This window comes from Paraburkholderia sp. J41, assembly GCF_905220235.1.
Classification (GTDB): domain Bacteria; phylum Pseudomonadota; class Gammaproteobacteria; order Burkholderiales; family Burkholderiaceae; genus Paraburkholderia.
In genome coordinates this window covers 1-57191 of record NZ_CAJMZE010000008.1, presented here as the reverse complement: position 1 = coordinate 57191, position 57191 = coordinate 1, and the positions used below count along the sequence as shown (strand labels likewise).

The 57191-nt window shown below is 66.0% G+C and carries 48 protein-coding genes and 1 pseudogene (1 of these 49 running past the window's edge); 16 read left to right on the top strand and 33 right to left on the bottom strand.

Translation table 11 applies throughout. The features are described from left to right. The 7 genes from U5805_RS10480 to U5805_RS10450 form a co-directional block, all read right to left on the bottom strand. A protein-coding gene (locus U5805_RS10480; RefSeq protein ID WP_322103408.1) for a hypothetical protein crosses the window boundary here: on the bottom strand, nucleotides 1-1311 show its 5' portion. Its footprint begins 102 nt before the window's first position; the window shows 1311 of its 1413 coding nt (coding positions 1-1311); the start codon lies at nucleotides 1309-1311; its stop codon lies beyond the left edge, outside the window. Nucleotides 1312-1376: 65 nt separating this feature from the next. Further along, a complete protein-coding gene (locus U5805_RS10475) occupies nucleotides 1377-2639 on the bottom strand; it encodes a glycosyltransferase family 4 protein (RefSeq protein WP_322103407.1) in 1263 nt (420 codons plus the stop codon). Further along, nucleotides 2627-3730: a glycosyltransferase family 1 protein gene (locus U5805_RS10470; RefSeq protein ID WP_322103406.1), complete on the bottom strand. Its 1104-nt coding sequence runs from the start codon at nucleotides 3728-3730 to the stop codon at nucleotides 2627-2629. Before U5805_RS10470 ends, U5805_RS10475 begins: the two co-directional genes overlap by 13 nt. A gap of 294 nt (nucleotides 3731-4024) precedes the next feature. After that, entirely contained in the window at nucleotides 4025-6271 is a 2247-nt protein-coding gene (locus U5805_RS10465; protein WP_322103405.1) for a polysaccharide biosynthesis tyrosine autokinase, read from the bottom strand. A gap of 67 nt (nucleotides 6272-6338) precedes the next feature. After that, nucleotides 6339-7610 (bottom strand): polysaccharide biosynthesis/export family protein, encoded by a 1272-nt coding sequence (locus U5805_RS10460; protein WP_322103404.1) that lies wholly within the window; start codon nucleotides 7608-7610, stop codon nucleotides 6339-6341. A 102-nt stretch (nucleotides 7611-7712) separates the two neighbouring features. Continuing rightward, on the bottom strand, nucleotides 7713-8783 hold the full coding sequence (locus U5805_RS10455) for a sugar transferase (protein WP_415914573.1): 1071 nt from the start codon (nucleotides 8781-8783) through the stop codon (nucleotides 7713-7715). A 289-nt stretch (nucleotides 8784-9072) separates the two neighbouring features. Next, the gene (locus tag U5805_RS10450; protein ID WP_322103402.1) at nucleotides 9073-9576 is read right to left on the bottom strand and encodes a hypothetical protein; all 504 of its coding nucleotides are present in this window, start codon (nucleotides 9574-9576) and stop codon (nucleotides 9073-9075) included. Between the two features lie 99 nt (nucleotides 9577-9675). Here U5805_RS10450 and U5805_RS10445 point away from each other — a divergent pair, with 99 nt between their 5' ends. The 3 genes from U5805_RS10445 to U5805_RS10435 all read left to right on the top strand — a co-directional run bounded on the left by U5805_RS10445 (nucleotide 9676) and on the right by U5805_RS10435 (nucleotide 12504). After that, nucleotides 9676-10881 (top strand): calcium-binding protein, encoded by a 1206-nt coding sequence (locus U5805_RS10445; protein ID WP_322103401.1) that lies wholly within the window; start codon nucleotides 9676-9678, stop codon nucleotides 10879-10881. Nucleotides 10882-11006: 125 nt separating this feature from the next. Continuing rightward, a complete protein-coding gene (locus U5805_RS10440) occupies nucleotides 11007-12113 on the top strand; it encodes a glycosyltransferase (RefSeq protein ID WP_322103400.1) in 1107 nt (368 codons plus the stop codon). A 256-nt stretch (nucleotides 12114-12369) separates the two neighbouring features. Next, nucleotides 12370-12504, top strand: coding sequence for an entericidin A/B family lipoprotein (locus tag U5805_RS10435; protein ID WP_322103399.1), 135 nt, complete (start codon nucleotides 12370-12372; stop codon nucleotides 12502-12504). A gap of 106 nt (nucleotides 12505-12610) precedes the next feature. On the opposite strand, the gene U5805_RS10430 is transcribed toward U5805_RS10435, so the two are convergent. Then, on the bottom strand, nucleotides 12611-13243 hold the full coding sequence (locus U5805_RS10430) for a pyridoxamine 5'-phosphate oxidase family protein (protein ID WP_322103398.1): 633 nt from the start codon (nucleotides 13241-13243) through the stop codon (nucleotides 12611-12613). A 240-nt stretch (nucleotides 13244-13483) separates the two neighbouring features. On the opposite strand from U5805_RS10430, the gene U5805_RS10425 reads away from it, so the two are divergent. Beyond that, on the top strand, nucleotides 13484-13942 hold the full coding sequence (locus U5805_RS10425; protein ID WP_322103397.1) for a host attachment protein: 459 nt from the start codon (nucleotides 13484-13486) through the stop codon (nucleotides 13940-13942). A 374-nt stretch (nucleotides 13943-14316) separates the two neighbouring features. On the opposite strand, the gene U5805_RS10420 is transcribed toward U5805_RS10425, so the two are convergent. The 3 genes from U5805_RS10420 to U5805_RS10410 all read right to left on the bottom strand — a co-directional run bounded on the left by U5805_RS10420 (nucleotide 14317) and on the right by U5805_RS10410 (nucleotide 16566). Next, on the bottom strand, nucleotides 14317-14493 hold the full coding sequence (locus tag U5805_RS10420; protein WP_322103396.1) for a DUF1427 family protein: 177 nt from the start codon (nucleotides 14491-14493) through the stop codon (nucleotides 14317-14319). A 17-nt stretch (nucleotides 14494-14510) separates the two neighbouring features. Further along, complete coding sequence (locus tag U5805_RS10415; protein ID WP_322103395.1) at nucleotides 14511-15479, bottom strand: zinc-binding alcohol dehydrogenase family protein; 969 nt, start codon at nucleotides 15477-15479, stop codon at nucleotides 14511-14513. 151 nt (nucleotides 15480-15630) lie between these two features. Beyond that, nucleotides 15631-16566 carry an MBL fold metallo-hydrolase gene (locus U5805_RS10410; protein ID WP_322103394.1) on the bottom strand — a complete coding sequence of 312 codons (936 nt, stop codon included), beginning with the start codon at nucleotides 16564-16566 and terminating at the stop codon, nucleotides 15631-15633. 97 nt (nucleotides 16567-16663) lie between these two features. Between U5805_RS10410 and U5805_RS10405 the strand changes: the two genes are divergently transcribed. Together U5805_RS10405 and U5805_RS10400 are read left to right on the top strand one after the other, a co-directional pair. Continuing rightward, nucleotides 16664-16996, top strand: a complete 333-nt coding sequence (locus U5805_RS10405; RefSeq protein WP_322103393.1) for a metalloregulator ArsR/SmtB family transcription factor — start codon at nucleotides 16664-16666, stop codon at nucleotides 16994-16996. Nucleotides 16997-17029: 33 nt separating this feature from the next. Further along, complete coding sequence (locus U5805_RS10400; RefSeq protein ID WP_322103392.1) at nucleotides 17030-18265, top strand: FAD/NAD(P)-binding oxidoreductase; 1236 nt, start codon at nucleotides 17030-17032, stop codon at nucleotides 18263-18265. A 106-nt stretch (nucleotides 18266-18371) separates the two neighbouring features. Here U5805_RS10400 and U5805_RS10395 read toward each other — a convergent pair whose 3' ends face one another. After that, complete coding sequence (locus U5805_RS10395; protein ID WP_322103391.1) at nucleotides 18372-18755, bottom strand: DUF5594 family protein; 384 nt, start codon at nucleotides 18753-18755, stop codon at nucleotides 18372-18374. A 166-nt stretch (nucleotides 18756-18921) separates the two neighbouring features. Continuing rightward, nucleotides 18922-19809 (bottom strand): EamA family transporter RarD, encoded by an 888-nt coding sequence (rarD, locus tag U5805_RS10390; RefSeq protein WP_322103390.1) that lies wholly within the window; start codon nucleotides 19807-19809, stop codon nucleotides 18922-18924. Between the two features lie 196 nt (nucleotides 19810-20005). On the opposite strand from rarD, the gene U5805_RS10385 reads away from it, so the two are divergent. Next, entirely contained in the window at nucleotides 20006-20794 is a 789-nt protein-coding gene (locus U5805_RS10385) for a sulfite exporter TauE/SafE family protein (protein WP_322103389.1), read from the top strand. A gap of 415 nt (nucleotides 20795-21209) precedes the next feature. Here U5805_RS10385 and U5805_RS10380 read toward each other — a convergent pair whose 3' ends face one another. The 3 genes from U5805_RS10380 to U5805_RS10370 all read right to left on the bottom strand — a co-directional run bounded on the left by U5805_RS10380 (nucleotide 21210) and on the right by U5805_RS10370 (nucleotide 22668). Next, on the bottom strand, nucleotides 21210-21470 hold the full coding sequence (locus U5805_RS10380; protein WP_322103388.1) for a hypothetical protein: 261 nt from the start codon (nucleotides 21468-21470) through the stop codon (nucleotides 21210-21212). A 302-nt stretch (nucleotides 21471-21772) separates the two neighbouring features. Continuing rightward, nucleotides 21773-22126: a BON domain-containing protein gene (locus U5805_RS10375; RefSeq protein ID WP_322103387.1), complete on the bottom strand. Its 354-nt coding sequence runs from the start codon at nucleotides 22124-22126 to the stop codon at nucleotides 21773-21775. Beyond that, a complete protein-coding gene (locus tag U5805_RS10370) occupies nucleotides 22123-22668 on the bottom strand; it encodes a hypothetical protein (protein ID WP_322103386.1) in 546 nt (181 codons plus the stop codon). Before U5805_RS10370 ends, U5805_RS10375 begins: the two co-directional genes overlap by 4 nt. 352 nt (nucleotides 22669-23020) lie before the next feature. Between U5805_RS10370 and U5805_RS10365 the strand changes: the two genes are divergently transcribed. The 3 genes from U5805_RS10365 (at nucleotide 23021) to U5805_RS10355 (ending at nucleotide 26573) form a co-directional block, all read left to right on the top strand. Continuing rightward, on the top strand, nucleotides 23021-24616 hold the full coding sequence (locus U5805_RS10365; RefSeq protein WP_322103385.1) for a TAXI family TRAP transporter solute-binding subunit: 1596 nt from the start codon (nucleotides 23021-23023) through the stop codon (nucleotides 24614-24616). Between the two features lie 82 nt (nucleotides 24617-24698). Beyond that, nucleotides 24699-25352: a 2-hydroxychromene-2-carboxylate isomerase gene (locus U5805_RS10360; RefSeq protein ID WP_322103384.1), complete on the top strand. Its 654-nt coding sequence runs from the start codon at nucleotides 24699-24701 to the stop codon at nucleotides 25350-25352. A 240-nt stretch (nucleotides 25353-25592) separates the two neighbouring features. Next, on the top strand, nucleotides 25593-26573 hold the full coding sequence (locus U5805_RS10355; protein ID WP_322103383.1) for a LysR substrate-binding domain-containing protein: 981 nt from the start codon (nucleotides 25593-25595) through the stop codon (nucleotides 26571-26573). Between the two features lie 120 nt (nucleotides 26574-26693). On the opposite strand, the gene xdhC is transcribed toward U5805_RS10355, so the two are convergent. The 3 genes from xdhC to xdhA form a co-directional block, all read right to left on the bottom strand. After that, on the bottom strand, nucleotides 26694-27182 hold the full coding sequence (gene xdhC / locus U5805_RS10350) for a xanthine dehydrogenase accessory protein XdhC (RefSeq protein WP_322103564.1): 489 nt from the start codon (nucleotides 27180-27182) through the stop codon (nucleotides 26694-26696). Between the two features lie 166 nt (nucleotides 27183-27348). Then, nucleotides 27349-29724 carry a xanthine dehydrogenase molybdopterin binding subunit gene (gene xdhB / locus U5805_RS10345; protein ID WP_322103382.1) on the bottom strand — a complete coding sequence of 792 codons (2376 nt, stop codon included), beginning with the start codon at nucleotides 29722-29724 and terminating at the stop codon, nucleotides 27349-27351. Between the two features lie 42 nt (nucleotides 29725-29766). After that, nucleotides 29767-31296, bottom strand: coding sequence for a xanthine dehydrogenase small subunit (gene xdhA, locus U5805_RS10340; RefSeq protein WP_322103381.1), 1530 nt, complete (start codon nucleotides 31294-31296; stop codon nucleotides 29767-29769). 437 nt (nucleotides 31297-31733) lie between these two features. On the opposite strand from xdhA, the gene U5805_RS10335 reads away from it, so the two are divergent. After that, on the top strand, nucleotides 31734-32981 hold the full coding sequence (locus U5805_RS10335) for an MFS transporter (RefSeq protein ID WP_322103380.1): 1248 nt from the start codon (nucleotides 31734-31736) through the stop codon (nucleotides 32979-32981). A gap of 198 nt (nucleotides 32982-33179) precedes the next feature. Here the strand turns inward: U5805_RS10335 and U5805_RS10330 are convergent, their stop codons facing one another. From U5805_RS10330 to aspT (U5805_RS10320), 3 genes are all read right to left on the bottom strand, one after another. After that, nucleotides 33180-34859 (bottom strand): bifunctional aspartate transaminase/aspartate 4-decarboxylase, encoded by a 1680-nt coding sequence (locus tag U5805_RS10330; RefSeq protein WP_322103379.1) that lies wholly within the window; start codon nucleotides 34857-34859, stop codon nucleotides 33180-33182. 33 nt (nucleotides 34860-34892) lie between these two features. After that, nucleotides 34893-36581: an aspartate-alanine antiporter gene (gene aspT, locus U5805_RS10325; RefSeq protein ID WP_322103378.1), complete on the bottom strand. Its 1689-nt coding sequence runs from the start codon at nucleotides 36579-36581 to the stop codon at nucleotides 34893-34895. 91 nt (nucleotides 36582-36672) lie between these two features. Continuing rightward, entirely contained in the window at nucleotides 36673-38355 is a 1683-nt protein-coding gene (gene aspT / locus U5805_RS10320; protein ID WP_322103377.1) for an aspartate-alanine antiporter, read from the bottom strand. A 548-nt stretch (nucleotides 38356-38903) separates the two neighbouring features. Between aspT (U5805_RS10320) and U5805_RS10315 the strand changes: the two genes are divergently transcribed. After that, a complete protein-coding gene (locus tag U5805_RS10315; RefSeq protein WP_322103376.1) occupies nucleotides 38904-39884 on the top strand; it encodes a LysR family transcriptional regulator in 981 nt (326 codons plus the stop codon). Nucleotides 39885-40083: 199 nt separating this feature from the next. On the opposite strand, the gene U5805_RS10310 is transcribed toward U5805_RS10315, so the two are convergent. Next, the gene (locus U5805_RS10310; RefSeq protein WP_322103375.1) at nucleotides 40084-40605 is read right to left on the bottom strand and encodes a plasmid fertility inhibition factor family protein; all 522 of its coding nucleotides are present in this window, start codon (nucleotides 40603-40605) and stop codon (nucleotides 40084-40086) included. Between the two features lie 536 nt (nucleotides 40606-41141). Between U5805_RS10310 and U5805_RS10305 the strand changes: the two genes are divergently transcribed. Together U5805_RS10305 and U5805_RS10300 are read left to right on the top strand one after the other, a co-directional pair. Continuing rightward, nucleotides 41142-42323 carry an MFS transporter gene (locus tag U5805_RS10305; protein WP_322103374.1) on the top strand — a complete coding sequence of 394 codons (1182 nt, stop codon included), beginning with the start codon at nucleotides 41142-41144 and terminating at the stop codon, nucleotides 42321-42323. 82 nt (nucleotides 42324-42405) lie between these two features. After that, nucleotides 42406-43563 (top strand): MFS transporter, encoded by a 1158-nt coding sequence (locus tag U5805_RS10300; protein ID WP_322103373.1) that lies wholly within the window; start codon nucleotides 42406-42408, stop codon nucleotides 43561-43563. 84 nt (nucleotides 43564-43647) lie between these two features. On the opposite strand, the gene fahA is transcribed toward U5805_RS10300, so the two are convergent. Together fahA and hmgA are read right to left on the bottom strand one after the other, a co-directional pair. Beyond that, a complete protein-coding gene (fahA, locus tag U5805_RS10295; protein WP_322103372.1) occupies nucleotides 43648-44970 on the bottom strand; it encodes a fumarylacetoacetase in 1323 nt (440 codons plus the stop codon). Then, a complete protein-coding gene (hmgA, locus tag U5805_RS10290; protein WP_322103371.1) occupies nucleotides 44967-46325 on the bottom strand; it encodes a homogentisate 1,2-dioxygenase in 1359 nt (452 codons plus the stop codon). Before hmgA ends, fahA begins: the two co-directional genes overlap by 4 nt. 288 nt (nucleotides 46326-46613) lie before the next feature. Between hmgA and U5805_RS10285 the strand changes: the two genes are divergently transcribed. Beyond that, entirely contained in the window at nucleotides 46614-47453 is an 840-nt protein-coding gene (locus tag U5805_RS10285; protein WP_322103563.1) for an EAL domain-containing protein, read from the top strand. A gap of 44 nt (nucleotides 47454-47497) precedes the next feature. Here U5805_RS10285 and murB read toward each other — a convergent pair whose 3' ends face one another. After that, nucleotides 47498-48556, bottom strand: coding sequence for a UDP-N-acetylmuramate dehydrogenase (gene murB, locus U5805_RS10280; RefSeq protein ID WP_322103370.1), 1059 nt, complete (start codon nucleotides 48554-48556; stop codon nucleotides 47498-47500). Between the two features lie 196 nt (nucleotides 48557-48752). Here murB and U5805_RS10275 point away from each other — a divergent pair, with 196 nt between their 5' ends. After that, nucleotides 48753-49238: a YajQ family cyclic di-GMP-binding protein gene (locus U5805_RS10275; RefSeq protein WP_028209548.1), complete on the top strand. Its 486-nt coding sequence runs from the start codon at nucleotides 48753-48755 to the stop codon at nucleotides 49236-49238. Nucleotides 49239-49503: 265 nt separating this feature from the next. On the opposite strand, the gene plsY is transcribed toward U5805_RS10275, so the two are convergent. The 7 genes and pseudogenes from plsY to U5805_RS10240 form a co-directional block, all read right to left on the bottom strand. Beyond that, on the bottom strand, nucleotides 49504-50127 hold the full coding sequence (gene plsY, locus U5805_RS10270; protein ID WP_322103369.1) for a glycerol-3-phosphate 1-O-acyltransferase PlsY: 624 nt from the start codon (nucleotides 50125-50127) through the stop codon (nucleotides 49504-49506). A 162-nt stretch (nucleotides 50128-50289) separates the two neighbouring features. Then, the gene (gene ybaK / locus U5805_RS10265) at nucleotides 50290-50781 is read right to left on the bottom strand and encodes a Cys-tRNA(Pro) deacylase (RefSeq protein ID WP_322103368.1); all 492 of its coding nucleotides are present in this window, start codon (nucleotides 50779-50781) and stop codon (nucleotides 50290-50292) included. Nucleotides 50782-50812: 31 nt separating this feature from the next. Then, nucleotides 50813-51769 (bottom strand): site-specific tyrosine recombinase XerD, encoded by a 957-nt coding sequence (gene xerD, locus U5805_RS10260; protein ID WP_322103367.1) that lies wholly within the window; start codon nucleotides 51767-51769, stop codon nucleotides 50813-50815. 14 nt (nucleotides 51770-51783) lie between these two features. After that, nucleotides 51784-52269 carry a methylated-DNA--[protein]-cysteine S-methyltransferase gene (locus U5805_RS10255; protein WP_322103366.1) on the bottom strand — a complete coding sequence of 162 codons (486 nt, stop codon included), beginning with the start codon at nucleotides 52267-52269 and terminating at the stop codon, nucleotides 51784-51786. Between the two features lie 330 nt (nucleotides 52270-52599). Further along, on the bottom strand, nucleotides 52600-54036 hold the full coding sequence (gene queG / locus U5805_RS10250) for a tRNA epoxyqueuosine(34) reductase QueG (RefSeq protein WP_415914568.1): 1437 nt from the start codon (nucleotides 54034-54036) through the stop codon (nucleotides 52600-52602). A 729-nt stretch (nucleotides 54037-54765) separates the two neighbouring features. Further along, complete coding sequence (locus U5805_RS10245; protein ID WP_322103365.1) at nucleotides 54766-56169, bottom strand: hypothetical protein; 1404 nt, start codon at nucleotides 56167-56169, stop codon at nucleotides 54766-54768. Next, nucleotides 56159-57191, bottom strand: a pseudogene (locus U5805_RS10240) (type VI secretion system tip protein VgrG); the annotation flags it as partial. The gene U5805_RS10245 and the pseudogene U5805_RS10240, both read right to left, overlap by 11 nt.

The following is a 57191-nucleotide window of genomic DNA, read 5'->3' as shown; positions in this document are numbered from 1 at the left end:
CGAGCCCAGCTCGAACACGCCCGCCGAGATCGACGCCACGATGAGCGTGGCGATCATCGCGTGCCGCGCGGCATGGCACACGGCGCGCTCCGTGAGCGGGTAATGCGCGGCCACGGGCGTGAACAGCGACTTGCCGATGAAAAGCGCATAGCAGACCACGCCCACGACGCCGAGATTCGCGATCAGCACCACGAGAAAGCTCGAGGTGCGAATGCTGCCGAGGCCCACGCCGATGCCGTAGGTGTCCATGAAATTGGTCACGCCCTGCATGTTCCAGCTCATGCGTTCGACGCCCGAGGAACTGTCGGCTTTGCCGAACACGGTGGCGTTGACGAAATCGGTGAGCACGTTCGCCACCACGGGCAGGAACAGCACGACGTAGAGCGAGCCGAGCAGGCCCGCGCACGCGGCAATGATCCACAGGCGGCGCTTGCGCGCGCCGGCGTCGGACGAGACGCGCCCCGGCCGGCTGAAGAGTTGCACGAACATATACGCGCTAAGGCCCACGTAGGCCGTGCCCGAGGTGGACAGCAGCAGCAGCGTGCCGGCCGCCGCCGCGAGCGCGCCGGAAAGCCTGGGCCGGTAGCCGACCAGCCAGAGGTTGAGGCAGAACACGAACAGCGGCAGCGTGAAGGTGGAAAACGCCGACGTTTCCGGGAAGGTGCCCGTGATGCGCACGAGGCCGCCCATTTCCTCGCCGCTCAGGTCGGCGTATTGCGCGGTCTTGATGACCGACATCACGTCGAGCCCCACGGCGTGCGTGCCGATGTCGATCACGCCGGCCGCCACGTCGAGCAGCGTGAGCAGGAGCATGCCGCTCGCGAGCGCGCGATAGGCGCCGCGATACTTGAGCAGCGCATACATGCACGCGTACACCACCACGTCGCCGACGCAATAGAACGCCTGCGAGAGATTGCCTGAAACGGGGCCGAGCGGCTGAAGCAGCGCCGTGCCGCCCAGGTCGTGATCGACGGGAAACACGAGCGTCGAGCCGCGCAGCAGCCGCGGCAGCACGATCGCGCCGAACACGCCCCACACGCAGGTGCAGAGCAGCCAGAAGCCCGGCTTGTCGAGCGCGAACGCGTCGCCGATGCGCTTGCCGCCCGCGAGATTGAACGCGCGTATCGCGAAGAACGCGAGAAAAAGCTGCGCGGGCATGACGCCGATGCCGCCAAGACCCAATGCGAGCGTCGCGCCGAACAGGCAGCACGCCGCCATCGCGTACACCGCGCCGCGATACGACGTATAGAGCGTGGCGAGTCCGATGACGAACACGAGCACGCCGAATAGTGACAGTTGCACTTGCTTCACCCCCAGCCGCTCCCCGCACGGTCCTGCGAAGGCGGCTCGCTAAAACGTTTGTGGTCCGCCTGAAATCACGCGGAACGCCAGCGGCGGACCTCCGGCTCGGCTTCGGCGTTCACGGCGGCATGGACGGAAGCGGCGTCGGCAATATCGACGGGCTCGCGGCTCATCGCCACGGCGCGCTCGACCACGCCCATGAACTCGCGCTTGAAGCGCTCGGCCGTGAAGCGCAGCGCGTTGCGGCGGCACACTTCGGGCCGCAACGGCGGCGCCGCTTCGAAGCGCTCCACCGCATCGACAATGGCCTCCACGCTCTGCTCGTGGAAAAAGAGCCCGGTCGCGCGCTCGGGATCGGCGGACTCGACGACGATCTCGCGCACGCCGCCGCGCCCGAGCGCGACCACGGGCGTGCCGCACGCCTGCGCCTCGACCACCGAAATGCCGAAGTCCTCTTCGGCCGCGAACACGAACGCGCGCGCGCGCTGCATCCAGTCCACCAGCACCGCGTCGGACTGAAAGCCGAGCAGCGTCACGTTGGGCGTGGCAAGGGCCTTGCAGCGCGCGAAATCGGGGCCGTCGCCGATCACCACGAGCCGGCGCGACGGCATCTTCGCGAAGGCTTCCACGATCAGCGGAATGCGCTTGTACGGCACCATGCGCGACGCGATCAGATACACGTCCTCGCGTTCCTGGCCAAGCTGGAACCGCTCGACGTCGACGGGCGGGTACACCACGGTCGCGTCGCTGCCATACGCCTTGTGGATGCGCCGCCCCACGAACGCCGAGTTGGCGATGAACGCGTCCACGCCGTGCGCCGTGCGCTGGTCCCAGATGCGCATGTAGTGCAGCAGCGCGCGCACGATCCAGCTTTTCGGGCCGCGCCGCATGCCCGCTTCGGCCAGATATTGATGCTGCAAGTCCCACGCGTAGCGGATCGGCGAATGCACGTAGCTCACGTGGACTTGATGCGGCCCGGTCAGCACGCCCTTGGCCACCGCATGATTCGACGAAATCACGAGGTCGTAGCCCGAGAGATCGAACTGTTCGATCGCGAGCGGCATGAGCGGCAGATACGCGCGAAACGAGGTGCGCGCGCGCGGCAGATGCTGGATGAACGAGGTTCGCGCGCGTTTGCCGCCCAGCACGCCGCGCTGCTCGTCGGGGAAAAAATCGACCACGCTGTAGAGATCGGCGTCGGGGAACAGTTGCAGGATCTGCTCGACGACTTTCTCCGATCCCGCATACGTGGCGAGCCATTCGTGCACCACCGCCACGCGTCCGAAGCGGCGCGTGTCGAACGAAGGGGGAACGGGTGCGAGCGTTACATTAGCCACGGCGAGATCTCCTCGATCAGCCTGGCAGCGGTCGCGCGCCAGGTGAGTTCCTCGGTGCGTGCGCGGCCACGCTCGCGCTGGCGCGCGCGCAAGGCGGCGTCGGCGGTGATGTTCTGAAGCAGTTGCGCAAGCTCGGCGGGATCGTCGGGCGAGGTGTAGAGCGCGGCGTCGCCGCACGCTTCCTGCACGGCCGGCAGGCGCGAGGCGATCACGGGGCAGCCCAGGGCCAGCGCCTCCACGGGCGGCAAGCCGAAGCCCTCGTAGCGCGACGGATACACGAAACACGCGGCGCGCCGGTACAGCGCGGCCAGCTCGCCGTCGCTCACATAGCCGAGGTGCTTCACGAACGCGGGCAGCGCGTCCTGGCCCGAGCCGTACACGCGCGCGTCGCCGCCGCCCACCACCACGATGTCGAACTGCGCGTTGCCGATCAAACGCGCGGCGTCGGCCACCAGCCGAAAATTCTTGTGCCGGTTGAGGCTGCCGACCGCGAGCACGAACGGGCGGCCGTTGAGCCTGGGCGCGATGGCGTCGTCGTCGGCCGCCACGCGCAGCATATGCTCGCCGCTCTCCGGGACCACGCCGATCTTGCGCTGCGGAATGCGGTACGCGTCGCTCAATTCGCGGCGCGAAAATTCCGAAACCGTAATCACGCGCTGCGAAACGCGGCCGAGCTGCGGCGCCATCAGCCGATACCAGGCGACGAACGAGCGGCTGTAGCTGTCGGGCACGCGCGTGGGCGCGGCGTCGTGCAGCACCGTCACCTGGCGGCGATACATGAGCGGGCCGGAGTTGCACAGGTTCAGCAGCAAGCGGCCGCGCGCGGCCTGCGGCAACGCGAGCTGTTCCCAGCGCACGCCGCCGCCCTTGCCGCTCGCGCGCAGGCCGATATGGCGGAACGGATTCGCGATCGCGGCCATCGCTTCGGGCACGACGATCTCGGTGCGCAGACCGGCAGCGAGCGGATCGCGCAACTCGATGAGTTGATCGAGCGCGCGGATCGTCTCGAACGCGAAGCGGTCGACGCCCGTCGCGCGGCGGCCGAGGAAGCGGCCATTGATCAGCAGGTTGGGAGCTTGCACGTGTGTCATCGAAAGGGTTCAGGGCATCGCTTGCGACGGGCCTTATCGGTTCGCATTCGGGCGGCCGCGCAACGGCGATTCGTATGACGCCGAGTGTGGGCGATCTTCGCGGGAGCGAATGTTCGCCTTCGCTCATGCCATATCAAGTTGCGCGCGGGTTTTCGATCGCGTGCGCGCGGGCGAACGCGCGCGAAAAACGAAACCCGGAAAAGGCAAAAGCCGTTACGCGCAGGACCGCGTAACGGCTTCCGGTTCGAGCTGTTTCCATCCGGCAAACCTGACCGGATGCGCGGCTCGCGGCGCTCAGTGCTCGGCCATCCTCGCGTCCTTGGCGAACCCGTAGCTCGAATAGCCGTAGGCCGCATAGTCGCTGCCGTAGCGGCCGGGGCGCGAGGTCATGTCGTTGAAGATCACGCCGCGAATCGGCACGCCGACCTGCTCGAAGCGGCGCACCGATTCGCGCAGCTCGGCCACGCTCGTGGAGCCCTGGCGCGCGATCATGAACACCGTGCCGGCCAGCTTGCCGACGATGCCCGCGTCCGCGACCGGCAGCACCGGCGGCGCGTCGATCAGCACGAGGTCGTAGTTGGCGTTGGCCCACTCGACGAAATCGGAGAACGTATGCGCGCGCAGCAGCTCGCTCGCGTTCATCACGTAGCCGCCCGTCGCCACGAAATCCACGCCCGGCATCACGTCCTGATGCACCACTTCCTCGTATCCGTGCTCGCAGGCCACGATGTCGGTCACGCCCGGCGCGCTGGGCACGCTCACGTGGCGGTTGAGCGTGCCGCGCCGCAGGTCGGCGTCGATCAGCAGCACGCGCTTGCCCGCCGCGCCGAACACCGCCGCGAGATTGACCGAGACGAACGACTTGCCCACCATCGGCGTCGGGCCGGCGAGCAGCACCACGCGATTTTCGGCGTCCTGAAGCGAATGCTCGAGCGCGCTGCGGAAGCTGCGCAGGCTTTCCACCGCCGCGTCGAACACGGCGGTATGCGCGAGCACCGTCTTCGTGCCCGGCGCCTGCTGCGGCAGGCGGCGCGTCATGTTCTGCTGGATGCGGCTGCGCGGCACCGCGGCGAACACGGCGAGGCCGGTGCCGGTTTCGATTTCGTCGACGAGCGTCACGCCGCGATTCATGCGCTGGCGCAGCAGCACGATGCCGACGCCGGCGAAAAGGCCCGTGAAGAACGCGGCCACCACCAGCACGGCGCGCTTGGGCCGCACCGGGCTTTCGGGCGGCACGGCGGCGTCGATCATGCGCACGTTCGACACGCGGCCCGCCTTGAGCAGCCGCAGTTGTTCGCGGTTGTTGAGCAGGTTCGTGTAGATGTTGGTGTCGACCGTCACTTCGCGTTGCAGCCGCACGAGCCCTTGCTCGATGGGCGGCAGCGCGCGCGTTTGCGCGGAAAGCTGCGCGAGCGCCTTCTGCGCTTCGTCGAGTTCGCCGTCCACGGCCACGAGCGCGGGGTTGTCGGGCGTGAAGCGCGCCATCAACTGCGCGCGCTGCTGGCGCAATTCGGCAATGCGCTGCTGCGCCGTCGACGAACTCTGCAACAGCGCCGCCGCCTCGGCGCCCAGATCGACCGCGCCGTGCGCCGAGCGAAACGCGTTGTACTCGTTTTCGGCCTTGTCCAGTTGCGCCTTGAGCACCGGCAGCTGCTGGTCGAGAAACGCGATCGACTTTTCCGCTTCTTCCTGCGTGCGCTGCGCGTTCTGGCGCACGTATTCGTTGCCGATGGCGTTGAGAATGGTGGCCGTCAGCACCGGATCGGCGCCGTCGAGCGCCACGCCGATCACATCGGATTCCTTACCTTTTTCGGAGATCATCAACGAGGCTTGCAGCCCCTGGATCGCGCTCAGTTCCGAGTCGCGCCCGATATCGAAGCGCACGCCCGGCTGGGCATCGACATGATTCACGAGCAGGTCGATCGAGCCGCCCGTGACCGGCTCGTGCAGCATCTCGCCCACGCGGCCGTCGAACTTCAGGCCGTTGCCTTCCACCGTGTACGCGCCCTCGCCGTGCCAGGTGAGCACGAACGGCTTGCCGTGCAGGCGGTCGGGCACGTCGAACTGCGTGACGTCGATGGCTTCGTCGCCCCACGCGTAGCCGCCCTTGCCCGACCAGCCCGCGAGGCCGAGATGGTGCGCGGCCCAGCGGCCGACCACCGGAAAATAGCGCGGCGCCGTGCGAATGTAGAGCTTGGTCGCGTTCACCGCCGACGACACCACGAGGCGCGAGCGCAGCACTTCCATTTCCGCAGTCGCCTCGGTCTTGATGGCGAACTGCGAGGAGAGATCGGCGAGCGCGGTCTTGGCGGGATTCGGGCTTTCCTCGACCTGGATCAGCATGTCCGATTCGTAGACCGGATGCGCGAGCCCCGCATACATCACGCCGATCAGGGTCGCCACGGCCGTGGCGATCATGATGGTCTTGCGGCCCGCGTAGAGCGTGTCGAGCAGGTTGCCCATGTGTCCGCCCTCGGACACGGGCGCAAGCGGTATCACCGTCTCCGCCGGCCCCTCGAGCAAATATTCGCGGTGCTTCATCTTGTCCTCTCGCTAAGTGTGGTCGCGCCGCGCCGTGCGGCTGATGTTTTTGTGGCTCGTCAAGCGCTCAATATCCGACCGCGCGGCTCGCGGCCGCCGCCTGGGTCGTGGGCAGGATCAGGCTGATGACACGGCTCCATTTGACGAGGGAGGACGTATCGACGAATACGACGTCGTTGGGCTTGAGCTCGAACGAATCGGCGGTGGCCATCGCGGAAGCGCTGCTCGCGTCCAGATGGAACACGGTCGGCTTGGCGGTGTCGCGCCCGCGCACGACATAGACCTGCGAAGCGTCGCCCGACGCCTGGCTGATGCCGCCCGCGTTGCCGAGCGCCTGGTTCAGCGTCATGCGGCCGTTGTTGAACATCACGCCGCCGGGGCGCTCCACCTCGCCCACCACGAATACCTTGCTGTCCGCCTGCGCGAACACGCGCACGAGATCGCCGTCGTGCAGGATGATGCGGTCGGGGTTGAAGCCCTTGCGGATCATCTCCGGCATGTCGATCACCACCGTGCTGTCGCCGCGCGTCACCGCGACCTGCGAGCGGTCGGCGGTGCTCGTGAAGCCGCCCGCGCGGTTGATCGCCTCGGGCAGCGTCATCGGCCGGTCGTTGAGCACTTCCACGCCGGGCGTCTTCACTTCGCCGTCCATGTACACGCGCTTGCTGCGGTACGTGACGATGCGCACCGTCACCTGCGGCTGGCGCACGTACTTCGCGAGCTTGTCCGCGAGCACGTCGCGCACGCCCATCTCCGAAAGCCCTTCGACCTTCAGCGGGCCGATATAGGCGTACTGGATGAAGCCGTTGGTGTCGACGGTGTAGCCCGACGAAACCGACGTCGCGCCCGACTGCTGATCGGTCTGGCCGGTGGCGTCCATCGACGGCATGTTCAGTTCCGGGTGATCCCAGACCACGATGCTGAGAATGTCGCCGGGGCCGATCTGGTACGGCGCGGGCGTGCCGAACAGCTTGCGGATCTCGGGCGAAATGCCGGTCGGCCGCGCCTCCCGCTCCTTCGCCACTAGCTCGCCCGTGATCTCCACGAGCTGCCCGTTGGGGGCGCCGTAGCCCTTCGCCGCGAGACTGTCGGGCACCGCGCCCGAGCCGTCCGCCGCGCTCGACACCGCAGCCGCGTTCGCGTTGGCCACATGGGCGTTGTTGTTGCTGCTGCCGCCCGGCGGCGCGAAGCTCATGCCGGGCGCGAGCGCGCAGCCGCTCAAGCCCGCCAGCGCCGCGCACGCGAGCGCCGCGGCCGCGCGCCGCGCACGGCGAATCATGGCGTGCCCGCGCACGCCTTCTTGCGCCGCCCGGTCCGGCGCGTGGTGTCTTGCGTCCATCGTATTCGTATCCATAGCCATAACCCCCATCCCGTGTTACAGGCGTTCCGCGCCATAGCGTGTGGCGCGGATACAGAATCTGCCAGGGCGCATGCGTGCCGCTCAGTACGCGCCGTTACCCCGAATCACCACGAAGAAAGTCTTGAAGAGAATTCCCATGTCGCGGCGGAAGGTCCAGTTCATCACGTACGACACGTCGAGCGTCACGCGCGTCGCGTAGTCGATGTCGTTGCGCCCGCTCACCTGCCAGAGCCCGGTGATGCCCGGCGTCGCCATCAGGTAGTACTTGCTGGCTTCGCCGTAGCGCTCCAGTTCCTGGTCGATGATCGGGCGCGGGCCGACGAAGCTCATCTCGCCGCGCAGCACGTTCCAGAGCTGCGGCAGTTCGTCGAGACTCGACTTGCGCAGGAAGCGGCCGATCGGCGTCACGCGCACGTCGTTCTTGAGCTTGAATTCGCGGTCCCATTCGGCGCGCGCCTCGGGGTCGCGGGCCAGCAGCTCGGCCAGCACTTCCGCCGAATTCACCACCATCGAGCGGAACTTGAGGCACTTGAAGGTCTTGCCGTTGCGCCCGACGCGCGTGTGTCCGTAGAGCACCGGGCCGCCGTCGCGCCGCACCTGCAACGCGACGAAAATCAGCAGCGGCGAGAGAATGACGATCGCGCACAGCGCCGCGACCACGTCGAAGCCGCGCTTGAGCGCATGGCCGATCACGGCGGGACGCACGGCGTTCGCGCTGCGCGGCTCACTCACGTCGAGCGGCTCGCGATGCCACCAGGCGCGCGTGAGGCGCAGCACGCTGAACTCGGAGAAAAAGAGCGTGTGCGAGGCCATCAGCGAAATGCCCGTGGTGAGCGTCCAGTAGATGAACCACGGCAGTTGCAGCAGATGATCGTGATGGATCGCGTAAAGCAGCACGAGGCCGCAAAGCTGCACGGTGATCCACGCCACCACCGTGCGGCACGCCACGCGAAAGAGCGAGCGGCTCTTGCGCGATCCATAGGTCCCGCAAGCGGGAAACACCGACAAGGCCAGCGCTGCGCAGAAAGCCACCAGCGTAGGATCAGGATGATGAGGCTGGCCCAGTTGCGAATTCAGATTCAGATGCACGGCGCAAATGGCGCCCAGCACGATCAGCGCGATATCGGTTGCACGCTGTGTTAGATCGGACATATCCCTACCCCAGTGCGTGTCGCTTTCGGCGGTCTTCATGGTTGTCGCGGTTGTCTGCCGAGTGCGAATGCCGCGCTGAAAATCACCGCTGCCATCCGACTCGAAACTCCACGTCCACAGATTACGAAGCAGGCAACAAAGGGTCCGTGCGCAATCCCACAAACTTCTCGCGATCCCTTGTACAAAGCGTTCGTCGGCATTCCCAGGCTTTGCGAAAGAGGTCAAAAATGCGCGGAAAAGCGCGCCGATGCGAAAGCGCGCCAGTACGTCTTACTCGTGATACGTCTTATCAACTGAGGTATCGCGCGATGCTCGGGTCCATGCGCGGGCGCGAATGTGGGCAAGCGCACGCAGCATCGCCATGCGAAGTGTGATGACGCGCATCCTGGCGATCTGTTCGTCGTCGCACACACGTCGCGGGCGCTCGCGCGTGAGAATGGCCGGACTGAATGGCGGTGAAAGGGAGTTTCCGCGACGCCGGCATGGGCGAGGCGCCCGGAATCGGCTGGCCGCACAACGCGAGGAAGATGCCGTGGAATACGATGGGAATGGCGTGGAGCGCGAAGCTCGGCACGACGTGAAGCGTGACGTGAAGCGTGCTGCGCAGCGTGGCGTGAAGCTCGATGTGAAGTGCGATGCGAAGCTCGATGTGAAGCGCGACGATGCGAAGCGCCACGTAAAGCGTGAAGTAAAAGGCGAAGTGAAAAGCGATGCGAACCGCCGAGCGAACCACGAAACGAACCACGAAATGAAGCACGCTGTTAAACCACACGCCGTGGCCGCCCTTTCGCAACGCGCTCGCCGTTCATGCCGTGCGCTCGCGGCAAGCCTTTGCGCATTCGCGCTCGCTTCGTCGATTCTTCCGGCACGTGCCGAGGACGCCGCGCGCGCGATGCCCGCCGACGCCTTCGTCGACACGCTCGCCGTCAACACGCACATCAATTACCTCGACGGCGCCTACGCGAATCTTCATAACGTTGCCGACGATCTCGCGTGGCTCGGCATTCGTCACGTGCGCGAGTTCACGCCGGGCAACGCCGCGCCGCTTTCGAGCTACGTATTTCTCGCGCAACGCGGCATCAAGTTCAATCTCGTGATGCATCAGGACGTGGAGGCTTCCGTGAAGGAAGCGGCACGTCTGAACGCGGCCGCGCCGGGCAGCGTCGTGGCGCTCGAAGGCTACAACGAGATCGACCACTGGCCCGTCACCTACGGCGGCCTCACCGGCATGGCGGGCGGCCTCGCCTCGCAGCGCGCGGCCTTCACGCAGGTGCGCGCGACGCCGGCGCTCGCGGGCGTGGCCGTCTACGACCTGACGGGCTACGACCCGAAGTCGCTCGCCACGCGCGCCGATTCCGCCGATTACGTGAACCTGCACGTCTATCCGCAAAACGGCGAGCAGCCGACCTGGAACGCCGAAGGCAACCGGTGGATGGCGCCCGCCATCGCCACGTTCAGGAAGTTCGGCCTGCCCGCCGTGATTACGGAGTTCGGCTATTTCTCGTTGCCGCAAGCGGGCTGGTACATGCTCGGCGTGGACGAGGCAACCCAGGCGAAGGGCGTGCTCAACGGTTATATGGATGCGGCGGCCGCGGGCGTGAAGCGCACCTACGTGTACGAACTGCTCGACGAGAAACCCGACCCGCAAGGCAAGAACAACGAGCTGCACTACGGCATGTTCCGCATCGACAACAGCCCGAAGCGCGTGGCCCAGTCGATCCGCAACCTCACCGCCATGCTCGGCGCGAACGCGGCGCGCCCCGTCAATCGCGAGACGAAGGACACGCTCGCGTATTCGATTTCGGGCATGCCGCCCTCGGCGAACCGTCTGCTGCTGCAAAAGAAGGACGGCCGCTTCGTGCTGGTGCTGTGGAACGAAACGCCCATCTGGAATCGCGAGAAAGGCACGCCGCTCGAAAGTCCGCCCGCGCAGGTGCAAGTGGATTTCGGCGCAACGGCGAGCCGCGTCGACATCTACGATCCGATGCTTTCCGCCGCGCCGCTCTCGAACCATCGCGACGTGCGCAGCCTGAGCGTGGCCGTGCCCGACCATCCGGTGCTGATCGAAGTGACGCTCGCCGCCGCGCCGCGCGCCTGAAGCGGCGAAGCGACCCGAGGCAAGGGAAAGCACCGGAAGCAACGGGAAGCGACGCGAAGCGCCGGGCGAGCGTGCGCGCCTTTGTATAATCGCGCATTCCCTCTTCTGGTCGCGGTCGTCCCTTCATGCTCAGTTTCGCACTCGGCTTTCTCGTCTCCTTGCTGGTCACGCTGCTGATCGTGCGCTATGCGCATCTGCATGAAAGGTTTTCCGTCGACTCCGATCTCGAAGGCGTGCAGAAATTCCACGCGCGGCCCGTGCCGCGCATCGGCGGAACCGGCATTCTCGCGGGGCTGCTGGTGGGCGCCGTGCAGTTGCATGGCGCGTATCCGGCCGTCTCCAACGGCATTCTGGGCGTGATCGCGTGCGGCATTCCGGCGTTCGCCTCGGGGCTCGTCGAGGATCTGACCAAGAAGGTCTCGCCGCTCGTGCGCCTGATCTGCACGATGGCGGCCGCCGCGCTCGCGTATTTCCTGCTCGGCATCGCGGTTACGCGCATCAGCGTGCCCGCGCTCGACTTTCTGCTCTCGTACGCGGCCGTTTCGTGCGTGATTACCGTGCTCGCGGTCGCGGCGCTCGCCAACGCGGTCAACATCATCGACGGCTTCAACGGCCTCGCTTCGATGGTCGCGTTCATGATGTTCGCCTCGCTCGCCTACGTGGCGTTCCAGGTACACGACCCGGTCGTGCTTTCGGCGTCGTTCATCATGATGGGCGCGGTGCTGGGCTTCTTCCTGTGGAATTTCCCGGCCGGCCTGATCTTTCTCGGCGACGGCGGCGCGTACTTCATCGGCTTCATGCTCGCCGAACTGTCGATCCTGCTCGTGATGCGCAACCGCGACGTTTCCGCGTGGTATCCGGTTCTGCTGTTCATGTACCCGATCTTCGAGACCTGTTTTTCGATCTACCGGAAAAAGTTCGTGCGCGGCATGTCGCCCGGCATTCCCGACGGCGTGCATCTGCACATGCTCGTCTACAAACGGCTGATGCGCTGGGCCGTGGGCGCGCGCACCGCCCGCGAACTCACGCGCCGCAATTCGCTCACGTCGCCGTATTTGTGGCTGCTGTGCCTGATCGCCGTGATCCCGGCCACGCTGTTCTGGCGCCACACGCTGCACCTGTTCTGCTTCGTCGTGGTGTTCGCGCTCACTTACGTGTGGCTCTACGTGAGCATCGTGCGCTTTCGCTCGCCCAAATGGCTCGTGGTGCGGCGCTCGCACCGGCGCGGCTGATTTTCGCCGCGGCCGCCGTTCCGGCTTTCAAATTCGCCTACTATTGAAAGGTTGACGGCGCGCGCGCACGCCGCCGTCACGCCCCGCAGCATGGCAACCGCAGCACCGCAAGGCGCATGGCCGCCGGCCCGTGCGCCTTTCGTTCTTTCGTTCTTTCGTTCTTTCGTTCTTTCGTTCTTTCGTTCTTTCGTTCTTTCGTTCTTTCGTTCTTTCGTTCTTTCGTTCTTTCGTCCTTTCGTTTTCAGGGAGAGCCGATATGAGCCGTTATCTTGCGTTGACGTTCGCATTCCTCGCCGTGACGCTCGCCGCGTGCAATACCGTCGCGGGCGCGGGCCAGGACATTTCGAAGGGCGGCAACGCCATTTCGGACACCGCCGAAAAAGCCAAGTAACTGGCGCACCGGTTGACGTTCCAAAGGGCGGCCGCGGCCGTCCTTTTTCGTCGGGCGCCGCTTTGGCAGGCGGCTTCCGGAGCGGTCGTGTCCCGCATCGGCCGGGTTACGCGGCGTGCGCCCCCGCGCCCTTGAGCCGCGCCACTTCCGCTTCCAGTTCGCGAATGCGCGCGTCGCGCTGGTCGAGCGCCGCTTTCACGTCCGCCGCCTCGAAGCGCTGCGGAATGTGCTGCGGGCAGTTCAAGTCCCACGCCTCCACGGTGAACACGATCGCCCGCGCGGCGCGCGCCTTGTAGCCGGGCGCCATCAGCTTGTCGAGCAGCGCGGGATCGTCGTCGACGACGCGCGCCCGTCCCCAGATCTTCACGCGCCGCCGCCGCGCGTAATCGACGAGCAACAATTGGGCGCGCGGATTCTCGCTCAGGTTGCCGAGCGTGATGTATTGCTGGTTGCCGATGAAATCCGCGAACGCGATGGTGCGCGCGTCGAGCACGCGCAAAAAGCCCGGCGGGCCGCCGCGATGCTGCACATAGGGCTGGCCGTCGGCGCTTGCGGTCGCGAGGAATGCGCTGATCTGCGCTTCGACGAACGCTTCGATCTCGGGGTCGAGCGCCACGCCCCAGCCGTGCTCGCGCTCCACGCGTGCGTACAGTTTGCGCGAGCCGAAGCGCGTCTGCATCGCCTTCACGGCCGGCGAAAACGCGACGTCGCTGGGGTAACGATAAGCTGGGGTGGTCATGGCGAACTCCGTTGAAGGCCGGAGTTATCAGATTAGTCTTTCCACCTGAAAAGAAAATAGCGCTTCCACGAGATTCATCCTCCCGAAAAACGGAAGATGCCGCCGCTTCCAGGCGCAGCACGTGCGCGTTCCTGCCAATGCGCCCGCGCGCGGCACCTGTGCGCGCGGGCCACTGCGATCGCGCTACGCTAGCCGCTCACGCCGCGTGGCGCGAGTTCATTCAATCGCCCGGGAGGAACCATGTCGAAAACGATCTGGATTGTCGTCGCCAATCGCGTGACCGCGCGCATCTTCGCCGCCGAAAGCCCGCTCGGCGCCATCGACGAGGTCGAGACGCTGCTGCATCCGCAGGGCCGCGTGCCCGACGAGGATCTCGTCACCGACAAGCCGGGCCGCGTCGGCGACCGCCCAGGCGGCGGCGCGCGCAGCGCCACCGACCCCGACACCAGCCCGCACGAGCACGAAACCACCGTGTTCGCGGGCGAGATCGCGCAAATGCTCGAAAAGGCGCGCAACGAGCAGCGCTTCGGCACGCTCGTGATCGCCGCGCCGCCCGCGTTTCTGGGCGCGCTGCGCAAGGCGCTCGACGCGCAGACGCGCGCGCTCGTCACGCTCGAACTCGACAAGGATCTCGCGCAGTTCGACGCCCGCGCGCTGCGCTCGCATCTGCCCGAGCGGCTGGTGCGCGCCGAGGCTTGAGCGGCGGAGGCGTCTGTTGATTGAGGGCGCTTGTCGGCGCTTGGCCGCCGCTTGGCCGTCGATTGGCCGTCGTTCGTCGTCGTTCGTCGTCGTTCGCCGTCGCTTGCCGTCGCTTGCCGTCGCTCGCCGTCGCTTGCCGTCGCTTGCCGCTCGTCGCGGCTGCGGCGGCCGTCGATTGCCCGTCGTTCGTCGTCGCTTGTCGTCGCTTGGCCGTCGCTCGTCGTCGCTCGCCGTCGCTCATCGTCGCTTTCCATCGGCTGTGTCTTGCGTCGATCAACGTTAGCTAACGCAAGGCGTGACCGCTCGCCGTCGCGCCTCATCGCCCGCCCTCGCCTCCGATCACTCGCGATCCCCGCCGTTGCGCCGCCGCCGCGTCAACCCGCCAGATGCGCGACGCACGCGCGGATAAATCCGATCGCGTTCTCGCCCGCCAGCATGCCGAGCAGACCGACGAGCGCGATCGTCGGCGGAGCGGGCGAGCGCACCTGCACGAAGTGATAAATGAGCCCGACCAGCGTGCCCACCGCGAACGACACCAGATACGCTTTCATGCCCGTCTCCTCGCCGCTCATTCCATGTCGATGACGACGCGTCCGCGCGTGCCCGCCGCGACCGCCTCGTAGGCTTCGCGCGCGCGCGCGAGCGGGTAATGCGCGGCCACCACGGGCGCCTCGAAACGTCCCGCGTCGAACGCCTCGGCAATCGCGCGCATGAGCGGCGCGGATTCGGCCACGCCCAGCTTCGCGCTGTCCGCGCCCAGAAGCTGCGTTTCGTTGTGATAGAAGTCGATCAGGTCGAAGTCGACGCGCCGCTTGCCCGTCGCGCTGATCTCCACCACGCGGCCGCGCCGCTTCGCGAGCGCCAGCGCCAGCTCGAACGCCACGCCGCCCACGGCGTCGTACACCACGTCCGCGCCCGCACCGTCCGTGAGTTCGCGCACGCGTTCGGCGGTGCGCTCGTCCATCGGCACGAAGGCGTCGATCAGGCGCGCGGCCGGCGAGCCTTCCACGGGCGCGTCGCGTCCCACGCCGATCACGCGCGCGCCGCGCGCCCTGGCGATCTGCGTGACCGCACCGCCCACGCCGCCCGACACGCCGATCACGGCAATCGTTTCGCCTTCGCCCAGGCGCGCGTAATCGACGGTGCCGAGCCACGCCACCACGAAGTTCACGCCGATGGAAGCCGCCTGCGCATGGGTGAGCGCGGCGGGCTTGCGCGCGAGCGCGGCCACCGGCACTTCGACGTATTCGGCGTGCGTGCCGTCGCGCGTGAAGCCGATATCGCCGCCCGTGCCCCAGACTTCGGCGCCGAGCCACTCGTCCGGCCCCACGGCCACGACGCCGCTGAAGTCGCGGCCCGGCACGCGCGGCGGCACCGTGTGATCGAAATGACCGGAGACGTTCTTCACGTCGCTCGGGTTCACCGAGGCGCTCACGACCTTCACGAGCGCGTTGCCGGCAGCGGGGGCCGGCGTGGGAAGATCGAGATATTCGAGGACTTCGGGCTTGCCGAAGGACTGGAACCGGATGGCTTTCATGGCAGGACTCCGTTGATCTGATGGAACAGTGAACGGAAGTCTAGATTGCCGATGTTCCGGCGAGTGGACAGACGCTTTCGAATTTCGGACAAAACGCGCGCCAACGCGCAAGCCCGCCGGGGCGCGGCGGGCTTTTATCGGCGAACCGACCTCAGAGCGCGTCGAGCGGAATCTTGAGATAACGCACGCCGTTGCTTTCCGGCTCGGGCAGGCGTCCCGCGCGAATATTGAGTTGAATCGACGGCAGGATCAGATTCGGCATCGCGAGCGTGCGGTCGCGCGCCGTGCGCATTGCCACGAAAGCGTCCTCGCTCACGCGCTCGTTCAAATGGATATTGCCGCGCCGCTCCTCCTCGACCGTGGTTTCGAAGCGCGGCGGGCGCGTGTCGGGCGGCGTTTCGGGCGGATAGTCGTGGCAGATGAAAAGCCGCGTGTCGCCGGGCAGATCGAGCAGCCGCCGCGCCGAGCGATAGAGCGTGTGCGCGTCGCCGCCGGGGAAGTCGCAGCGCGCCGAGCCGACGTCGGGCATGAACAGCGTGTCGCCGACGAATACGCAATTGCCGATGTGATACGCGAGATCGGCGGGCGTGTGACCCGGCACGTGCAGCGCGCGCGCCGTCAGGTCGCCCACCTGGAACGTCTCGCCGTCGGTGAAGAGATGATCGAACTGGCTGCCGTCGGCCGCGAGCGTATCGCCGAGATTGAACACGCCGCGAAACACGCCCTGCACCGTGCGGATATGCTCGCCGATGGCGATCTTGCCGCCCAGTTGCGCCTTCAGATACGGCGCGGCCGAAAGATGGTCGGCGTGCGCATGTGTCTCTAGCAGCCATTGCACCGACAAGGCATGCTCGCGCACGAAAGCGATCACGCGGTCGGCGCTGGCCGTGGACGTGCGGCCCGCCTTCGGGTCGTAGTCGAGCACGGGGTCGACGATCGCGCAGGCGGTGCCGCGCCCCGCATGCACGACGTAAGTGACCGTGGACGTGACCGGATCGAAGAACGGCTCGACGCGCGGATTGCAGCCGAGCGGTTCGGAGCGCACGGGTTCGGAACTGACGGATGCTGGACTGAGCGGTTCGGACATGGCGGCGATGTTGATGAATTCGATGCGATATTGAAGCACAATTTACGAATGAATATAATGTTTATCAACATAGTGACAAGCGCTTGACGCGCGACATATGAACTCACCGCTCACTCCCGAATCGCTCGCGGCGCTACGCGAATCCGCCGAAAAATGCTGTGCGCTGCTCAAGGCGCTCGCGCACGAAGACCGCTTGCTGCTGCTCTGCCAACTGGTCGAGGGCGAGCGCAACGTGGGCGAGCTGGAAGCCCAGGTCGGCGTGCATCAGCCGAGTCTTTCGCAGCATCTGGGCGTGCTGCGCGAGGAAGGTCTCGTCGAAACCCGCCGCGAGGGCAAGTACATCTATTACCGCCTCGCGAGCATCGAAGTCATTCAGGTCATGCAAACGCTGTCGAGCCTTTATTGCGGCCGCCTGCGCGCCAAGGCCTGACGCTCACCCCTTTTTTCTGGAGTTTTCGAGTCGATGCAAACACAGCACAACGTAGAGGCGTGGGACGTGGTCGTGATCGGCGGCGGCACGGCGGGCATTTCGGTCGCGTCGAGCCTCTTGCGCCGCGCGCCCGGTTTGAAGCTCGCCATTGTCGAGCCGGCCGATCATCACGACTATCAGCCCGCGTGGACGCTAGTGGGCGGCGGCGCCTACGACGTGCGAAAAACGCGCCGCCCGATGGCGAGCGTGATTCCGGCGGGCGCGAAATGGATACGCGCGGCGGCGGCGCGCATCGAGACCGATGACAACGCCGTGGTGCTGGAAAACGGCGAGCGCGTGGCGTACCGGCAACTCGTGGTCGCGCCGGGCTTGCGGCTCGCGTGGGAAAAGATCGCCGGTTTGCAGGAAACGCTCGGCCAGAACGGCGTGACGTCGAATTATCGCTACGAACTCGCGCCGTACACGTGGCAACTCGTGCAGCAGACGAAGCGCGGCACCGCCCTCTTCACGCAACCGGCCATGCCCATCAAGTGCGCGGGCGCGCCGCAAAAGGCCATGTATCTCGCGTGCGATCACTGGCGGCGAGCGGGCGTGCTGAACGACATCGACGTGGAATTCAACCTGCAAGGCGCGGCGCTGTTCGGCGTGGCCACGTTCGTGCCGCCGCTCATGGCCTATGTCGAGCGCTACAACGCGAGGCTCGCGTTCGCCTCGAACCTCGTTGCCGTGGACGGCCCCGCGCGGCTCGCCACCTTCGAGGTCAAGGACGCCGAAGGCAACGTCGCGCGCGTGCAAAAGCGCTTCGACATGCTGCACGCGGTGCCGCCGCAAGCGCCGCCCGGCTTTATCGCCGAAAGCGGTCTCGCGGATGCGGCCGGCTGGTGCGAAGTCGATCACGCCACGCTTCAGCACCCGCGCCACGCCAACGTGTTCTCGCTCGGCGACGCGTGCTCGGCGCCCAACGCCAAGACCGGCGCGGCGGCGCGCAAGCAGGCCGTGATCGTCGCCGAAAATCTGCTGGCCGCGCGCCGCGGCGCGCCGCTCGCGTTGCGCTACGACGGCTATGGCTCGTGCCCGCTGACGGTGGAAAAAGGCAAGGTCGTGCTCGCGGAATTCGGCTACGGCGGCAAGCTGCTGCCCACGTTCCCGCTCGATCCCACGCAACCGCGCCGCCTCATGTGGTTCCTCAAGGCGAAGGTGCTGCCAAGCTTTTACTGGTGGGGCATGCTCAAGGGCCGCGAATGGCTCACGCGCGCCGGGCGCAATTGAGCACTTAACCAGGCACGTAACCGCGCACCTAGCCGCGCACTTAGCCGCGCACTTAACCGAACACTTCGCTGGGCATTTAACTGGGCGCGGCGGCCGGCGTTGCCGCTCAGCCTTCGAAGTCGAGCCCGCCGAGCAGCACTTCGGGCTCGGCTTGCGTGAGCGAGGCGAAGTCGATGGGCCGCGCCGACTCCCACGCCTTGATCTTGCGTTCGAGCGAATCGAGATAGTGCGCGAAACGCGCCTCGCCGTCCGGCTCCAGCAAGCGCTCGATTTCGTCGACGTCCCAAGTGAGCGCGACGTTCAGCGCGTACGACCCATGATGGCGCGAGCCGTGATAAGGCTCGGCGCGGATCAGCACGCGCGTCGGGTGACCGCGCCCTTCGCACGGCACGACCTCCACGCGCACGGCGTCGTCGAACTGGCGCGCAAGCGCGGCCGCGATGCGCGGCGCGAAACTTTCCTCGAAGCGATGAATGGCATCAATGCTCATGCGCGGAACGCTCCATATCGACGAAACGGGCAAAAAGCGGACGAAACGGACGAAAAGCGGCGAACGAAAAGCGGCGGACGAAACGTCGTTGCATCCTACCGCGCCGTGAGCGCATCAGCCAAACGTCGTAGGAAATTTGACGGCCGTGAAAGATGACGCGCGCGAGTCACGCCACGCGCCGCTCGCGCGCGGCCACCGCGCTGCGCACGCCTTCGAGCGAATACAGCGCGAGCGCGATCCAGATCGCGCCGTAGCCGAGCGCGCGCACCTGGCCGAACGGCTCGCCGTAGATCAGCACGCCCGTGAGCAGTTGCAGCGTGGGCGTCGCGTACTGGATCAGCCCGAGCATCGAAAGCGGAATGCGCCGCGCCGCCGCGCCGAACAACAGCAGCGGAATGGCCGTGACCGGCCCCGAAAGCGCGAGCAGCAGTTGCAGCCCGAACGGCGCGTGGGCGAAATGGCTGTGGCCCGCGAGCGCGTCGACGCTCAGATACAGCACGGCCACGGGAAAGAGCAGCAGCGTTTCGAGCGTGAGCCCTTCGAGCGCGCCGATCTGCGCGGTCTTGCGCATGAGGCCGTAACCGCCGAAGGTGGCCGCGAGCGCGAGACTGATCCACGGCGGCGCGCCGTTCTGCCAGGTGAGCCACGCCACGGCCGCCGCCGCGATGGCCACGGCCGTCCATTGGAGCGGGCGCAGCCGCTCGCCGAGAAACGCAAAGCCGAACAGCACGTTGATGAGCGGCGTGATGAAGTAGCCGAGGCTTGCCTCGACGATATGCCCCGCGTTCACGGCCCAGATATAGATCCCCCAGTTGCCCGACAAGAGCGCCGCGCTGCCCACGAAGCGCAGCACGAGCCGCCTCTCGCGCAGCGTCGCGCCGAGCCAGCGCCAATGGCGGCGCGCGACCAGCACGGCGGCGACGAACAGCAGCGACCACGCCATGCGGTGCGCGAGCATTTCGGGCGCGGGAATCTGGTGCAGCGTTTTGAAGTAGATGGGAAAGAGGCCCCAGAGAACGAAGGCCGCGAATGCGTAGAGAATGCCGGGATTCATGTCGGGTTGGGGTTATGCGGCGGCCTCACCCTGCGCCGGGCCGCCGGTTTTGCGACAATAGCGGATTTTCGCCGCCGGCGAGAGCCGTTGTCCAGCCCGGCGCGCCGCCTCGTTCGCACGTCCCGGCGCGCATGCGGCGGCCGAAAAATCTCCCGACGGCTCGTGATCGAGCCTTGATTCAGCCATAAAGCGCGCGATGTCCCTACCCCATATCGAATGGCTTTACTCCGTCTCCGGCCTCTTCGTCGGCTTCCTGGTCGGCTTGACCGGCGTGGGCGGCGGCTCGCTGATGACGCCGATCCTCGTGCTGCTTTTCAACGTGCATCCGGCCACGGCCGTGGGCACCGACCTGCTCTACGCGGCCGCGACCAAGTCGGCGGGCACGCTCGTGCATGGTCTCAAGGGTTCGGTGGACTGGCGCGTGACGCTGCGGCTCGCGGCGGGCAGCGTGCCGGCGGCCACGGTCACGCTGATCTTGCTGCACCGCTACGGCATGGACACGCCGCGCGCGGGGCACCTGATCCAGGCGGTGCTCGGCGTCGCGCTGCTCATCACGGCCATTGCGCTGATGTTCCGCCCGCAGCTCGCGGCGTTCGCGTCGCGGCATCGGCGGGAAGCGGGCGAGGCGCGCACGCTGTTCTTCACCATCCTGACCGGCGTCGTGCTGGGCGTGCTGGTGTCGCTCACGTCCGTGGGCGCGGGCGCCATCGGCGTGACGGTGCTGCTGCTGCTCTATCCCGCGCTGCCGACCGTGCGCATCGTGGGCTCGGACGTCGCGCATGCGGTGCCGCTCACGCTGCTCGCTGGCGCGGGGCACTGGCTGCTCGGCTCGATCGACTGGCAGATGCTGCTTTCGCTCCTGTGCGGCTCGCTGCCCGGCATCGCGATCGGCAGCCTGCTTTCGTCGCGCGCGCCCGAGCGGCTCTTGCGCATGCTGCTGGCCGCGACGCTCACGCTCGTGGGCGTGCGGCTCGTGCTCGCGTAGGGTTCGAAGCGGCGAGCCGCGAAGCGACGCGTTTCGCATCGGCCAGCCACGAAAATAGCGTGTTTCCGCCCGGCGGCCCGCGATAGGACGCGGTTCGAACCGTCAAGACGCGTTTCGAACCGCCGGCCGCGAAAGCAGCGTATTGCCAGCCGGCGCCCCGCGATAAGACGCGTTTCGACAAGACGCGTTTAAAACCGCCGGCCGCGAAAGTAGCGTATTTCCAGCCGGCGCCCCGCGATAGGACGCGTTTCGATAAAGACGCGTTTAAAACCGCCGGCCCGCGAAGCGCCGCGTTTCCAACCGGCGGCCGGGAATCGCACGAACCAGAGCACGAACCGGCGCGCGACCCTGTGCGAACCGGCGCGAACCGGCGCAACCATTCCCCGAACGGTCCGGCTCGACCGGGTTCCCGGCTTCAAACGTACGGCGCCTGGCGAAAGAATTTGCCGTTGAGATCGACTTCGAACTGGCGCAGCCACTGGCCGCGCGCGTCGATGCGATAGGCCTGCGCCCACGCGCCGCGCCGCACGATCAGGAATTCGCCGTGTTCGGGATCGTTGGGATCGGCTTCGCCGCGCACGTCGAAGTGGATCGGCGCGAAACCGTGACGCGCGCACGCAAGCTCGAACGCGGCGCGATCGACGAGAGGCAAGTCGGTATAGGTATGGATAGTCATGGCGATTCCCTGCAATCGGGCCACATGAAGCGCGCTTTCTGACGGACGCGCACGCACTATCACGGTATACCCCCAACCGCGTAAAAACTGTGTGTCACGCCACATCTCTTGCACGCGCGCAGGACTTCGGATTTCGTATGAAGGCCGCGCAACGCCCGCGCGGCAAGGGCGAGGCAGGCGCTGCGCCAAAACCGCGCGCAGTGCGCGCCGGGCATGTCGAGAATGCGGCAAACCGCGCGCCAAAAAACAAAGCCCCGGACTGGCCGGGGCTCGTGTGCTGCGCGCATCGGACCGCGCGGCGATTACTGCTGCATGACCGTCAGCTTGTTGTTCACCGACTTCACGCCCGCCACGCCTTGCGCGACCGAACCGGCCTTGTCGATCTGGCCCTGATCCGGCACCGAGCCGCTCAGCGTGACGACGCCGGCGCGCGAGCGCACGGTGATGTTCGACACGTCGATGCCCTGGCCCTTCGACAGCGCCTTGCGCACCGTGTAGCCGAGCTTGCGATCGGCCTTTTTGGCCGTGGGCGCCGGCTTGGCCGATGCCGTGGCGGCCGGTGCGCTTGCCGAGTCGTCCTGCGCGTAAGCCGCGCTGCCTGTCACCGTCAGGGCGAGTGCCACGCCCAGCGTCTTGAGAATAGCGACCGATTTCATGTTCTCTCCTTGTTTCTTCGCGTTGTTGCCTTGATAGGACCGTCTTTTCCACCGGCAAGCGGCGCTCGCGCCGCGTGCCGGCATGATCCGACGGTTTCGTTACGACTACCGATGGCGGTCGCGCCCAACGCGCGATGCGCGCGCGGACAGCGCTGCCAGGGTCTGGAAACGCCAGATTGCGAGAGGCAAGGATGAAGGACACGGGTGGTGCTGCGTCCCGGCAGGTCTGAGCCTGCTTGCGATTGTTCGCGATGACTCGTTGATGCTTGTCGATACTTGTCGATGCTCGGTGACGCTCGTTGCCGCCGGCGCGTCATGGCTTCTTCGTTGTTGCTCTCGTTGCGCACTGCCGGCTGCTTGGGCCGCCGGACTCGCCGATCGCGGCTCACCGGCACCTTCGCGGTGCAGCGCGCCGGCATTAGCGACATCGGCGACATCGGCGACATCGGCAACATCGGCAACATCGGCAACATCGGCAACGTCGCCGACATCGGCGAGACCTCAACACCGATGCGGCTCACCGGCATTGCGGCGAACGACAATTTAGCCTGGCTTAAGAACAAGCGCAAAGAGTTTAGCGCAGCCGCGTCAGGCGTGCGCTTAACAGGCGGCAAGCAGGCAGCAACCAGGCGGCAAGCGCGCAACACCGCCGCGCGCGCCTCGCAACCCGGACGAACCCCGCGCCGCCGCAGCGCCGAATCTCATGTACCATCGGCGCTCTATGCTTCGCTTCGTGCTCAGTTCCGTGTTTCGCTCCGCGCCTGGCTCCCTGCCCCGCTCCCTGCGCCGCTCGACGTCCGTCCGGCGCGGCCATTCGTCGACGCAAACCGACCGCGTCGGCACGCCATGCGGCATGCCACACCCCTGGAACCTTCCGAGGCCCGCTTTATCCCGATGAAGTCCCCGACTGGCCGCAAATCTCCTCCCCGTCTCGTCGCGCGTTTCGTGGCGATTTCGTGGCGCGACCTGGCCGTCTCGTTCGGTCCCATCCTGCTCGTGAGCCTCGCGGCCATCTGGCTCGCGGTGCGCCTGATCCAGCCCGCGCCGCCCAACACGCTCACGATGAGCGCGGGCCCCAAGGGCAGCACGTTCTGGAACGCCGCGCAGAAGTACAAGACGATCCTCGCGCGCAACAACATCACGCTCACGGTGCTCGAATCGGAAGGCTCGGCGCAAAACCTCCAGCGCCTCTCCGACGCGTCCGCGCACGTCGACGTCGCCTTCGTGCAGGACGGCCTTTCCAGCACGGTGCCCGCGGGGCTCGTGTCGCTCGGCAGCGTGGCCTACGTGCCGCTCGCGGTGTTCTATCACAGCCCCGTCGCGCTCACGCGGCTCTCGCAGTTCGAGGGTCAGCGGCTCGCCATCGGCGCGGAAGGCAGCGGCACGCGCGCGCTGGCGCTCGCGCTCCTGAAGGCGAACGGCATCGAGCCGGGCGGGCCGACCAAACTGCTGCCGCTTTCCGGCGACGACGCCGCGCGCGCGCTCGTGGCGGGCAAGATCGACGCGGCCTTTCTCGCCGGCGACTCGGCGCAGCCGCCCGTCATGGGCCGCCTGATGCGCATGCCCGGCGTGCGCTTTTTCGACTTCATCCAGGCCGACGCCTACGCGCGCCGCTTTCCGTATCTCACCGCCATCACCATGCCGATGGGCGCGTTCGACCTCGGCCGCAATCTGCCCGCCACGGCGCTGCATTTCATCGCGCCCACGGTCGAACTGGTCGCGCGCGACTCGCTGCACCCGGCGCTCTCCGACCTGCTGATCGAAGCCGCGAAGGCAGTCCACGGCCGCTCCACGCTGCTCCAGCACGCGGGAGAATTCCCGGCGCCGCGCGCGCAGGACTTCCCGATCAGCGACGACGCCGCGCGTTATTACAAGTCCGGCAAGGGCTTCCTCTACCGCGCGCTGCCGTTCTGGCTCGCCAGTCTCGCCGACCGGCTCGTGGTGCTGCTGGTGCCGATCATCGTCGTGCTGATTCCGGGCCTTCGTCTCGTGCCTTCGCTCTACGCCTGGCGGGTAAAATCGCGCATCTACCGCTGGTATGGCTCGCTGATCGCCATCGAGCGCGCCGCGATGGCCGACACGTCGCCCGACGAACGCCGCGCGCTGGTGCGCAAGCTCGACACGATCGAGGAGTCCGTGAACGGCCTGAAAATGCCGCTCGCCTATGCCGATCAGTTTTATGTCTTGCGCGAACATATCGGTTTCGTGCGCGCGCGGCTCGCGGCGGCGCGCGAGGCGGACGCCGCCGAAAGCGAATCCGCGCAGGAAGCCGCGCCGCAGGAAGGCAGCGCAGGCCCCGCGAAGCACGGCGCGGAAGCGACAGAAGCGACACAAGCGACGACACAAGCGACAAAAGCGACAAAAGCGGCAGAACCAGCAAAAGCAGCACAAGCAGCACAAGCGGCCGGGCGCGGCGACACACCGGCCGAACCCGGCGGACAAACGCGCCAGGACCGCACGGTGCAGCCAGGCAAAAGCGAAGAATCTTGAACCGATGACGGGCCGCTCGAAGAACGGCCCGCATGATGCGCAAACCCATGCGCAAACTGATGCGCCCATAGCGGAGGAAACCATGATCGACGGCATCGACGCCAACCAGCCTGCCTGGTTCTACGACTTCGTGTCGCCGTTCTCGTATCTGTTGCTCGAACAGCACGAGAAATGGCCCGGTTTCGACTTCGTGCCCGTGCCCGTGCTGCTCACGGAACTGTATCGCCACTGGGGCCAGCCGCTCGGCGCCGCCGTGCCCGCCAAACGCATCTTCACCTACCGGCACGCGCTCTTTCGCGCGGAACAGCTCGGCATTCCGTTCAAGATGCCGCCCGCGCATCCGTTCGATTCGATCAAGCCGATGCTGCTCGCCATCGCGGCCGGCGGCGACTTCGCGTGCGTGCGCGAGATTTTCCGCTTCATCTGGCGCGAAGGGCGCGACCCGTCGAGCGAGGAAGGCTTCGAGCAATTGTGCGAGCGCGTGGGCATCGCGCACGGCGAATCGATCATCGAGGAAGAAGCCGTGCGCGCGCAACTGCGCCGCAACACCAACGACGCGATCGCGATGGGCGTGTTCGGCGTGCCCACGTTCTGGATGAACAAGCAGCTTTTCTGGGGCGAGGACGCGTTGCCGATGGTGCTCTATTGCGCGCGCAGCCCGAACTGGCTCGACTCGCGCGAAGTGAAGCGCATCAGCGCGCTGCCTTCGGGCCTGCCGAAACCCGCCGTGAAGTGAGGCGGCGGCGGCCGTTCATACGCGCGCCGCGGCGCCGCTGATGTTCGCCATAGCGCGGGGCCTATGGCGGCGGCGCGCGCGGCAGCTTATGGTGATGGCTGAGCGCGCACGCCCACGCGCCCGGCCGTCACCCGAAGCGCGTGATACGTACCGAAGCGCATACCGCAGCGCAAACCGAAGCGCATCGGCGTGACCTGAGCGCACCCAAGCGTAACGAAGCGCACCGAGCGCCCCGCCCCCATGGACGACGATTCCGCCCTCACACTCGATATCTGGCTCGTGCGCGTGCTGCGCACGCTGCTGATCGAGCGCAGCGTCACGCAAGCGGCGCTGCGCCTGAACCAGACGCAGCCTGCCGTCAGCACGGCGCTGCGGCGGCTGCGCGAAATTCTCGGCGACCCGATCCTCGTGCGCGGCAAGGCGGGCATGGTGCCGACCGAGTACGGCGAGTCGCTGCTGCAATACGCGCAACGCGTGCTGCGCGACGTCGACTTCGTGGCCACGCCGCACGGCGACTTCGATCCCGAGCGCTCGAAACGCACCTTTCGCGTGGCCGCGCCCGACTATCTCAACGACTTCTTCATGCCCACGCTGATCGCCCGCTTTCGCGAGGCGGCGCCCGCGGCGCGGCTCGAAATTCTTTCGCTCGCGCCCACGCTCGATCATCATGGCGCGCTGGAGGCGGGCGAACTCGACATCGTGATCGGCAACTGGCCCAAGCCCGACGCACGCTTCGAGCGCAGCGACCTGTTCTCCGACAAGATCGTCTGCATGATGCGCGCCGATCACCCGCTCGCACGCCGCGAACTCACGCGCGAGGCGTATCTGGCCGCGCCCCATCTCGCGCCCACGCCCTACACGGGCGCGCGCGCGAGCGCGATCGATCTGGGCTTTGCGAAGGCGGGCGCGCAACGGCGCATCGTCGCGACGCTCCCTTATTTCGGGCTCGTGCCGCAAGTGCTGCTGCAATCGGATCTGATCTTCACGACCACGCGCCGCTTCGCGCAGCACTACGCGCGCATCCTGCCGATTGCCGTGGTCGATACGCCGATCTCGTTCGCGCGCATTCGCTGTTATCAGATGTGGCACCCGCAGCCGGACCGGCCCGGCGACGTCGCCTGGCTGCGCGCGTTGATCGACGAGGTTTCGGGGATGCTGACGAGCGAACGCGGCCCGCGGCGCGCGCGCAAGACGAAGCACGCGCAGGACGGCGCGGCTTGATGCGCTGCCCGGTTCGCGCCGCGCGATAAAAAAGGCGCCGCGCGGGCGCCTTTGTCGTTGCTTCGTTGCTTCGTTGCTTCGTTGCTTCGTTGCTTTGCTCGTTAGCGTGAAGCGAGCGCGTTACGCCGACACCAACGCCTCCGACACCGCCCGCACCGCCACGCGCATCTGCATCAACTGCGCGGCCACCGCCACCGCAATCGACGAAGGCGCCTTGTCGACGATGCCCGTCACGCCGATCGGACACGTCATCTCGTCCATGCGCGCGGCGTCGAAACCGCGTTCGATCAAGCGCCGCTCGAACTTCACGCGCTTCGTTTTCGAGCCGATCAAGCCGAACCACGCGAAATCGCGCCGCCGCATGATGCGCTCGGTCAGCTCGAAGTCGAGCGCATGATTGTGCGTCATGACGATGAAGTACGCGCCCGGCGGCGCGCCGTCGACGACGGCGGCCGGCGTGTCGGTCGCTTCGACCTGCACGTTGGCGGGCACTTCGTCGGGAAAGAGTTCGTCGCGCTCGTCCACCCATTGCACGACGCACGGCAGCGCGCCCAGCAGCGTCACGAGCGCATGCCCCACGTGCCCTGCGCCGAACAGCACGACGTGCATCGGTCCGTATTGCGGCACCGGCGTGCCGCGCCGGCCGATCACGACACGGCCGCGCTCGTCCTGTCTTACGCAACGATCCGGTGCGAAACCATTCGGTACGCAATGATTCGATACGAAATCATTCGGATTGCTTATCATGATTCGGCTTTCCCTCGTTCGCGTTCGCTCAGCCGCGCGCCATCGCACGCACGGCACGCACGCCCTTGAGAATTTCCTCGGCGGTCGCGGGCGCGTTCATCGGCGGATTGAAGCGGTAGTCGGCCACGCTCGCCACCGCGTCGCGAATCGCGAAGAACACCGAAAACGGCAGCAGCAGCGGCGGCTCGCCCACGGCCTTCGAACGGTGAATGCTGTCTTCCGCATTGCGGTTCTTGAACAGCTTCACGTTGAATTCGGCGGGCGTGTCGTTGACGGTCGGAATCTTGTAGGTGGACGGCGCGTGCGTCATGAGCTTGCCGTCCGGCTTCCACCACAACTCTTCGGTGGTGAGCCAGCCCATGCCTTGAATGAAGCCGCCTTCCACCTGCCCCACGTCGAGCGCCGGATTGAGCGACGCGCCCACGTCGTGCAGCGCGTCGGCGCGCAGCACGCGCATTTCGCCCGTGAGCGTGTCGATCGCCACTTCGGAAACGGCCGCGCCGTACGAGTAGTAATAGAACGGCCGGCCGCGCAACGTCGCCTGATCCCAGTAGAGCTTGGGCGTGGCGTAGAACCCGTCGGACCACAACTGCACGCGCGCGAGATACGCTCTGGAAACCAGCGTTTCGAACGGCACCACCGTCTCGCCGACGATCACCTCGTCGTTCGCGAAGCGCACCCCGGCGGCGCTCACTTCGCCCTTGCCGAAGAGGGTGGCGGCGAGCGCGGCGAGGCGTTCGCGCAACTGGCGCGCGGCGTCCTGCGCGGCCTTGCCGTTCAGATCGCTGCCCGTGGAAGCGGCCGTCGCCGAGGTGTTGGCGACCTTGCTCGTGTCGGTGGCGGTCACGCGCACGCGGCCGAACTCGATGCCCAGCTCGTGCGCCACCACCTGCGCGACCTTGGTGTTGAGGCCCTGGCCCATTTCCGTGCCGCCGTGGTTCACGAGCACGGAGCCGTCGGTGTAGATGTGTACGAGCGCGCCGGCCTGATTGAAGTGCGTGACGTTGAACGCGATGCCGAACTTCACCGGCGTGAGCGCGATGCCTTTCTTGAGCACCTCGTTGTTCGCGTTGAATTCGCGAATCGCGGCGCGGCGCGCGCGATAGCCGCTCGTTTCCACGAGTTCGTCGATCAACTCGTGAATCACGTTGTCTTCGATCACCTGACCGTAGGGCGTTTCGTTGTTGTGCGTCTTGCCGTAGAGATTGCGGCGGCGCACGTCGAGCGAATCGAGACCGAGCGAGCGCGCCACGTCGTCCATGATGTATTCGATCGCGAACGCGCCCTGCGGGCCGCCGAAACCGCGAAACGCCGTGTTCGACTGCGTGTTCGTCTTGCCGCAAAAACCGCCGATGGAAACGTCGGGCAGCCAGTAGGCGTTGTCGAAGTGGCAGACGGCGCGCGTCATGACCGGCCCCGACAAATCGGCGGAAAAGCCGCAGCGCGAGGTCATGTCGACGCTGACGCCTTCGATCGTGCCTTCGTCGTCGTAACCCACTTCGTACGTGTAGTGGAAGTCGTGGCGCTTGCCCGTGATCATCATGTCGTCGTCGCGATCGGGGCGCAGCTTCACGGGGCACAGGAGCTTCCACGCGGCGAGCGCCGCGCAGCACGCGAAAATGCCCGACTGCGATTCCTTGCCGCCGAAGCCGCCGCCCATGCGCCGGCATTCCACGAGCACGTTGTGCGAATGTACGCCCAGCACGTGCGCCACGAGATGCTGCATTTCGCTCGGGTGCTGCGTCGAGCACCAGACGTGCATGCCGTCGTCGTCCTTCGGCACCGCATAGGCGATCTGCCCTTCGAGATAGAACTGTTCCTGGCCGCCGAGCAGCATCTCGCCTTCATGCCGGTGCGGCGCGCGCGCCGCGCGCGTGGACGCCTCGCCGCGCGCGAGCTTCATCGGCGGCAATACGGACTGATTCGCGGCGCGCGCCTGCTGCGCCGTGAGCACCGCGGGCAATTCCTCGTACTGCACTTCGGCGCGCCGCGCCGCGAGCCGCGCCGTGTCGTGCGACGTGGCCACGACGATGAACATCGGCTGGCCGACGAACTGCACGAGGCCGTCCGCCAGCACGGGATCGTCGTGGATGATCGGGCCGCAGTCGTTCACGCCGGGAATGTCCCCGGCGGTGAGCACGGCCACGACGCCCGGCGTCGCGCGCACTTTCGCGAGATCCATCGCCACGATACGCGCATGCGCCTTTTGCGAAAGACCGAGCGCGGCGTGCAGCGTGCCCGCGACCACGGGAATGTCGTCGGTGTAGGTGGCGCGTCCGCTCACGTGCAGATGCGCCGATTCGTGCGGGCGCGAGACGTGTACCTGCGCGAACGGCTCGTGCGTGGTGACGGCTTCTTCGCGCGCCTTCGCCTCGTCGAGGAACGGTTCGGCTTGCTGGTTCATGGTTCGTTCTCCGTATCTTTTTCGCGGGTTCCCGTCGTGCGCTCAGGCGCTTTCCGCCGCCACGGCGCGCACGTTCAGCGCCTGCGGGGCGAGCGGGTTGTGCGGACGCGTTTCGAGCCAGAAGCGATACAGCGTGTTCTTCGCCGTTTCGAGCCGGTATTCGCTCGTCGAGCGCATGTCGGAGAGCGGCGCGTAGTCGTTGCCGAGCGCGATCATCGCGGCTTGCGCCGTGGCTTCGTGCCAGTGCGCGTTCGCGAGCACGGCTTCGGCATGCGCCGCGCGCTGGGGCGTGGCCGCCATGCCGCCGAACGCGATGCGCGGCTCGCGGATCACGTCGCCGTCGGCGATATAGGCAAAGGCCGCGCACACCGCGGAAATGTCCGAGTCGAAGCGCTTCGAGACCTTGTAGGTGCGAAAGCGCAGATTGGCGCGCGCGCCGGTGCGCGTGGGCACCTTGAGCGCGAGCACGAATTCGTGTTCGGCCATGTCTTTCTTCTGGTACGCGAGATAGAGGTCTTCGAGCGGCAGTTCGCGCGTGACGTCGCCGCCGCGCAGCACCACGCGCGCGCCGAGCGCGATCAGCCCCGGCATGGAGTCGCCGATGGGCGAGCCGTTCGCGACGTTGCCGCCGATCGTGCCCGCGTTGCGGATCGGCAGCGAGGCAAAGCGCTTCCACATTTCGTCGAGTTCGGGATAGTGCTTCGCGAGTTCCGCGTAGGCGCGCTCCACGCTCACGGCCGCGCCGATTTCGACGAACGCGTCGCTCACGTCGATCCTGCGCATCGCGTCGATCTGGCCCACGTAGACGACGTCGCCGAGTTCGCGCATCTGCTTCGTGACCCACAGGCCGATGTCGGTGCTGCCCGCGAGAATGCGCGCGGCCGGGCGCGCGGCCTTGAGCGCCGCGAGCGCGTCCACAGTGCGCGGGGCGTCGTACCGCTGGCCCTGGTGTTCGTAGTGGAACGTGTCGGCGCGCTCGAGCGCGGCGAGCGTTTGCGCGAGCGCTTTCACGTCCACGGGCTGCTTCGGCGGGCCGGCCTGGAACATCTGCTCGGCGGCGTCGAGGATCGGCCGGTAGCCTGTGCAGCGGCACAGATTGCCCGTGAGCGAATCGGCGATCTGCTGGCGCGAGGGCGTGGAGCACGCACCCTTGCCCGCGCACGCCCCGCCCGCCTGCTCGTGGCCGTGCTTCTCGTAGAGTGCCCACATCGACATGACGAAGCCGGGCGTGCAGAAGCCGCACTGCGAGCCGTGGCAATCGACCATCGCCTGTTGCACGGGGTGCAGCGAGCCGTCGGGCTGGCGCAAGTCCTCGACGGTAAAGAGCGCCTTGCCGTCGAGCGTGGGCAGGAACTGGATGCAGGCGTTCACGGCCTTGAAGCTCACGCCGCCCTGCGCGTCGCGCTCGCCGACGACGACCGTGCATGCGCCGCAGTCGCCTTCGGCGCAGCCTTCCTTGGTGCCGGTGCAGCGCGCGTCTTCGCGCAAATACTGGAGGACGGTGCGGGTCACGCCCGCGCCGCTGACTTCGCGGATCGCGTTGCGGTGATAGAAGCGAATTGGCTGGCTCATTCTCTGGCTCTGGGTTCAAGCAGTGGACGATTCGAAAACTATCACCGCCAATATTGACAACCCATAGGCACAGGAGCATGGGCGACATATCGTCAGCGCGATAAAACGGGCGCTCCGGCGGCTTCGGCGCTTATTCCTGCGTGGCCGGGCGGACGATTTTCGGGCGCCGATACGGAAATAGCGTCATCCGGCTAGCTGCGCGGGCGGCTGAGCTTGGGCGGTCACGCGCGCTCGCGCCCCAAATTCGCCGCAATCGTGCGCCCAACGCATTTCAACATCGCGCAACTTCGCGGCAAACGCGCTCCGCGCGGACGAGAAAGCCATATCGTGAAAAATAGCCGCTTCCGCCGCCCGGAGCGGCGGTTCCCAATCAGCGGGAAAACCGGTTCCATGGGACAATTACGCCTTTCCCGCCGTTTTCCATCCTCGTTTTCCCCATGTCCGCTGATTCTGCGCCCGCGCGCACCGGGTTTTCGACGACGTTGCAGATCATTCCCGTCGTCTTTTTCACATTTCTTTGCTATCTCACCATCGGCATTCCGCTCGCGGTCCTGCCGGGCTACGTCCACAACGACCTCGGTTTCAGCACGGTGATCGCCGGCGCCGCGATCAGCGTGCAGTACATCGCCACGCTGTGTTCGCGCGCGCTCGCGGGCCGCTCCGCCGACACGCTCGGCCCGAAGAAAACGGTGAGCATCGGCCTGACCCTGTGCGGCGCGAGCGGCGCGATGCTGCTGCTCGCCACGCTCGTCGACCACTGGGCCGGTCTTTCGCTCGCGCTGCTCGTGTGCAGCCGCTTGCTGCTCGGCTGCGGCGAGAGCCTGTGCGGCACGGGCGCGATCCTCTGGGGCATCGGCCGCGTGGGCACGGCCCACAACGCGCGCGTGATCTCCTGGAACGGCATCGCCACCTATGGCGCGCTCGCGATCGGCGCGCCGCTCGGCGTGGAGCTGGTGCATTTCGTCGGCTACTGGACGCTCGGCATTTCGGTGATCGCGCTCGCGGCGCTCGGCTACTGGCTCGCGCGCCCCATCGCGCCGGTGCCGGTCGTGCATGGCGAGCGCATGTCGTATCGCAGCGTGTTCACGCGCGTGCTGCCGCACGGCATCGGCCTCGCGCTCGGTTCGGCGGGCTTCGGCTCCATCGCCACCTTCATCACGCTGTTCTACGCCGCGCGCCACTGGCCCAACGCGGCGTTCACGCTCACCGTGTTCGGCCTCATGTTCATCGGCGCGCGCTTGCTGTTCGCGAACACCATCAAGCGCTTCGGCGGCTTTCGCGTGGCCATCGTCTCGTTCTCGTGCGAATGCGCGGGCCTGCTGCTGCTGTGGCTCGCGCCCGCGCCGCAGGTGGCGCTCGCGGGCGCGGCGCTCACGGGCTTCGGCTTCGCGCTCGTGTTTCCCGCGCTCGGCGTGGAAGCCGTCGGCCTCGTGCCGCCCGCCAGCCGCGGCGCGGCGCTTTCGGCGTATTCGGTGTTTCTCGACCTTTCGCTCGGCATCACCGGCCCGCTCGCGGGCTATGTGGCGAACCTGTTCGGCTACGGCTCGGTGTTCCTCTTCGCAGCGCTCGCGGCAGCGGCCGCGGTGGCGCTTTCGGTGTCGTTGCATCGGCGCAGCGTGCGCGGCACACAGCAAGCGGGCGCGGCTGCCGGCGCGGCGCAAGCCGCCGTGCGGCAACCCGAATAGCAGATCGCATAACCAACCGCATACCCAACCGCACAACCGGCCGCATAACCGGCCGAACAGCGGACCGCGTGGCGAAGCGAGTAGCGAGCCGAATCGCCGATCGAACGAACAAAGCCGCGCTCCAGCCATCGGAGCGCGGCTTGCCGAATCCAACCCGGAACGGCGGCCCCGCTTTTCGACGCCGCCGCCGTCTTGCGTTTACTTCGTCACCTTCTGCTTGTCGAGCCCCTTGCCCGTGGCGTCGTTGTAGCGTTGCACGTATTCCTCGGTGAGCTTGCGCACCGCGCGGCCGATCTTGCGGTAATCCGACTCGTTGAGATTCGCGAGCGACACGCGCCCCGAAGGATGCGGCGTGCCGAAGCCCTTGCCCGGCAGCAGCACGACGCGCGCTTCGGCGGCGAGGCGGAACAGCAGCTCGTTCGGCTTCAACTGCTTCATCAGCCATTCGACGAAATCGCGGCCATAAAGCTTCTCGCCCGTGTATTCCATGTCGAGGATCGTGTAGTAGTCGACCTGGTTGGGATCGTCCTCGTCGTAGCTCACGCCCATTTCCTCGAACAGCGCGCGCTTGCGGCTGCGGATCAAGCGCTTGAGCGCGTTCTTGTACGCGTCGGGCGTATCCATCAGCGAGAACAGCGAGAACAGCACCATCTGCACCTGCTGCGGCGTGGAAAGCCCGGCCGTGTGATTGAGCGCCACGGTGCGGCTGTCGGCCACGAGGCGGTCGATGAACTTGAGCTTATCGGGCTCGGTCGTGATCGACTCGTAGCGCTTGTGCAGTTCCTGCTTCTCCTCCTTCGGCAATTGCGCGAGCAGATGATCGAGCACGTTGTCGCGATGCGTGGCGATCGCGCCCAGCCGCCAGCCCGTCGCGCCGAAATATTTCGAGTAGGAGTACACGAGAATCGTGTTCTTCGGCGCGAGCGCGAACAGCGAGACGAAGTTGTCGGCGAAGGTGCCGTACACGTCGTCGGTGAGCAGAATGAGGTCGGGGCGCTCCTTGATGATGTCGGCGATATATTCGAGGCTTTCGTCGTCGATCTTCACCGAAGGCGGGTTGCTCGGGTTCACGAGGAAGAACGCCTTCACCTTCGGGTCGCGCAGCTTGTCGAGTTCCTGCTTCGAGTATTGCCAGTTGTTCTTCACGTCGGCGTCCAGATGCACGACGTTCAACTGGTAATCGTTGAGTTCGGGAATCTCGATGTACGGCGTGAAGATCGGCATGCCGAGCGCGATGGTGTCGCCCGGCTTGATGAGGAAGTTCTCGCGCATCGTGTTGAAGATGTACGTCATCGCGGCCGTGCCGCCTTCCACCGCGAACACGTCGAATTCGCCCACGAACGGATGCTTGCCGATCATCTCGCGCCGCAAGTATTGCCCGATGATGATCTCGGTGTTCTTGAGAATGCGGTCGGGCACGGGATAGTTGCAGGCGAGAATGCCTTCGCACATCTCGTAGAGAAAATCGCCCGCCGACAAACCCAGTTGGTCGCGCACGTAAGACACCGCGCCCGCCAGAAACGCGATGCCCGCCTGCCCCTTGTTCTCGCGCACGAACAGGTCGAAGCGCTCGACAATGCCGTCGCGCTGCGGGAAGCCGCCCACGCCTTCGGGCATATAGGCGAACGAGCGCTCGGACTCGCGCATCGCGAAGAGGCCGAGTTGCCAGAAGCCGTGGCGCGGCAGCGTGGCGAGAAAGTTGGGGTTGCCGCGGCCCGCGTTGAGCATGGCGAAATTCGCGGGGCGCGCCGCCGCGCCGCCGCCGGCCGCCTTGATGAGTTCGTCCTTGAGTTCGAACGGGCTGAGCGCCGCGAGGCCCGCCTCGTCCTTGTCCTTGCCACCGTTGCCGTTGCCGTTGCTTTTCGCTTTCGATGTCATGGTGTTCTCCGCAAGAATAGATAGGATCACGAATCAAGCCAAACCGACGACGAGCGGGCCGAGCAGCGTGAGCAGCACGTTGGCGATCGCGTAGGTGATGGCGAACGGCACGGTGGGCACCGCGCTCTCCGCCTTGTCGAGGATGCCGCCGAAGGCCGGGTTGGCGCTGCGCGAGCCCGACAGCGCGCCCGCGAGAATTGCCGCGTTGTTGTACTTGAGCACGTAGCGGCCGAACAGCATCGTGAGGATGAGCGGCACGATGGTCACGACCACGCCCAGCAGGAAGATGGTGATGCCGCTTTGCTTGATCGTCACCACGGCCTGCAAGCCCGAGTTGAGACCGACCACGGCGACGAACGCGGCAAGCCCGAAGTCCTTGAGCAGTTGCGAGGCGGCGGGCGGCATCACGCCGTACATCGGATGCTTGCCGCGCATCCAGCCGAACAGCAGCCCCGCGAGCAGACAGCCGCCGCCCGAGCCGAGCGTGAGCGGAATGCCCGCCACGTTCACCACGATCAGGCCGACGAGCAGGCCCAGCACGAGCCCCACGCCCATGTAGATGAAGTCGGTCTTGTTGCTCCACGCGAGTTCGTAACCGGCTTGCTGCACGGCGCGCTTGGTGTCGGTCGCGGTGCCGTAGACGGTGATGACGTCGCCGTGTTCGAGCTGCGTTTGCGGCAGCACCGGCACCGGCTGGCCCGCGCGCTCGATCTTCTCGATGTACACGCCGTGGCGCATGTCGTGGTCGACGTTCTTGCGCACCTCGGCGATGGTCGTGTGATTCATGCCCTTCTTCGTGAACACGAGCTGGCGCGTTTGCATCACGAGGCTCATGCCGCCCGAATCCGCCACTTCGGGGCCGATCAGCGCGCCCACTTCGACCATCTGCTCGCGGCGGCCCACGACCAGCACGAGGTCGTCGCGGCTCAGCACGAAATCGGGCGTGGAATCGACGATCTTGCCTTGCCGGCGAATCTTCTCGATCGCCACGAGATCGCGCTCGGCCTGCTCCAGTTGCCTGACCGTCTTGCCCGCCGCCGTCTCCACGCGGAACACGCGGCCGAACAGCTCGGGCAACGCGTTCAACTGGCCCGGGCCGGCCGCCCCGGCGCCGCCGCCCGACATCTCGCGCTCGGCGTCCATCGAGGCGTCCTTGAGGCTGCGCCCCATGAACTTCGGCAGGATGTTCACGCAAACGATGATCGCGCCCAGCGAGCCGAACACGTAGGTGACGGCGTAACCGATCGCGACGTCGGCCTGCATCGCCTTCACCTGGTCGGGCGGCAGGCCGAGCCGCGCGATGGCGTCGCCCGCCGTGCCGATGATCGCCGATTGCGTCATGCCGCCCGCCGCCAGCCCGGCCGCGAGACCTTTGTTGAGATGAAAGAGCTTCGCGCAGATCACGACCGTGGCAAGCCCCGCGAGCGCCATGAACACGGCCATGGCGATCTCGCGCAGCGTCTTGCGGTTGAGCGAATTGAAGAAGCCCGGCCCCGAGTCGTAGCCCACGGCGTAGATGAATACGGCGAACATAACCGCCTTCACGCCGTTGTCGACCGTCACGCCCACCTGACTGATGACGACGGCCGCGAGCAGCGACCCGCCCACGCCGCCGAGCTGAAACTTGCCGAAGTTGATCTGGCCGATCCAGTAGCCGACGGCCAGCGAGAGAAAGAGCGCGATCTCCGGTGACTTGTGAAAAATGTTATGTAGCCATTCCATCATGCCCTCGCTTTTGGGAAGGAACCAACGCCCGTTTTCCTGGTGCTGCGCATGAAGCGCGGCCGGGCTCAGCCGCGCTTATCCAATCCTTTCAACGGAGCTGCGCCGCGAGCCCCACGACCACGGGCCCCATGAGCGGCAGCAGGATGTTCGACAACGCATAGGTGATCGTGTAGCCGATCACGGGCGTGGCGTTGCCCGTCACGCCGACGAGCGCGCTGATGGCGGGCGTGCTGCACTGCTGGCCCGCGATGGCGCCCAGCAGCATGGGCGCGTCGAGCTTGAGGAACATGCGCCCGATCCACAACGAAAGCAGGCCCGGAATCAGCACCATCAAGATGCCCGCGAGCGGCAGCGCGAGGCCGTATTCGCGCACGAGCTTGATGGCGTCGGGGCCGGCCGACAGTCCCACGGCCGCGATGAAGGTCGCGAGGCCGAAGTCCTTGAGCACCTGCGCCGCCGCCGAAGGCAGCGCGCCCACCACGGGAAAATGCGAGCGCGCCCAGCCGAACAGCAGGCCCGAGAGCAGGCAGCCGCCGCCCGTGCCCAGCACGAGCGAGACGCCGCCCACGCTCACGCCGAAGCGCCCGATCAGCATGCCGATCACGATGCCCAGGCCGAGATACACGAAGTCGGTTTTTTGCGTCTGCGGGATCACGTAGCCAAGGCGCTTCGCGCCGCGCGCGACGTCGGCGGGCGCGCCCAGCAGCGTGAGCACGTCGCCGCGCTGCACGACCGCGCCGGGCAGCGCGGGCACCGTGACGTCGAGCCGCGTGATCGCGCCCACGTAGATGCCGCGGCCTTCCTCGGGCTTCGCGCGCTCGCGCATCTGCGCGAGCGTCGCGCCGTGCAGGTCGCGGCGCGTGAGCATCACGTCCACGCGCTGCGCGAGCAGCTTGACGAAGCCGCCGCCCGGCACTTCCGTGCCGAAGCCGCGCGCCGCCTCGACGATCGACTCGCGGCGCCCGGCCACGTACACGGTGTCGCCCGGCTCGAGCACGCACTGCGCGTCGGCGTCGATCTGGCGGCCGCCGCGCAGCACGCGCTCCACCGTGAGGTTGTTGCCGAAGCGCGCCTCGATGGCCGCGACCGCGCTGCCCGCCGCCGGGCCGGCCTCGAACGCGCGCCCGACGAGCGGCGGCAGCGCGAGCTTCTGGCCTTCGTCGAGCATGCCGTCGCCGCCCAGCTCGCGCTGGAGACGCGCGGCTTCGTCGCGCAGGTTCACGCGCAGGATGAGCGGCGCGATCTGGCTCGTGAACAGCACGATCGTGACGAGTCCGAACAGGTAGCTCACGCTATAGGCCGTGACGATATGCGCCTGCATCGCGGCGACGCCGGCCTCGGGCAGGCCGAGCCGCGCGATGGCCTCGGACGCCGTGCCGATCACCGCCGACTCCGTGGCCGCGCCCGCGAGCAGCCCCGCCGCGGTGCCGGCGTCGAGCTTCATCAGCACGACGGCGATCATGACAAGCGCCATCACCGAGACAATCTCCACAATCGAAAGGAGTCCATAACGCCAGCCGCGCCCGATGTTTGCAAAGAACTGCGGGCCGCCCGTGAAGCCGAGCGCGAAGATGAACAGCGCGAACGCCACGTTCTTGAGATCCGGCGCGAGACGCACGCCGGTCTGCCCGATCACGAGCGCGACGATCAAGGTGCCGCACACGCCGCCGAGCGAAATCGGCCCGATCCGAACCGAGCCGATCAGGTAGCCCAGCGCGAGGCTCACGAACAAGGCGATCTCGGGTTGCGTCTTGAGCAATTCGACGACCATGTCCGCCCTCCGGCATTAGCGGCTTTGTTGACACGCTTTGTTGAGACGATAACCACTTTATAAGGCAGGGCATTCGAAAAATACAGCCATAAACGCCTAAAAAAATGAAATAAAGAATGGCAGACTTTATTCAATCGTTTGCTAATGATTATTCAAAACGGTAGAAAAAAACCGACAGCCTGCTTATTGATCGACGGCCTCATGCCATCGGAAAGCATTACTCCGGCGTCGTGTAAGGCAATGAAAACACAAGCGAATATGACACGAATCTCGTGCGCGGGACGGGAAACGGCGCAGCGCGCGCGTGTGCAATGCGCAAAAACTCGATGCGCGCCCGTGTGAATCAAGGAAACAATCAGGGAAACAATCAGGGAAACCCCGGAGACTGCAAAAAATCACGCCTCATTCCAATACCCATGCCGAATGAGTATTGAATCTTTTACAACGATAAAGCGTTTTCGCTTCACAAGATAGATATTGTAATTCCCATGGACTGTCAATATGATTTTCGTACCTTTAACGCAGTCCGGCGCATACGAGGCGTTACCATGAACCAGATCCATACAATGCGCGTCTTCGTCACGGTGGCCGACTCGCAAAGCTTTCGCCGCGCCGCCCAGCAGCTCGACGTGTCCAATGCGCTCGTCACGCGCGCCATCGCCATGCTCGAGGCGCATCTGAACACGCGGCTCATCAACCGCACCACGCGCAATGTTTCGTTGACCGAAGCAGGCGTGCGCTACCTCGAAGGCTGCCGCTGCGTGCTCGAAGCGCTCGATCATCTGGAGTCGACGCTCGCGCAAACGGAGAACGAACCGAGCGGTACGCTGCGCGTGGTGGCCGCGGGCGCGCTCGCGTTCGCCACGCTCACGCCGCTCATCGACGGTTACCGGCGGCTGTTCCCGCGCGTGCAGGTGCGTCTCACGCTCGCGCAGCGCGACGTCGATCTGGTGGAGGACGGCTTCGACGTGGGGATCGTCGCGGCTTCGGCGCAATGCCAGGACGCGCTCGTGGAGCGCGTACTCGGCAGCACGTCGTTCGTGCCGTGCGCGTCGCCCGCGTGGCTTGCCGAGCACGGCGAACCGCGCACGCCCGAGCAGCTCGCGCGGCATGCGGCCGTCGCGCTGCCGCCCGAGGAGCGCAGCGCGACGTGGCGTTTCGCGAAGCCGGGCGAGCGCGCCCAGGCGATCACGCTCGAACCCGGCTATGCGGTCAACAACATGCTGATGGTGCGCCTTGCCGCGCTCGCGGGCATGGGCGTGGCGATCGTGCCCGCGCCGCTCATCGCCGACGATCTCGCGGCCGGCACGCTGCGGCGCCTGTTGCCCGACCACGAGATCGACGACCCCGAAGCGCGCATGTCGATCGTGTATCCGCGCCGTCAATATCTGCCCGTGAAAACGCGCCGGTTCGTCGATTACGCGATCGAGCATTTCGCGCGGCGCGGCGAGCCCGCCATGCCGCCGAGCGCAGCGCCCGCCGCGCCGCACGCGAACGAGTTCGCGCTTCAAGCCATGAGCGGGGGCTGACGCCGCCGCATCCATAGCGCCCGAAGTCGCCCGAAGTCGCCCGAAGTCGCCCGAAGTCGCCCAGAGTCGCCCAGAGTCGCCCATAGCGCCCATAGCGCCCATAGCGCCCGTAGCGCCCGTAGCGCCCGTAGCGCCCGTAGCGCCCGTAGCGCCCGCAGCGCCCACGGCGCCAGCGCGCCGCAGCAACGCGCCGCGGCGCTCAGCGCGGCGCGGCCTCGGTGCTTTCGAGGCCGGTTTCCCCCGCGCCGCACAATTCGCGCAGCAGCGCGGCCTCGCGCTCGTGTACTTCCACGGGCAGCCACAGCGCGCCCGCCCACGCGAGATAGCGCGCGCGATGCTGGCCGTTGCGAAACGCCACCACGCCCTCGTGCGCCATGCCGAGCCAGCCCGCGACGCCCGGCGCGCGCCGCTTCGTGATCGTCACGTAAGGCATTTGCGGCACGCGCTCGTTGTGCGGATCGAGAAACTCGCGAATGCCGCGCACCTTGCCCGAATGCCAGTCGTCGACGGGCTTGAGCACGTAGTCGGTGTCGTCGCGATCGGCGCAGAGCAGCAGCCGGTGCAGATCGACGATCACGACTTCGTGGCGCGTGCCGTCGGTGGTGAAAACGCGCTTGAAGCGCACGTGATCGAAGGGCGGGTGATCGGTCAGCGGCACGATCCAGAACGGACCGCAGGCGGGAGACGAAGAGGCATCGGCAACGACGGTGAAGCTGGGCATGGACTTCGGCGGCATGCGTGCGGGAAAGTGCGTATGCACAAGCTTAGGGTCGAACTACCCTACGGACGAAGCATGAAAGTTATGTGAAGGTGCGCTGCGCCACCATCGCGCAAGGCGGCGCTCATGCGCGGCGAATGGATTGGCGTGCTTCGGCGGCAAGCCGGCCACGTTTTCCCCGACTTTCCCGCGCGAGCGCCGCAACGATCCCGCCCGACGCTGCCCGGCCCAGATCCGCCAAATCCGCCAAATCCGCCAGATCCGCCCAGATCCGCCCAGATCCGCCGAACCCGCCACGCGCATTCACCGCCCCTGTCACGCGCCGAAAAAATCCTGTTGCTTTCGTGCAGCGCGCCAACGGGCGGCGTATGCGATGCGCCGGCTTTCAGTACAATTCCATGTCGGCTTAATACCGATGGCGCCGCTTCCGGGCGCCCGCGCCCTTCGCGCATTCCGCCACGCACCATCAACGCATCATTAACGCCCCCTTAACGCACGTTGGCGCACCTTCGCGCGCCGTCTTTTCGCTGCCGCCCGTCATGCCCTTGCCTCTTCTCGCTCTTGCCGTCGCCGCGTTTGGTATCGGTACCACCGAATTCGTCATCATGGGCCTGCTGCCCGACGTCGCGCGCGATCTCAGCGTCACCATTCCGGCCGCCGGCATGCTCGTTTCGGCCTACGCGCTCGGCGTGACGATCGGCGCGCCCATCGTCGCCATCGCCATTGCCAACGTGCCGCGCAAGCAGGCGCTCATGCGGCTGATCGGCATTTTCATCGTCGGCAACCTGCTGTGCGCGCTCGCGCCCAATTACGCGATCCTGATGGCGGCGCGCATCGTCACGGCGTTCTGCCACGGCGCGTTCTTCGGCATCGGCTCGGTGGTCGCGGCGGGGCTGGTCGCGCCGAACCGCCGCGCGCAGGCCATCGCGCTCATGTTCACGGGCCTCACGCTCGCCAACGTGCTGGGCGTGCCGCTCGGCACGGCGCTCGGCCAGCTCGCGGGCTGGCGCGCGACGTTCTGGGCCGTGACCGGCATCGGCATTCTGGCGGCCGCCGCGCTGCAAGTCTGCCTGCCCGCGCGGATCGCGATGCAGAAAGCGAGCCTCGTGAGCGAATTCGGCGTGCTGAAGAACCCGCAGGTGCTGATGGTGCTGTTCATGAGCGTGCTGGCGTCCGCGAGCCTCTTTGCCGTGTTCACCTACATCACGCCGATTCTCGAGGACGTGACCGCGTTCTCGCCGCATGAAGTCACGTTCGTGCTGCTGCTGTTCGGCGTCGGCCTGACGGTGGGCAACACGCTGGGCGGCAAGCTCGCCGACTGGAAGCTCATGCGCTCGCTGCTGGTGTTTCTCGCGCTGCTGGCCGTCACCCTGGTCGTGTTCACGGTCACGATGCACGACCCCATCGCGGCGATGGCGACCATTTTCGTCTGGGGCGTGCTGGCGTTCGCGATTGTCGCGCCGCTGCAAATCCTGATCGTCGATCGCGCGAGCGAAGCGCCCAATCTCGCCTCCACGCTCAATCAGGGCGCCTTCAACCTCGGCAACGCGGGCGGCGCGTGGCTTGGCGGCGTGGCGATCAGCGCGGGCGCGCCGCTCACGCAACTGCCGTGGGTGGGCGTGGTGCTGGCGCTGGCTTCGCTCGCGCTCACGCTGGTTTCCGCGCAGATCGACCGGCGCGCGCGCCGCCGCGTGGGCGTGGCCGGTTCGCAATCGTGCTGAGCCGCGGCCGGCGCCGGTGAAATAACGGCGATTGCGCAGCCGCGCACCACCGCGGTGCGTGCGCGTAGTAGCATCTCGCCCGATGAAAACCGTTCTCACCCGCGACTTTCTCGCGCTGATCCTGAGCGTGGCCGTGGTCGGCCTCGGCTCCGGCGCGACGCTCCCGCTCACCGCGCTCGCCCTCACCGACGCCGGCTACGGCACCGCCGTGGTCGGCCTGCTGACGGCCGCGCAGGCGCTCGGCGGCCTGGCCGTCGTGCCGCTCACGGCGTGGTTCGCGGCGCGCTTCGGCTCGCGCGGCCTGATCGTCGTTTCGGTGCTGTGCGTGGCGGCGGCCACCGCGCTCATGCAGGCGAGCGCCAATCTCTGGCTCTGGGCGCTGCTGCGCATGCTCTGCGGCGCGGCGCTCATGCTGCTGTTCACGATCGGCGAAGCGTGGGTCAACGATCTCGCCGACGACCGCAATCGCGGCCGCGTGGTCGCCATCTACGCCACCACGTTCACGTTGTTCCAGATGTCGGGGCCGGTGCTGGTGAGCCAGATCGCGGGCCTCGCCGCGTGGCGCTTCGCGATCTGCGGGGCGATTTTTCTCGTCGCGCTGCCCATGCTGGCCGCGATTCGCGCGACGCCGCGGCAAGGTCATCACGACGAAGCGCACGGAAGCTGGCGGCATGTGCTGCCGCGCATGCCCGCGCTCGTGATCGCCACCGGCTTTTTCGCGCTGTTCGACACGCTCGCGCTTTCGCTGCTGCCGCTCTTTGCGATGAGCCACGGCATCGGCAGCGAAATGGCCGTGCTGTTCGCCTCGGTCGTGCTGCTCGGCGACACCACCATGCAATTCCCGATCGGCTGGCTCGCCGACCGTCTCGGCCGCGAGCGCGTGCATGCGCTGATGGGCGCGATCGTCGCCGTGCTGCTGCCGCTGCTGCCGTTCGCCGTCGCCACGCCGTGGCTGCGCTGGCCGCTGCTGTTCGTGCTGGGCGCGGCGGCCGGCTCGATCTACACGCTCGCGATCGTGGCGTGCGGCGAGCGCTTCGAAGGCGTCGCGCTGGTCTCTGCGAGCGCGATCGTCAGCGCGTCGTGGAGCGCGGCGAGCTTCGGCGGGCCGATCGTCACGGGCGCGCTGATGGAGCACGCGGGCCGCGATTCGATGCTCGGGGTGCTGTTCGCCGGCGCGCTGCTATTTCTCGCCGCGTTGAAGTGGGAACGCGCGCGCGGCATCGTGCAAAGCCGCGCGTGAAACGAAAAAAGCCGCTGCGCCTGCCGACGGGCGCAGCGGCTTTTCGTGCAGGCCGTCGAGCGTTCTTGCCGGCAAGAACGCGCGTTACTTCGCCGCCGGCAGAATCGTCCCGGCGCACGTGCCGAAGCCCACGCGATAACCGTCGCCCTGGCACCAGCCCGCGAGCGTGAGTTCGTCGCCGTCCTCGATGAAACCGCGCGTGCCGCCGCTCGCCAGTTCGAGCGGATTCTTCGCGTTCCACGTGATTTCGAGCAGACTGCCGAACGAATCGGGCGTCGGGCCGCTGATCGTGCCGGAACCCATCAGGTCGCCCACGCGCGTGTTGCAGCCCGCCACCGTGTGATGCGCGAGTTGCTGCGCCATCGTCCAGTACATGTGGCGGAAGTTGGTGCGCGAGATCGTCGTGGCAACGCTGGCGCCTTCGGGGCGCAGCCGCACTTCGAGCGAAATGTCGAACGCGTGATCGCCCGCGTGGCGCAGGTAGTCGAGCGGCTGCGGCTCCTGCGCGGGCTGCGCGACGCGAAACGGCTCCAGCGCGTCGAGCGTGACGATCCACGGCGAGATCGTGGTCGCGAAAGTCTTGGCGTTGAACGGCCCGAGCGGCACGTATTCCCATTGCTGGATGTCGCGCGCGCTCCAGTCGTTGAGCAGCACCATGCCGAAGATGTGCTCCTCCGCGCGCTCGCACGCGACCGGCTCGCCGAGCGCATTGCCGCGGCCGACGATAAAGCCCGTTTCCAGTTCGATATCGAGCTTGCGGCACGCGCCGAACACCGGGCGCTCCTGATCCGGCAGCTTCAGTTGACCGTTCGGGCGGCGCACCGGCGTGCCGCTCACCACCACCGACGACGCGCGGCCGTTGTAACCGATCGGCATTTCCGACCAGTTCGGCAACAGCGCATTCTTGGGATCGCGAAACATCGAGCCTACGTTGGTCGCATGTTCCTTCGACGAATAGAAGTCGGTGTAGCCGGGAATTTCCACGGGCAGATGCAGCGTGGCCGCTTCGAGCGGGATCAACGCGCGCTCGCGCAATGCGGCGTTGTCGCGCAGCGTGGCGTTGCCGCTTTCGAACAGCGCCGAAAGCTGCACGCGCACGCTGCGCCACGTTTCGCGGCCGAGCGCGATAAAGCCGTTGAGCGCGCCGCGCGTGAACACGTCGCGCGTCGCATGCTCGGGCAGGTGCAGCAGGCCCGCTTCGCGCAGCACGGAGAGATCCGCCACCTGATCGCCGATGGCCACGCCCGCGCGCGCCCGCGCATCGTGCGCGCTGCTGAACACGCCGAACGGCAGGTTCTGGATCGGGAAATCGCACTGCGCGTCGTTGGCGCGCCCGATCCAGCTCTTGCGGCGCGGGTCGCGCGTGGCCGCGAGTTCGGCGGCGTGGGATTGACTCGTGCTGCTCATTGCTTCTCCGGGTTGAAGTGTTTCGCGAGGCCTTGCCAGCACTCGTAGTAATGCGCCTGCAACTGGCTCGTTTCGAGCGCATGGCGCGTCGGGCGAATCAGCGTGCGCGTTTCGAACATGAAGGCCATCGTGTCGCCCACCTTGTGCGGCTTCGACGTATCGGAGTGCGAAGCTTTTTCGAAGGTCTGGGCATCGGGGCCGTGACCCGACATGCAGTTGTGCAGGCTCGCGCCGCCCGGCACGAAGCCTTCGGCCTTCGCGTCGTACACGCCGTGCACGAGGCCCATGAACTCGCTCGCCACATTGCGGTGATACCAGGGCGGACGGAACGTGTTCTCGGCCGCGAGCCAGCGCGGCGGGAAGATCACGAAGTCGATCGAATCGACGCCCGGCGTGTCGGTGGGCGCGTGCAGCACGAGAAAAATCGACGGATCGGGATGATCGAAACTGATCGAGCCGATCGTGTTGAAGCGGCGCAAGTCGTATTTGTACGGCGCGTAGTTGCCGTGCCACGCCACCACGTCGAGCGGCGAATGACCGATATCGGCGCGCCACAACTGGCCGTTGAGCTTGGTCACGAGTTCGAACTCGCCCTCGCGGTCTTCGTAGGCGGCCACCGGCGTGAGGAAATCGCGCGGATTCGCGAGGCCGTTCGAGCCGATCACGCCCAGGTCCGGCAAGCGCAGCAACGCGCCGAAGTTTTCGCAGAGATAGCCGCGCGCGTCGCCGTCGGGCAGATCGACGGTAAAGCGCACGCCGCGCGGAATCACGGCAATCTCGAACGGCTCCACGTCGAGGCGGCCCATCTCCGTGCGGATCGCGAGCCGGCCCTGTTGCGGCACGATCAGCAATTCGCCGTCGGTGTTGTAGAAGAAGCGGTCGATCATCGGCCGGTTCGCGGCATAGAGATGGATCGCGCAACCGCTCATCGACGCCGCCGAGCCGTTGCCGGCCATCGTCACCCAGCCGTCGATGAAATCGGTGGGCTCGGCCGGCATGGGCAACGCATCCCAGCGCAACTGGTTGGGCGGCGTGGGCGGCACGTCGCCGAAATCGGCCACGAGGCGCGCCGTGCCGCCCGCGCCCGCAGGCCCGCCAACCGCTACGAGCGGCGTGAACGGCTGGTGTACGGCGCCCGGACGAATCCGGTAGAACCACGTGCGGCGGTTGTGCGAGCGCGGCGCGGTGAAGGCCGTGCCGGAAAGCTGCTCGGCGTACAGGCCGTAGGCGCAGCGCTGCGGCGAGTTCTGCCCGGCGGGCAGCGCGCCCGCGAGCGCCTCGGTCGCGAATTCGTTGGCGAAGCCGCTCATGTAGCCGTGCTGGACTTCGGCCGGATGCCGCAAGGGTGCATTCATCGCTGTCTCCACATTTCGATGCCGTTCGCGAGCGCCATTGGCTTATCCGTCGTCAATCGCGCCTGTCGCAAGATTTACGAATAGTAAAAGCAATTACGATTAGTGAAATTGCGTGTAAACCCTGAACCAAGGCGAAACCGCCGCGCGACGCATCGGAAACGCGCGCGCCATGCTGGATAACCATATGACCAATCAGTCCATCCGGCGTGGCTTCGGGCTGCTACCATCCGGTCATGCGGCCCCGAGTTCGGGGCCGTGCATTCCGACCGCCGCGCGCCCAACTTCATCATGATCGCTCCGACCATTCCCGAGCTTGTCGCTCGTTCCGCCAGCCATCCGTTCCTCGGCGAGCATCTGGCGATGGGCAGCGGCGCGCACAGCCAGCAAGCCGTCGCGCGCCGCCGCGGCCTGGAATTGCTGAGCGCCTACGAGCCGATCTACGACATCAGCGTGCATGGCGGCGCGCAGTCGCTCACGGCCGATCTCGCGGCGGCCGCGCGTTTCGGCGACGAACTCGGTTATCAGGCCGTGACGCTGCGCGAACGCGACGGGCAGCTCGCGCCCTGCGATCCGTTCGCGGGACCGTTCGGCGAAGGACTCGACGATCCCGAACTGGTGGCGCTCGACCGCATGGTGCGCGCGCTGCACACGATCAACTTCCTGGGCGGCCAGCAGCACGGCTTGCTGTTTCTGCGCGTACACGAGCGCCTGCTGAAAAGCGTGAAGTACGACCACGGGCGGCATTTTTCGAACGTGCTGGTGTCGTTCGGGCTGAATCCGGGGCGCATCGTGATCGAGCTGCCGGCGGCGGCGGTCGCGCACAAGACGTTTCTCGGCTATCTGACCAAGAGTTATCAGCGTTACGGATTCAAGGTAGCGGGCAATCTGCCCAACGCCGGGCAGATTCTTTCGGTGTCCGACGTGCCGCGCCCCGACTTCGTGAAGATGGATGCGGGCGCGGCGCTGCGCGATTCGATGGTGAAGCCGCTCGTGAGCTACGCGGCGCGGCTGCGCATTCCGCTGATCTTCAATCGCGTCGCGGACGCGGCGCAATTCGAGCAGCTTCAGCAATACGACGTGCGCTTCGTGCAAGGGCCGCTGTTCGCGGCGCAAGACAAGGTGGTGTGAAGGCGCGGCGGTGGCGCGACGGCCCAGTGGCGCAGTAGCGCGCCTCAGAGGCAGACGGGTTCCTGCTCCAGTTCCACGCCGAAGCGCGCGAGCACGTCGCCGCGAATCGCCTGCGCGAGTTCGAGAATGTCGGCGCCGGTCGCGCCGCCGCGATTCACCAGCACGAGCGCCTGACGCTCGTGTACGGCCGCGCCGCGCAGCGCGCGCCCCTTCCAGCCGCAACGGTCGATCATCCAGCCCGCCGCGAGCTTCACGCGGCCGTCGGCTTGCGCGTACGAAACGATCTCGGGTTCGCGCGCGCGCAGCGCCTCGAACGGCGCCGCGTCGATCACCGGATTCTTGAAGAAGCTGCCCGCATTGCCGAGTTCGAGCGGATCGGGCAGCTTGGCGCGGCGCACGGCCACCACGGCGTCGAATACGGCGCGCGCGTCGACAGGTGTTTGCGTGGCGCGGCGCGCGAGTTCGCGGGCGAGATCGGCGTAATTGGCGTTGGGCTGCCATGCCTTCGGCAAGCGGAACGTCACCGAGGTGATGACGAAACGGTCGCGCCCTTCGCGCTTGAAAAAGCTGTCGCGGTAGCCGAAACGGCACGCGGCGGCGTCGAATTCGACGGCCTCGCCCGTGGCCAGTTCGATCGCGCGCACGCTCGCGCAGCGCTCGGCCATTTCCAGCCCGTAGGCGCCGATATTCTGGATGGGCGCCGCGCCCACGGTGCCCGGAATCAGCGCGAGGTTTTCGAGGCCGGGCATGCCCGCTTCGAGCGTCCACGCGACGAAATCGTGCCAGTTCTCGCCGGCCGCGGCTTCGACGTGCCATGCCTCGCCGTCCTCGCGCACGACGCGCTTGCCCGCGAGCGACATCAGCAGAACCAGGCCGTTAAAATCGCGCGTGAATACGACGTTGCTGCCGCCGCCCAACACGAGCGCGGCCATGCCCTGCGCACGCGCGTCGCGCACGGCGGCGAGCAATTCGGCCTCGGTCGCGACGCGGCAGGCGAAGCGCGCGCGCACGTCGAAGCCGAAGGTGTTGTGCGCGCGCAGCGCGTATCCGGCGGCGAACCACGGAGCGGACGGCGAAGCGGCGGAAATTTCGGGGACGGACATGGAAACGGCTGGCGATAAACGAAGTGGAACGTGCCCGAAGCGCGCGGCCTGCGGCGCGCGGCGCGGCGCAAACCCCGCCCCGAACCGCCGCGCAAACCTTGGGCAAATACTATGTCGCCGGTAGAATGGCGTCGGTCCGTGATTATAGCGAGTGCGCGAGCCTCAACTGCGCCGCTCGCCCTTTTGGGAGAAAGCAATGCCATCGTTTGACGTCGTCAGCGAAGCCAACATGATCGAAGTGAAGAACGCCGTCGAGCAATCGAACAAGGAAATCTCCACGCGCTTCGACTTCAAGGGCTCGGATTCGCGCGTCGAGCAGAAGGAGCGCGAGCTGACCGCGTTCGCCGACGACGACTTCAAGCTCGGCCAGGTCAAGGACGTGCTGGTTTCGAAAATGGCCAAGCGCAACGTGGACGTGCGCTTCCTCGACTACGGCAAGATCGAGAAGATCGGCGGCGACAAGGTGAAGCAGGTCATCACCGTGAAGAAAGGTGTCTCCGGCGACCTCGCGAAAAAGATCGTGCGCCTCGTGAAAGACAGCAAGATCAAGGTTCAGGCGAGCATCCAGGGCGACGCCGTGCGCGTGACGGGCGCCAAGCGCGACGATCTGCAAAGCGTGATCGCCATGTTGCGCAAGGACGTGACGGACACGCCGCTCGACTTCAATAATTTCCGCGATTGAGCCGCGCTTGAGCCGCAATCGAGCGGCGATTGAGCCGGAGTGGATCCGCTTCGATTCGCGGTTGAGTCGCGCGGAATGCGGTAGATGAAAGAATAAAAGGGCGCTCGTTGGCGCCCTTTTTTTACGCGCCGGTTCCCGGCGTCACGAGCGGTATCGGCGGTGCGCCGCTTTCCCGCCTCTGCGCGGCGGCCGTTCCTCGCCGCTTCGACGATTGCCGGCTACGATTGCCGGCTTCGGCGGCGCCCACGCGCCGGCGCAAGCGCCATTACTCGCCCGCGGCCGGCGCCTTTTTCTTGTCGCCGATACGGCTTTCCTGGCCCGCCAGCAACTTGGAAATGTTCGCGCGATGCCGCCAGAACAGCAGCACGCTCATCGCCAGAATCGCCAGCGCGATGACGTGCGGGCCGAACAGGAACACGTCGAAAAGCGGCGCGAACACGGCCGCGGCCAGCGCCGCCAGCGACGAATAACGCGTGAAGAACGCGACGATCAGCCAGGTGGCGAGCGTCGCCGCGCCCAGCAGCGGGTTCACGGCCAGCAGCACGCCCGCCGCCGTCGCCACGCCCTTGCCGCCCTGGAAGCGGAAGAAGACCGGGTACAGATGGCCGAGGAACACGGCGATCGCGGCCAGCGCCACCGCCTCGTCGCCGAGACCGAAACGCGGCCCGACATGCACCACGAGCCAGACGGCCAGCCAGCCTTTGAACGCGTCGCCGATCAGCGTGAGGATGGCGGCTTTCTTGTTGCCGCTGCGCAGCACGTTGGTCGCGCCGGGATTGCCGGAGCCGTAGGAGCGCGGGTCGTCGAGGCCCATGAAGGCGCTCACGACCACGGCGAACGAAACCGAGCCGATCAGATAGGCGAGAACGGCGACGAACAGGTTGTACATGCACGAAACCCGGTGGAAGTGGACAAGGCGCGCCCGCGTGCCTGAGCGGCCCGGCGCGAAGGCGCTCATTCTACCGAAGCGCGCGCATTGTTCGCCCGCGCCGCCGCGCGGCCCAGGGTAATCGAGGAATCGCAGCGGGAATTTCGCAGCAAGCGCGCCAAATCATTCCACGCTTGCGCACTGCACGGGCGTGGCCTTCAGCAACGTGGTGAGCACGTCGGGCGCGAGGCTCACCAGATAGCCGCGCCGCCCGCCGTTGAGCCAGATCCGGCCGAGTTCGAGAATCGTCGATTCGACGTACACCGGCATCGCCTTCTTCGTGCCGAACGGCGAAGTGCCGCCCACGAGATAGCCCGAATGGCGGTTCGCGACTTCCGGCTTGCACGGCTCCACGCGTTTCGCGCCGATCTGCCGCGCGAGATTTTTCGTCGACACCTTGCGGTCGCCGTGCATCAGCACGATCAGCGGCTTGGCGTTTTCGTCCTCCATCACCAGCGTTTTCACGACGCTGTGCTCGTCCACGCCGAGCTGGCGCGCCGATTCGCCCGTGCCGCCGTGCTCGACGTATTCGTAGGGATGCTCGCCGAAAACGACGCCCGCGCGGCGCAGCATCTGCGTGGCGGGCGTTTCGGAAACGTGTCGGGTTTTGCTCATCGGCGTGATTCAGAGGCGGGGAAAGCGCGCATTATCCGCGTGGATGATGCTTTGCGTGCAGCACGCGCAGGCGCTCGCGCGCGACGTGCGTGTAGATCTGCGTCGTGGAGATGTCGCTGTGGCCGAGCAGCAGTTGCACCACGCGCAGGTCCGCGCCGTGGTTCAGCAAATGCGTGGCGAACGCGTGGCGCATGGTGTGCGGCGAAAGCGGCGCATGCACGCCCGCCGCCGCCGCGTGGCGCTTGATGATGTGCCAGAACTGCTGGCGCGTCATGCCTTCGGCGCGCGCGGTCACGAACAGCGCGTCGGTCGTGCGCGCGCCCAGAAGCGCCGGGCGCGATTCGCGCAGGTAGCGCTCGATCCACGCGTGCGCCTCTTCGCCGAACGGAATCAGCCGCTCCTTCGAGCCCTTGCCGAGCACGCGCACCACGCCTTCGTTCAGGCCCACTTCCACGGTCTTGAGCGTCACGAGTTCGGTCACGCGCAGGCCGCTCGCGTACATCAATTCGAGCATCGTGCGGTCGCGCAAGCCGAGCGGCGTGGCGACGTCGGGCGCGCCGAGCAGCGCCTCGACCTGCGCCTCGGAAAGCGTCGACGGAAAGCGCGGCGCCTGTTTCGCCGAGCGGATGCGCACGGTGGGGTCGCCCTGCACGCGCCGCTCGCGCAACGCCCAGCCGTAATAGCGCCGAAACACCGAAAGCCGCCGGTTCGCCGAGGTCGATTTGTCGTCCTTGCGCGCGGCGCTGTAGGCGAAGAGATCGTCCTCGCGCGTGGCGTCGAGCGCGCGCTCGCGTTCGCGCGCGAGCCATTGTGCGTAGAGGCGCAGGTCGCGCCGGTAAGCATCGAGCGTGTTGCGCGACAGGCCGTGTTCGAGCCACATGGCGTCGCAGAACGTGTCGATGGCGTTCAGGCTCGCGTCGAGCGCCTGGGCGGCCGCGCCCGCGAGCGGCTCGGCTTCTTCGAGCGCGGCGTCGTTGAGGGGTGTCATTGGTGAATGCGGCCCTATTGCAATTCGAACGGACGGCTCAACGCCTCGTGCGCGAGCAGCCAGCGCTTCACGTCGAGGTAAAAGCCTTCTTCGCCATGATGCGCGAAACCGCCGAGGCCGCTCGCCGACACGACGCGATGGCACGGAATCACGAGCGGAAACGGATTGTCGCCGCACGCCTGTCCCACGGCGCGCGGGTTGATGGTGCCCACGCGCCGCGCCAGTTCGCCGTAGGTGACGACCGTGCCGGCCGGTATCGCGCAGATGCCGTCCCACACGCGCCGCTGGAACGCCGAGCCGAGCGGCGCGAGCGGCAGGTCGAAGCCGGCATCGCCATGATCGAAGTAATGCGCCATCTGCGCGGCGGCGCGTTCGGCGATTTCGTTGTCGGGCGCGACGCCGGCCGTATGCGCGGGCAGATAGACGATCTCGCGCAAGGCGCCGCCGCCCGCGCGAATGCCGACCTTGCCGAACGGCGCGTCGATCACTGCGTTGTACATGATTGACTCCTTGTGGCGAGTGCGTGACGTGTGGCGCGCTTGCTCGCTTTGCACTGGCTCGTGCCGATCCACGCGCTGAACGTAGGGTGCCGCGCCTCGCCTTCCATCTCAAGCCGCTTCATGCGGACACATTCGTCTGCGAACCGCGCGATGCCGGTCGACCGGCGACGATTGCCGGCGATTTCGCGAATCGGGCGACGCTTTGACGACGCTTTTGGCGATGCATTCCGCGACGCATTCCGCGACGCGCTCGGCGACGCATTCCGCGACGCATTCGGCAAATTCGGCGCCGCTATCCGCGCTGCGTTGACGCGATTCATGATTGTGCGCTCACGCCGCTTCGAGCGCCCATTGCACATGCTCGCGCACGAGCGCCGATTCGTCGTGTTCGCGCGCGCGCAGCGCATCGACAATGGCCGCGCGCGCCGCCGGATCGCTCCGATGCGCGGCGCGCAGCGCGTTGCCCATCGCCACCGCGATGTTGCGCAGCCAGCGCTCGTGCCCGATGCGCCGGATCGCGCTGCCCTGCATGCGCTCGTCGAATTGCGCGGCGCTCCAGCCGAAGAGTTCGACGAGACTCGCGCGGTCGAGGCCGTGACGCACGTCGAAATCGGCGACGGGCGCGGCCTGCGCGAACTTGTTCCAGGGGCAGACGAGCTGGCAGTCGTCGCAACCGTACACGCGGTTGCCGATCAGCTCGCGCAGTTCGAGCGGAATGCTGCCTTTCAGCTCGATCGTCAGATACGAGATGCAGCGGCGCGCATCGACGCGGTACGGCTGCGTGATGGCGCCCGTCGGGCACGCGGCGATGCAGCGCGTGCAACTGCCGCAATGCGCGCCGGGCGTTTCGGGCGCGGCGGAAGCGGGATCGTCGGCGTCGGCGGGCAGCGGCACGTCGACATAAATTTCGCCGAGGAAAAACAGCGATCCGGCGTCGCGCTGCAACAGCAGCGTATGCTTGCCGCGCCAGCCGATGCCGCTTTTTTGCGCGAGTTCGACTTCGAGCACGGGCGCCGAATCGGTGAACACGCGATAGCCGAACGCGCCGATTTCGCCTTCGATGCGATCGGCGAGTTGCTGAAGCCGCGCGCGCAGCACCTTGTGATAATCGCGGCCGCGCGCGTAGATCGACACGACAGCGGCGTGCGGATCGGCGAGACGCGCATGCTCGCGCAAGCGCCAGTCGGCGTGAACGGCGGTGCGGGCCGCGGCGCTCGCCGCGCTGCCGGATGCAGGCGCGGCGACTTGCGATGCGCTTTCGGGCGCCGGTTGCGCCGGTTGCGCTGGTTGCGCCGTGCTCGGCGCGGGTCGATCCGCAAATCCGCCGATAGACGTATCGACAGACCTATCGACAGACCTATCGACAAACGTATCGACGGACGATGCCTCGGACGATTCGGGCAGCAATGCGGCGGGCAGATAAGCCATGCGCGCGGTGATGACGCGCCGCGTACCGGCCACCAGTTCGGCAGGCCTCGCGCGCTTCATCTCGTGTTTCGCCATGTAATCCATCTCGCCGTGGCAGCCTGCTTCGAGCCACGCGGCGAGGCCCGGCTCGGCGTGAGCGAGATCGGTGTCGCTGATACCGATCGCACCGAACCCCAGTTCGCGCCCCCACGTGCGAATGCGCGACGCGAGCGCGGCGAGCGCCGCCTCGTCGAGCGGCTGCGGCCGCGCTTCGGCCTGCGCGGGCGTTGCGGGCGGATCGGGCGCCGTTTTGCCGGTGCGGTCTTGCGGGCGATCGGCGGGGAAATGCGGGGAATTCATCACGACATTTTACGAGAAGGCGGCGAGCAAACCGCCCCCCGGTGAATGAGCGCCTCGAACTTTAAGGCTTCGCGCGCCTAGTGTGAGGAAGTTTCCCGTTCCCCTCGCACCCACCAATATCCTTCCGCTTCGTTTCCCCCTCACGCTGCGGTGCGGGAAACCCGCCGTTCCCCATGGCGGAGATGGTCCACTTATCGACATCTGTATTGCAACAATTGCAAGAAACCGGAAAGCGACGGTCATTTCTAAAAATTAATGCCCGTCCGGCGCTGGCTTCCAGCGCGACGGCCTGAGCGAATCCGGAATCTCCAGTGCGGTCAACCGTGGCGCATCCACGGTTGGATCTGCAAGAAACCTCCAGCCGGCCTACGTAGACCACGCAGTTCGGAATGTTGCGAACGAGCCGCCGCATCAGCGCCGCACGCACGATAAGCAACGTGGGCCAGCATCCGTGCTGCTTCTCGAACGCTGGAACCATCGGCGCGAGTTGCCTGCAAAGCTCATTGAGCAGTTCCGTTCATCGTTCACTGCTCCCTTTCCGCGTTCTTCTCCATGTACTGTTCCGGTTCGAAACGCATGCGCACCACCGGCTCCCCTTTGGGCGACTCGCCGCCACCCCGAACAACCAAGCTGCTGGCTGTCTCCGAGTCGCACCGATATCATTCACCACCTTGACGTGTGCGGGAATACTCGCTTCGAACACGTTACAGTTTCTGAATATCTCGGCGCTTACACGCCAAGCCAATACCAGTAGTGATACGGCACTACGCCGCCCAGTCTGCCGAGGTCCGGCGCTATCTGACCTGCCAGCATATAACGCTCGGTTTCGGGGTGCGTGCTGTCCGTGCCTCTCAAGCCCGACGCCATAGTTCGAGCTACCCAACGCCCTTCGCGGGGGCAGGGCTCCCCTGGCTTGCATTGCACCTTTATCGCGAGGTCAGCATCCCACAGCCAACGGTCAGATTTGCGTCCGAGGCTCTCGGCTTGCTCGCTTCTAAGCAGGCCCACGACAAACTGGCCGCGTTCGCCGCTGGCGGACACGGCGCGGTAGTAACCGGGTTCGACAACCGCTTCGCCAGGGCGCACAGGTCGCGATGACATCTTCTCGCGTTGGCGCGCTTCGTAGTCTTTCCACTCGTCAGGCGTCGAGGGATAGTCAGTGTCGAACGTGAAACTCGGCGACTTCTCTGAATTTGAGCCAAAATTAACACGGCTTAAATTTGGAGCATCACCCAATGTCGTCATGGTGGCGACTACCAAAACACCAAATTTATAAGTACCTTTGGGAATTTTTCCGTCCGGCGTGGCGCGAAATTTGAATGTTACTGATCCGCCGGCCGGTATGGTAACAAAGGTACCTGATTCACCCATAGCCAGATTTTCCGCTTTGGTCGATAATCCTGCCTTGTTCACAATCGGAAGTCCCGCAAGGCTAGCTCGCCACTCACTACCTCCATCTATACGTTTTCCGCCAATATCCAGTCTTTCTTGCCAAATTGCCTTCCATTGATCTGGGGTTTGCATACTAACGGCATACTGTCCGCCATTGGCGAACGTTACACCAACTAGAAAATCCTCTTTCTCGCGTTGAACCTCGGAAACCATCGCGCTGATCCTCTCTATTGCGCGACCGCTTTTAATATATTTTTCGAGCGACTTTTGGTAAAAGTCAAAAACTTCAAATGCCAAATCGCGTGGCAGGTCGGACAGACGGCCCTGATGCGTGATGGATTTTCCATCCTGCATGCAATTGATCGAATAAACGTTCAAAGTATCGGGTGGCAAGTCGCCTGCTGGTGGCACACCTACAGTCTTGCATAATTTTTTGAAAACTTCTGATGCTCGTCCGATATCGTCACTTGATAACTGGGCGTCAATCACGCCTGCGCCGTCGAATTGCTTGTCAAACGCATTTGACAAATTCACGCGAATTTTTCCCGACTCGACCCAGACGCCGATGGAGTTTGTACCAAATTGATGATCGCCCAGTATGCTAACAGAGAATCGTTCGACATCGGGACCGTCGATTTTTGCATTAGCTATTTCCGGCATGGAAAGCACTCCAAAGAATAGAATGGCGAAAAGTGTAGTAATTGATTGATATAATTCAAATCTGATTTTCCTAGCCATCATAACCAATTCTCCATTTCTTCCAGTGCTTTTTGCCGTCACTGGCTCGCGATTGGTGCTCCCCAGTCAATTCACAGAAATGCCGCCTTATATATTCCAAATAGTAAGGATGAATGCTCGCGCTCGGCGAACTTTTTGTGCTTGATACTTGCTTATTACATCCACCGCCCATCACGTTTTTTTCCGAGCTAATTTTCCACGTCTCTTTGGTTGCATTCGTGTTGCCCAAAGTAAAATCCAATTTTTGATCTTTGATGTATTGTTCATGAATCCAGCCTCCAAATTCCCAATACTCGTCAGGGTAGTTGAAGAGATGGCCGCATTCATGTGCCAAGACGTTCGTGTCATATGGCATATCTTTCCAAACTACACTGTTATCGGGCTGTGCTTCGGGATACATGTTTCCTTCACCCCAAGAGGCGCCATCAGCACGTTGGGTTTTGGGGAATAGATGAATTACCTTGTGCGCCTTCTTTCTATTGGGCGTGTCTGCTGCATTGACGCTAATTGATAGATCGACCTTGAATACGACTGACACACGGCATCCGCAAGCAGCGTCCCTTGAGCAACCATTCAAGATTAGCTTGCTCTTATGTCCGTTGAGGACGGACTCAATCTGACTAGACTTTGCGAAGGCGTCAAAATTCGGCCCCGTCGATTTTCTGTATTTCATGACATATCCATTTACCGGCCTATCAACTCCAAAGGCGACGGCGAAAGCATGTATGTCGTGATGATATGGTATCGATTGCGGCTTTCCATCTGTTCCTGGTATCAGTCCCCCCGATGCATCGCATTTAAACAGATCAACCGGAATGATCTGCACGCGTACGGTGGCATAGAGTGTTTTCTTCTCTTGGTCATATGACAATTCAAACGCCGTATCAAATTGAGCACCCGACAGTGATTGCGCATCTGGCCATGCGTTTTTGTGGTCATCAACGCCGTGATACTGTCCCGTTTCCGTTGTGTCCGTACACTCCGTCGTGAACGCTGGCGTATGCCAGTCACAAACGACAGGCGGG

Bases quoted from the DNA above. Each gene is read 5' to 3' on its own strand.
- U5805_RS10470 (WP_322103406.1), bottom strand. From the start codon at position 3,730: ATGACACACGTGCAAGCTCCCAACCTGCTGATCAATGGCCGCTTCCTC.
- U5805_RS10465 (WP_322103405.1), bottom strand. From the start codon at position 6,271: ATGAAGCACCGCGAATATTTGCTCGAGGGGCCGGCGGAGACGGTGATA.
- U5805_RS10460 (WP_322103404.1), bottom strand. From the start codon at position 7,610: ATGGACGCAAGACACCACGCGCCGGACCGGGCGGCGCAAGAAGGCGTG.
- U5805_RS10455 (WP_415914573.1), bottom strand. From the start codon at position 8,783: ATGTCCGATCTAACACAGCGTGCAACCGATATCGCGCTGATCGTGCTG.
- U5805_RS10445 (WP_322103401.1), top strand. From the start codon at position 9,676: ATGCCCGCCGACGCCTTCGTCGACACGCTCGCCGTCAACACGCACATC.
- U5805_RS10440 (WP_322103400.1), top strand. From the start codon at position 11,007: ATGCTCAGTTTCGCACTCGGCTTTCTCGTCTCCTTGCTGGTCACGCTG.
- U5805_RS10435 (WP_322103399.1), top strand. From the start codon at position 12,370: ATGAGCCGTTATCTTGCGTTGACGTTCGCATTCCTCGCCGTGACGCTC.
- U5805_RS10430 (WP_322103398.1), bottom strand. From the start codon at position 13,243: ATGACCACCCCAGCTTATCGTTACCCCAGCGACGTCGCGTTTTCGCCG.
- U5805_RS10425 (WP_322103397.1), top strand. From the start codon at position 13,484: ATGTCGAAAACGATCTGGATTGTCGTCGCCAATCGCGTGACCGCGCGC.
- U5805_RS10420 (WP_322103396.1), bottom strand. From the start codon at position 14,493: ATGAAAGCGTATCTGGTGTCGTTCGCGGTGGGCACGCTGGTCGGGCTC.
- U5805_RS10415 (WP_322103395.1), bottom strand. From the start codon at position 15,479: ATGAAAGCCATCCGGTTCCAGTCCTTCGGCAAGCCCGAAGTCCTCGAA.
- U5805_RS10410 (WP_322103394.1), bottom strand. From the start codon at position 16,566: ATGTCCGAACCGCTCAGTCCAGCATCCGTCAGTTCCGAACCCGTGCGC.
- U5805_RS10405 (WP_322103393.1), top strand. From the start codon at position 16,664: ATGAACTCACCGCTCACTCCCGAATCGCTCGCGGCGCTACGCGAATCC.
- U5805_RS10400 (WP_322103392.1), top strand. From the start codon at position 17,030: ATGCAAACACAGCACAACGTAGAGGCGTGGGACGTGGTCGTGATCGGC.
- U5805_RS10395 (WP_322103391.1), bottom strand. From the start codon at position 18,755: ATGAGCATTGATGCCATTCATCGCTTCGAGGAAAGTTTCGCGCCGCGC.
- rarD (WP_322103390.1), bottom strand. From the start codon at position 19,809: ATGAATCCCGGCATTCTCTACGCATTCGCGGCCTTCGTTCTCTGGGGC.
- U5805_RS10385 (WP_322103389.1), top strand. From the start codon at position 20,006: ATGTCCCTACCCCATATCGAATGGCTTTACTCCGTCTCCGGCCTCTTC.
- U5805_RS10380 (WP_322103388.1), bottom strand. From the start codon at position 21,470: ATGACTATCCATACCTATACCGACTTGCCTCTCGTCGATCGCGCCGCG.
- U5805_RS10375 (WP_322103387.1), bottom strand. From the start codon at position 22,126: ATGAAATCGGTCGCTATTCTCAAGACGCTGGGCGTGGCACTCGCCCTG.
- U5805_RS10365 (WP_322103385.1), top strand. From the start codon at position 23,021: ATGAAGTCCCCGACTGGCCGCAAATCTCCTCCCCGTCTCGTCGCGCGT.
- U5805_RS10360 (WP_322103384.1), top strand. From the start codon at position 24,699: ATGATCGACGGCATCGACGCCAACCAGCCTGCCTGGTTCTACGACTTC.
- U5805_RS10355 (WP_322103383.1), top strand. From the start codon at position 25,593: ATGGACGACGATTCCGCCCTCACACTCGATATCTGGCTCGTGCGCGTG.
- xdhC (WP_322103564.1), bottom strand. From the start codon at position 27,182: ATGCACGTCGTGCTGTTCGGCGCAGGGCACGTGGGGCATGCGCTCGTG.
- xdhB (WP_322103382.1), bottom strand. From the start codon at position 29,724: ATGAACCAGCAAGCCGAACCGTTCCTCGACGAGGCGAAGGCGCGCGAA.
- xdhA (WP_322103381.1), bottom strand. From the start codon at position 31,296: ATGAGCCAGCCAATTCGCTTCTATCACCGCAACGCGATCCGCGAAGTC.
- U5805_RS10335 (WP_322103380.1), top strand. From the start codon at position 31,734: ATGTCCGCTGATTCTGCGCCCGCGCGCACCGGGTTTTCGACGACGTTG.
- U5805_RS10330 (WP_322103379.1), bottom strand. From the start codon at position 34,859: ATGACATCGAAAGCGAAAAGCAACGGCAACGGCAACGGTGGCAAGGAC.
- aspT (WP_322103378.1), bottom strand. From the start codon at position 36,581: ATGGAATGGCTACATAACATTTTTCACAAGTCACCGGAGATCGCGCTC.
- aspT (WP_322103377.1), bottom strand. From the start codon at position 38,355: ATGGTCGTCGAATTGCTCAAGACGCAACCCGAGATCGCCTTGTTCGTG.
- U5805_RS10315 (WP_322103376.1), top strand. From the start codon at position 38,904: ATGAACCAGATCCATACAATGCGCGTCTTCGTCACGGTGGCCGACTCG.
- U5805_RS10310 (WP_322103375.1), bottom strand. From the start codon at position 40,605: ATGCCCAGCTTCACCGTCGTTGCCGATGCCTCTTCGTCTCCCGCCTGC.
- U5805_RS10305 (WP_322103374.1), top strand. From the start codon at position 41,142: ATGCCCTTGCCTCTTCTCGCTCTTGCCGTCGCCGCGTTTGGTATCGGT.
- U5805_RS10300 (WP_322103373.1), top strand. From the start codon at position 42,406: ATGAAAACCGTTCTCACCCGCGACTTTCTCGCGCTGATCCTGAGCGTG.
- fahA (WP_322103372.1), bottom strand. From the start codon at position 44,970: ATGAGCAGCACGAGTCAATCCCACGCCGCCGAACTCGCGGCCACGCGC.
- hmgA (WP_322103371.1), bottom strand. From the start codon at position 46,325: ATGAATGCACCCTTGCGGCATCCGGCCGAAGTCCAGCACGGCTACATG.
- U5805_RS10285 (WP_322103563.1), top strand. From the start codon at position 46,614: ATGATCGCTCCGACCATTCCCGAGCTTGTCGCTCGTTCCGCCAGCCAT.
- murB (WP_322103370.1), bottom strand. From the start codon at position 48,556: ATGTCCGTCCCCGAAATTTCCGCCGCTTCGCCGTCCGCTCCGTGGTTC.
- U5805_RS10275 (WP_028209548.1), top strand. From the start codon at position 48,753: ATGCCATCGTTTGACGTCGTCAGCGAAGCCAACATGATCGAAGTGAAG.
- plsY (WP_322103369.1), bottom strand. From the start codon at position 50,127: ATGTACAACCTGTTCGTCGCCGTTCTCGCCTATCTGATCGGCTCGGTT.
- ybaK (WP_322103368.1), bottom strand. From the start codon at position 50,781: ATGAGCAAAACCCGACACGTTTCCGAAACGCCCGCCACGCAGATGCTG.
- xerD (WP_322103367.1), bottom strand. From the start codon at position 51,769: ATGACACCCCTCAACGACGCCGCGCTCGAAGAAGCCGAGCCGCTCGCG.
- U5805_RS10255 (WP_322103366.1), bottom strand. From the start codon at position 52,269: ATGTACAACGCAGTGATCGACGCGCCGTTCGGCAAGGTCGGCATTCGC.
- queG (WP_415914568.1), bottom strand. From the start codon at position 54,036: ATGAATTCCCCGCATTTCCCCGCCGATCGCCCGCAAGACCGCACCGGC.
- U5805_RS10245 (WP_322103365.1), bottom strand. From the start codon at position 56,169: ATGATGGCTAGGAAAATCAGATTTGAATTATATCAATCAATTACTACA.